The 56,865-nt window shown below is 44.3% G+C and carries 66 protein-coding genes, 1 rRNA gene and 3 other annotated features (1 of these 70 only partly in view); all 67 genes read right to left on the bottom strand.

Features of this window, described 5'->3' with window-relative positions; genetic code table 11:
- Positions 1-294: the 5' portion of a 30S ribosomal protein S13 gene (gene rpsM, locus DP120_RS16740; RefSeq protein ID WP_033542779.1), read on the bottom strand. It extends 72 nt beyond the left edge of the window; only the first 294 of its 366 coding nucleotides appear in the window; it begins with the start codon at positions 292-294; its stop codon lies off the left edge, out of view.
- Between the two features lie 24 nt (positions 295-318).
- Positions 319-432, bottom strand: a complete 114-nt coding sequence (gene rpmJ, locus DP120_RS16735) for a 50S ribosomal protein L36 (RefSeq protein ID WP_006828951.1) — start codon at positions 430-432, stop codon at positions 319-321.
- Between the two features lie 37 nt (positions 433-469).
- The gene (infA, locus tag DP120_RS16730; RefSeq protein ID WP_006828950.1) at positions 470-688 is read right to left on the bottom strand and encodes a translation initiation factor IF-1; all 219 of its coding nucleotides are present in this window, start codon (positions 686-688) and stop codon (positions 470-472) included.
- A 416-nt stretch (positions 689-1,104) separates the two neighbouring features.
- Positions 1,105-1,758, bottom strand: coding sequence for an adenylate kinase (locus DP120_RS16725; RefSeq protein WP_112224779.1), 654 nt, complete (start codon positions 1,756-1,758; stop codon positions 1,105-1,107).
- Positions 1,759-1,818: 60 nt separating this feature from the next.
- Entirely contained in the window at positions 1,819-3,114 is a 1,296-nt protein-coding gene (gene secY / locus DP120_RS16720; RefSeq protein WP_112224778.1) for a preprotein translocase subunit SecY, read from the bottom strand.
- Positions 3,114-3,554: a 50S ribosomal protein L15 gene (gene rplO, locus DP120_RS16715; protein WP_112224777.1), complete on the bottom strand. Its 441-nt coding sequence runs from the start codon at positions 3,552-3,554 to the stop codon at positions 3,114-3,116. Before rplO ends, secY begins: the two co-directional genes overlap by 1 nt.
- Positions 3,555-3,587: 33 nt before the next feature.
- A complete protein-coding gene (gene rpmD / locus DP120_RS16710; RefSeq protein ID WP_112224776.1) occupies positions 3,588-3,770 on the bottom strand; it encodes a 50S ribosomal protein L30 in 183 nt (60 codons plus the stop codon).
- Between the two features lie 13 nt (positions 3,771-3,783).
- The gene (gene rpsE, locus DP120_RS16705; RefSeq protein ID WP_112224775.1) at positions 3,784-4,284 is read right to left on the bottom strand and encodes a 30S ribosomal protein S5; all 501 of its coding nucleotides are present in this window, start codon (positions 4,282-4,284) and stop codon (positions 3,784-3,786) included.
- Positions 4,285-4,304: 20 nt separating this feature from the next.
- On the bottom strand, positions 4,305-4,667 hold the full coding sequence (rplR, locus tag DP120_RS16700) for a 50S ribosomal protein L18 (protein ID WP_112224774.1): 363 nt from the start codon (positions 4,665-4,667) through the stop codon (positions 4,305-4,307).
- Between the two features lie 33 nt (positions 4,668-4,700).
- A complete protein-coding gene (gene rplF / locus DP120_RS16695; RefSeq protein ID WP_112224773.1) occupies positions 4,701-5,240 on the bottom strand; it encodes a 50S ribosomal protein L6 in 540 nt (179 codons plus the stop codon).
- 30 nt (positions 5,241-5,270) lie between these two features.
- Positions 5,271-5,669 carry a 30S ribosomal protein S8 gene (gene rpsH, locus DP120_RS16690; RefSeq protein WP_112224772.1) on the bottom strand — a complete coding sequence of 133 codons (399 nt, stop codon included), beginning with the start codon at positions 5,667-5,669 and terminating at the stop codon, positions 5,271-5,273.
- Between the two features lie 29 nt (positions 5,670-5,698).
- A complete protein-coding gene (rpsN, locus tag DP120_RS16685) occupies positions 5,699-5,884 on the bottom strand; it encodes a 30S ribosomal protein S14 (protein WP_084242180.1) in 186 nt (61 codons plus the stop codon).
- 19 nt (positions 5,885-5,903) lie between these two features.
- Positions 5,904-6,443, bottom strand: coding sequence for a 50S ribosomal protein L5 (gene rplE / locus DP120_RS16680; RefSeq protein WP_112224771.1), 540 nt, complete (start codon positions 6,441-6,443; stop codon positions 5,904-5,906).
- 27 nt (positions 6,444-6,470) lie between these two features.
- Positions 6,471-6,782, bottom strand: a complete 312-nt coding sequence (rplX, locus tag DP120_RS16675; RefSeq protein ID WP_112224770.1) for a 50S ribosomal protein L24 — start codon at positions 6,780-6,782, stop codon at positions 6,471-6,473.
- Positions 6,783-6,817: 35 nt separating this feature from the next.
- Entirely contained in the window at positions 6,818-7,186 is a 369-nt protein-coding gene (gene rplN, locus DP120_RS16670; protein ID WP_112224769.1) for a 50S ribosomal protein L14, read from the bottom strand.
- Positions 7,187-7,233: 47 nt separating this feature from the next.
- Positions 7,234-7,497, bottom strand: coding sequence for a 30S ribosomal protein S17 (rpsQ, locus tag DP120_RS16665; protein ID WP_112224768.1), 264 nt, complete (start codon positions 7,495-7,497; stop codon positions 7,234-7,236).
- A 24-nt stretch (positions 7,498-7,521) separates the two neighbouring features.
- On the bottom strand, positions 7,522-7,722 hold the full coding sequence (gene rpmC, locus DP120_RS16660) for a 50S ribosomal protein L29 (protein ID WP_006828936.1): 201 nt from the start codon (positions 7,720-7,722) through the stop codon (positions 7,522-7,524).
- Complete coding sequence (gene rplP, locus DP120_RS16655; protein ID WP_112224767.1) at positions 7,712-8,146, bottom strand: 50S ribosomal protein L16; 435 nt, start codon at positions 8,144-8,146, stop codon at positions 7,712-7,714. The genes rpmC and rplP overlap by 11 nt, the downstream gene beginning before the upstream one ends.
- A 1-nt stretch (position 8,147) precedes the next feature.
- Positions 8,148-8,804, bottom strand: coding sequence for a 30S ribosomal protein S3 (gene rpsC / locus DP120_RS16650; RefSeq protein ID WP_071152057.1), 657 nt, complete (start codon positions 8,802-8,804; stop codon positions 8,148-8,150).
- Between the two features lie 3 nt (positions 8,805-8,807).
- Positions 8,808-9,149 carry a 50S ribosomal protein L22 gene (gene rplV, locus DP120_RS16645; RefSeq protein WP_084242185.1) on the bottom strand — a complete coding sequence of 114 codons (342 nt, stop codon included), beginning with the start codon at positions 9,147-9,149 and terminating at the stop codon, positions 8,808-8,810.
- 19 nt (positions 9,150-9,168) lie between these two features.
- Complete coding sequence (rpsS, locus tag DP120_RS16640; RefSeq protein WP_112224766.1) at positions 9,169-9,447, bottom strand: 30S ribosomal protein S19; 279 nt, start codon at positions 9,445-9,447, stop codon at positions 9,169-9,171.
- A gap of 60 nt (positions 9,448-9,507) precedes the next feature.
- Positions 9,508-10,338, bottom strand: coding sequence for a 50S ribosomal protein L2 (gene rplB, locus DP120_RS16635; RefSeq protein WP_112224765.1), 831 nt, complete (start codon positions 10,336-10,338; stop codon positions 9,508-9,510).
- 46 nt (positions 10,339-10,384) lie between these two features.
- Complete coding sequence (gene rplW, locus DP120_RS16630) at positions 10,385-10,669, bottom strand: 50S ribosomal protein L23 (protein WP_071152061.1); 285 nt, start codon at positions 10,667-10,669, stop codon at positions 10,385-10,387.
- Positions 10,669-11,292, bottom strand: a complete 624-nt coding sequence (rplD, locus tag DP120_RS16625; protein ID WP_112224764.1) for a 50S ribosomal protein L4 — start codon at positions 11,290-11,292, stop codon at positions 10,669-10,671. Before rplD ends, rplW begins: the two co-directional genes overlap by 1 nt.
- 29 nt (positions 11,293-11,321) lie before the next feature.
- Positions 11,322-11,951, bottom strand: a complete 630-nt coding sequence (gene rplC, locus DP120_RS16620; protein WP_112224763.1) for a 50S ribosomal protein L3 — start codon at positions 11,949-11,951, stop codon at positions 11,322-11,324.
- Positions 11,952-11,998: 47 nt separating this feature from the next.
- Positions 11,999-12,307, bottom strand: coding sequence for a 30S ribosomal protein S10 (rpsJ, locus tag DP120_RS16615; protein ID WP_112224762.1), 309 nt, complete (start codon positions 12,305-12,307; stop codon positions 11,999-12,001).
- A gap of 254 nt (positions 12,308-12,561) precedes the next feature.
- Positions 12,562-13,881: a Na+/H+ antiporter family protein gene (locus DP120_RS16610; RefSeq protein WP_112224761.1), complete on the bottom strand. Its 1,320-nt coding sequence runs from the start codon at positions 13,879-13,881 to the stop codon at positions 12,562-12,564.
- Positions 13,882-14,047: 166 nt separating this feature from the next.
- Positions 14,048-15,115 (bottom strand): threonine ammonia-lyase, encoded by a 1,068-nt coding sequence (locus tag DP120_RS16605; RefSeq protein WP_112224760.1) that lies wholly within the window; start codon positions 15,113-15,115, stop codon positions 14,048-14,050.
- On the bottom strand, positions 15,072-15,659 hold the full coding sequence (gene leuD, locus DP120_RS16600; RefSeq protein WP_112224759.1) for a 3-isopropylmalate dehydratase small subunit: 588 nt from the start codon (positions 15,657-15,659) through the stop codon (positions 15,072-15,074). The genes DP120_RS16605 and leuD overlap by 44 nt, the downstream gene beginning before the upstream one ends.
- A gap of 25 nt (positions 15,660-15,684) precedes the next feature.
- Complete coding sequence (leuC, locus tag DP120_RS16595) at positions 15,685-17,103, bottom strand: 3-isopropylmalate dehydratase large subunit (RefSeq protein ID WP_112224758.1); 1,419 nt, start codon at positions 17,101-17,103, stop codon at positions 15,685-15,687.
- Between the two features lie 18 nt (positions 17,104-17,121).
- Positions 17,122-18,222, bottom strand: coding sequence for a 3-isopropylmalate dehydrogenase (gene leuB / locus DP120_RS16590; RefSeq protein ID WP_112224757.1), 1,101 nt, complete (start codon positions 18,220-18,222; stop codon positions 17,122-17,124).
- Between the two features lie 31 nt (positions 18,223-18,253).
- Positions 18,254-19,795 (bottom strand): 2-isopropylmalate synthase, encoded by a 1,542-nt coding sequence (locus DP120_RS16585; protein ID WP_112224756.1) that lies wholly within the window; start codon positions 19,793-19,795, stop codon positions 18,254-18,256.
- A complete protein-coding gene (gene ilvC / locus DP120_RS16580) occupies positions 19,782-20,816 on the bottom strand; it encodes a ketol-acid reductoisomerase (protein ID WP_112224755.1) in 1,035 nt (344 codons plus the stop codon). Before ilvC ends, DP120_RS16585 begins: the two co-directional genes overlap by 14 nt.
- 26 nt (positions 20,817-20,842) lie before the next feature.
- Complete coding sequence (ilvN, locus tag DP120_RS16575; RefSeq protein WP_112224754.1) at positions 20,843-21,355, bottom strand: acetolactate synthase small subunit; 513 nt, start codon at positions 21,353-21,355, stop codon at positions 20,843-20,845.
- Entirely contained in the window at positions 21,352-23,082 is a 1,731-nt protein-coding gene (ilvB, locus tag DP120_RS16570) for an acetolactate synthase large subunit (protein WP_112224753.1), read from the bottom strand. The genes ilvN and ilvB overlap by 4 nt, the downstream gene beginning before the upstream one ends.
- Before the next feature lie 78 nt (positions 23,083-23,160).
- Positions 23,161-23,406, bottom strand: a binding site (T-box leader).
- 13 nt (positions 23,407-23,419) lie between these two features.
- A complete protein-coding gene (gene ilvE, locus DP120_RS16565; protein WP_112224752.1) occupies positions 23,420-24,319 on the bottom strand; it encodes a branched-chain-amino-acid transaminase in 900 nt (299 codons plus the stop codon).
- A 397-nt stretch (positions 24,320-24,716) separates the two neighbouring features.
- A complete protein-coding gene (gene tuf, locus DP120_RS16560; RefSeq protein ID WP_112224751.1) occupies positions 24,717-25,904 on the bottom strand; it encodes an elongation factor Tu in 1,188 nt (395 codons plus the stop codon).
- Positions 25,905-26,020: 116 nt separating this feature from the next.
- Positions 26,021-28,099 (bottom strand): elongation factor G, encoded by a 2,079-nt coding sequence (gene fusA, locus DP120_RS16555; RefSeq protein WP_112224750.1) that lies wholly within the window; start codon positions 28,097-28,099, stop codon positions 26,021-26,023.
- A gap of 51 nt (positions 28,100-28,150) precedes the next feature.
- Entirely contained in the window at positions 28,151-28,621 is a 471-nt protein-coding gene (gene rpsG, locus DP120_RS16550; protein WP_112224749.1) for a 30S ribosomal protein S7, read from the bottom strand.
- 44 nt (positions 28,622-28,665) lie between these two features.
- The gene (gene rpsL / locus DP120_RS16545; RefSeq protein ID WP_112224748.1) at positions 28,666-29,085 is read right to left on the bottom strand and encodes a 30S ribosomal protein S12; all 420 of its coding nucleotides are present in this window, start codon (positions 29,083-29,085) and stop codon (positions 28,666-28,668) included.
- Positions 29,086-29,542: 457 nt separating this feature from the next.
- Entirely contained in the window at positions 29,543-33,148 is a 3,606-nt protein-coding gene (rpoC, locus tag DP120_RS16540; protein ID WP_112224747.1) for a DNA-directed RNA polymerase subunit beta', read from the bottom strand.
- Between the two features lie 105 nt (positions 33,149-33,253).
- Positions 33,254-36,808, bottom strand: a complete 3,555-nt coding sequence (rpoB, locus tag DP120_RS16535; protein ID WP_112224746.1) for a DNA-directed RNA polymerase subunit beta — start codon at positions 36,806-36,808, stop codon at positions 33,254-33,256.
- A gap of 217 nt (positions 36,809-37,025) precedes the next feature.
- A complete protein-coding gene (locus tag DP120_RS16530) occupies positions 37,026-37,628 on the bottom strand; it encodes a class I SAM-dependent methyltransferase (RefSeq protein ID WP_112224745.1) in 603 nt (200 codons plus the stop codon).
- Positions 37,629-37,749: 121 nt separating this feature from the next.
- Positions 37,750-38,112 (bottom strand): 50S ribosomal protein L7/L12, encoded by a 363-nt coding sequence (rplL, locus tag DP120_RS16525; RefSeq protein ID WP_112224744.1) that lies wholly within the window; start codon positions 38,110-38,112, stop codon positions 37,750-37,752.
- Positions 38,113-38,166: 54 nt separating this feature from the next.
- A complete protein-coding gene (rplJ, locus tag DP120_RS16520; RefSeq protein WP_112224743.1) occupies positions 38,167-38,673 on the bottom strand; it encodes a 50S ribosomal protein L10 in 507 nt (168 codons plus the stop codon).
- A 33-nt stretch (positions 38,674-38,706) separates the two neighbouring features.
- Positions 38,707-38,852, bottom strand: a sequence feature (ribosomal protein L10 leader region).
- A gap of 42 nt (positions 38,853-38,894) precedes the next feature.
- On the bottom strand, positions 38,895-39,593 hold the full coding sequence (gene rplA, locus DP120_RS16515; RefSeq protein WP_112224742.1) for a 50S ribosomal protein L1: 699 nt from the start codon (positions 39,591-39,593) through the stop codon (positions 38,895-38,897).
- A gap of 106 nt (positions 39,594-39,699) precedes the next feature.
- Positions 39,700-40,125 (bottom strand): 50S ribosomal protein L11, encoded by a 426-nt coding sequence (gene rplK, locus DP120_RS16510; protein ID WP_052654209.1) that lies wholly within the window; start codon positions 40,123-40,125, stop codon positions 39,700-39,702.
- 164 nt (positions 40,126-40,289) lie between these two features.
- Positions 40,290-40,823 carry a transcription termination/antitermination protein NusG gene (gene nusG / locus DP120_RS16505; protein WP_084242201.1) on the bottom strand — a complete coding sequence of 178 codons (534 nt, stop codon included), beginning with the start codon at positions 40,821-40,823 and terminating at the stop codon, positions 40,290-40,292.
- A gap of 108 nt (positions 40,824-40,931) precedes the next feature.
- Positions 40,932-41,117 (bottom strand): preprotein translocase subunit SecE, encoded by a 186-nt coding sequence (secE, locus tag DP120_RS16500; RefSeq protein WP_033542814.1) that lies wholly within the window; start codon positions 41,115-41,117, stop codon positions 40,932-40,934.
- 58 nt (positions 41,118-41,175) lie between these two features.
- On the bottom strand, positions 41,176-41,322 hold the full coding sequence (gene rpmG, locus DP120_RS16495) for a 50S ribosomal protein L33 (protein WP_081986982.1): 147 nt from the start codon (positions 41,320-41,322) through the stop codon (positions 41,176-41,178).
- Positions 41,323-41,392: 70 nt separating this feature from the next.
- Positions 41,393-42,043 carry an RNA polymerase sporulation sigma factor SigH gene (gene sigH, locus DP120_RS16490; RefSeq protein ID WP_112224741.1) on the bottom strand — a complete coding sequence of 217 codons (651 nt, stop codon included), beginning with the start codon at positions 42,041-42,043 and terminating at the stop codon, positions 41,393-41,395.
- 70 nt (positions 42,044-42,113) lie between these two features.
- Positions 42,114-42,623: an NYN domain-containing protein gene (locus tag DP120_RS16485; RefSeq protein WP_112224740.1), complete on the bottom strand. Its 510-nt coding sequence runs from the start codon at positions 42,621-42,623 to the stop codon at positions 42,114-42,116.
- Positions 42,624-42,628: 5 nt separating this feature from the next.
- Positions 42,629-43,381 carry a 23S rRNA (guanosine(2251)-2'-O)-methyltransferase RlmB gene (rlmB, locus tag DP120_RS16480; protein ID WP_112224739.1) on the bottom strand — a complete coding sequence of 251 codons (753 nt, stop codon included), beginning with the start codon at positions 43,379-43,381 and terminating at the stop codon, positions 42,629-42,631.
- On the bottom strand, positions 43,378-43,797 hold the full coding sequence (locus DP120_RS16475; protein WP_276310409.1) for a Mini-ribonuclease 3: 420 nt from the start codon (positions 43,795-43,797) through the stop codon (positions 43,378-43,380). The genes rlmB and DP120_RS16475 overlap by 4 nt, the downstream gene beginning before the upstream one ends.
- Positions 43,798-43,801: 4 nt before the next feature.
- Positions 43,802-45,202 (bottom strand): cysteine--tRNA ligase, encoded by a 1,401-nt coding sequence (cysS, locus tag DP120_RS16470; protein ID WP_112224737.1) that lies wholly within the window; start codon positions 45,200-45,202, stop codon positions 43,802-43,804.
- Positions 45,199-45,861 (bottom strand): serine O-acetyltransferase, encoded by a 663-nt coding sequence (cysE, locus tag DP120_RS16465; protein WP_112224736.1) that lies wholly within the window; start codon positions 45,859-45,861, stop codon positions 45,199-45,201. Before cysE ends, cysS begins: the two co-directional genes overlap by 4 nt.
- A 51-nt stretch (positions 45,862-45,912) precedes the next feature.
- Positions 45,913-46,128, bottom strand: a binding site (T-box leader).
- Between the two features lie 42 nt (positions 46,129-46,170).
- Positions 46,171-47,634: a glutamate--tRNA ligase gene (gltX, locus tag DP120_RS16460; protein WP_112224735.1), complete on the bottom strand. Its 1,464-nt coding sequence runs from the start codon at positions 47,632-47,634 to the stop codon at positions 46,171-46,173.
- Positions 47,635-47,692: 58 nt separating this feature from the next.
- Positions 47,693-48,175: a 2-C-methyl-D-erythritol 2,4-cyclodiphosphate synthase gene (gene ispF, locus DP120_RS16455; protein ID WP_084242209.1), complete on the bottom strand. Its 483-nt coding sequence runs from the start codon at positions 48,173-48,175 to the stop codon at positions 47,693-47,695.
- The gene (ispD, locus tag DP120_RS16450) at positions 48,172-48,867 is read right to left on the bottom strand and encodes a 2-C-methyl-D-erythritol 4-phosphate cytidylyltransferase (protein ID WP_112224734.1); all 696 of its coding nucleotides are present in this window, start codon (positions 48,865-48,867) and stop codon (positions 48,172-48,174) included. The genes ispF and ispD overlap by 4 nt, the downstream gene beginning before the upstream one ends.
- A 21-nt stretch (positions 48,868-48,888) precedes the next feature.
- The gene (locus DP120_RS16445; RefSeq protein ID WP_112224733.1) at positions 48,889-49,986 is read right to left on the bottom strand and encodes a PIN/TRAM domain-containing protein; all 1,098 of its coding nucleotides are present in this window, start codon (positions 49,984-49,986) and stop codon (positions 48,889-48,891) included.
- Between the two features lie 93 nt (positions 49,987-50,079).
- Positions 50,080-51,456 carry a DNA repair protein RadA gene (radA, locus tag DP120_RS16440; protein WP_112224732.1) on the bottom strand — a complete coding sequence of 459 codons (1,377 nt, stop codon included), beginning with the start codon at positions 51,454-51,456 and terminating at the stop codon, positions 50,080-50,082.
- A 67-nt stretch (positions 51,457-51,523) separates the two neighbouring features.
- Positions 51,524-53,962 (bottom strand): ATP-dependent Clp protease ATP-binding subunit, encoded by a 2,439-nt coding sequence (locus tag DP120_RS16435; RefSeq protein WP_112224731.1) that lies wholly within the window; start codon positions 53,960-53,962, stop codon positions 51,524-51,526.
- Positions 53,959-55,059, bottom strand: coding sequence for a protein-arginine kinase McsB (locus tag DP120_RS16430; RefSeq protein WP_112224730.1), 1,101 nt, complete (start codon positions 55,057-55,059; stop codon positions 53,959-53,961). The genes DP120_RS16435 and DP120_RS16430 overlap by 4 nt, the downstream gene beginning before the upstream one ends.
- Positions 55,049-55,582, bottom strand: a complete 534-nt coding sequence (locus DP120_RS16425) for a UvrB/UvrC motif-containing protein (protein ID WP_112224729.1) — start codon at positions 55,580-55,582, stop codon at positions 55,049-55,051. The genes DP120_RS16430 and DP120_RS16425 overlap by 11 nt, the downstream gene beginning before the upstream one ends.
- A gap of 14 nt (positions 55,583-55,596) precedes the next feature.
- Entirely contained in the window at positions 55,597-56,064 is a 468-nt protein-coding gene (locus DP120_RS16420; RefSeq protein WP_112224728.1) for a CtsR family transcriptional regulator, read from the bottom strand.
- Between the two features lie 144 nt (positions 56,065-56,208).
- Positions 56,209-56,454 (bottom strand): hypothetical protein, encoded by a 246-nt coding sequence (locus tag DP120_RS16415; protein ID WP_112224727.1) that lies wholly within the window; start codon positions 56,452-56,454, stop codon positions 56,209-56,211.
- Between the two features lie 138 nt (positions 56,455-56,592).
- Positions 56,593-56,708: ribosomal RNA gene (rrf, locus tag DP120_RS16410) — 5S ribosomal RNA — on the bottom strand.
- Between the last annotated feature and the right edge of the window lie 157 nt (positions 56,709-56,865).

Genomic DNA, 56,865 nt, shown 5'->3' with positions numbered 1-56,865 from the left:
GCGTACAGGTAGTCCACGGCGGTGGCGGATACCTCGGAAGCTTGCAATTTCCATCAAGCGTTTGATGTTCATTGATACTTCACGACGAAGGTCACCTTCAATTTTGTATTGATCCAATTGTTCACGGATATTGTTCAACTCATCTTCTGTAAGATCACGAACTCGTGTATCTTCAGAGATACCAGCAGCAGAAAGTACTTTCTGAGCAGTTGTTTTACCAACACCGAAAATGTAAGTTAATGAAATAACTACGCGTTTGTCGCGCGGAATGTCAACACCAGCAATACGTGCCATGTGTTCGATGCACCTCCTTCAATATTAGCCTTGTCTTTGTTTGTGTTTCGGATTTTCACAGATTACCATGACTTTTCCGTTTCTGCGAATAACTTTACATTTTTCGCAGATCGGTTTCACAGATGGTCTCACTTTCATCTAACCCAACCTCCTTAGTAGTCCGGAGTGCAAAAGATTATTTAAAACGGTATGTGATACGACCGCGTGTTAAATCGTAAGGAGATAGTTCAACTGTAACTTTGTCTCCCGGTAGAATGCGGATAAAGTGCATGCGGATTTTGCCGGATACATGCGCAAGAATCGTATGTCCATTTTCCAATTCCACTTTAAACATCGCGTTAGGCAAAGTCTCAACGACTGTTCCTTCGATTTCAATTACATCGTCTTTCGCCATCGACCCAGTCTCCCTTCTGTATACAAGTCAGCCCTCATCTTCGAACAGTAATTGCTGATTGAATAATTGTTTTCTATTCATTCACCAGGATTGCATGAGTGCCATATAAAAGACATCTTCCGGGTTCCGTTTCCCGCAATGAGCAGGTCGGGATAATCCGGTCAAGCTTTTCAGCCTCACGTATCCTCGAGCGCCCGGACTGCTTAGGATGAGTTCCAAACCCGTTACACAGATGCTTCCACGAAACCCATTATACTATTTCCAGTGCTGAATTGCACGGTTCAGACCAGGTCTGCATGCATCTCGCACCGGCTTTCATATAATAAGGCACCAAGCTTTTGCAGCTCTCGAAAATTCATATCTCCGGTGCTCCTTAAAGCCGCATGGAGGCAACTAACTGCGCCCGGCGCCGGGGATTATCCTCGGTCGCCCTTTAGAAGAGCATCAATGTCAGCAAATACTTTTTGAATGTCCTGCTGGCCATTTATATTTTTCAGCACGCCTTTGTCTCCGTAGAAATCAAGCAGCGGCTGAGTTTGTTGCATGTTTACTTCTAAACGCTTTGTGACGGTTTCAGGCTTGTCGTCTTCACGCTGATAGAGCTCTCCGCCATCTTTGTCGCATACACCTGGAACTTCAGGTGGATTAAACACAGTATGGTAAGCAGTTCCACAGATTTTGCAAATCCAACGGCCTGTCAAACGTGCAATCAATTCGTCTTTTTCAACTTGGATATTTACGACATGCTCGATTCTTTTGCCAAGATCAGCAAGAAGAGATTCTAGAGCTTCAGCTTGAGGAACTGTACGAGGAAAGCCATCCAAAAGGAAGCCTTCTGCACAATCCGGTTTGCTAAGACGCTCACGGACGATACCGATAGTCACTTCATCAGGTACCAAAGCACCTTGATCCATGAACGATTTTGCTTTCAAGCCTAGTTCCGTTTCGCCTTTGATAGCGGCACGAAACATATCACCTGTAGAAATATGAGGGATGTCGTACTTCTCAACAATTTTGTCTGCTTGTGTACCTTTACCGGCACCAGGCAGACCCATTAATACGATATTCATACGGAGTGCCCCCTCAGACAAGCGGATAAGGAACGTTCTCACGTTCCCACCACAAATATCTTATTTCATAAAGCCTTTATAATGACGTTTCACAAGCTGCGATTCCAATTGTTTCATTGTCTCAAGCGCTACCCCTACGACGATCAATAGGCTGGTACCACCGATTTGTGCTGATTGCGGCAAGCCCGCAACATTAATGAAGAAAATCGGCAGAACAGAAATGACTGCAAGGAAGATAGCTCCGACAAATGTCAGTCGGTAAAGCACACTTGTTAAATAATCCTGTGTATTTTTACCCGGCCGGATTCCCGGGATGTATGCACCCTGCTTTTTCAGGTTGTCCGCAACGTTTTCAGGGTTAACCTGAATGAATGCGTAGAAATACGTAAATGCAATAATCAGAGCGACATAAATGATCATGCCGACAGGCTGAGTATAATCAAACGTATTTTGTACAGCATCCGTAAATGCATTGGCACCAAAGAAAGAAGCAATGGTTTGAGGCGTGATGATAAACGCTACTGCAAAGATTACCGGGATAACTCCGGCCGCGTTCACTTTCAAAGGTAAATGCGTTTGCTGCCCACTTGTCGTCTGGCCACGGCCAGCAACGCGTTTAGCATACTGAATCGGAATTTTGCGCAGCGCTTGCTGAACATAAATTACCAAAACCGTAATGGCAACAACTGCTAATGCAAGCAACGCCATGATAGCGATATTGATCGGAAGCTGATCGCCAGCTCCTTGGATCTGCTGTGCATATAATTGGTTAATTGCACCTGGTACTGCAGCGACAATCCCTGCGAAGATGATAATCGAAATACCGTTCCCCACACCTTTTGCCGTAATCTGCTCACCAAGCCACAGTAGAAATGCCGTACCACCGGTTAAAACAATCGCAATAACAACGTAAGTTGAAATTGTATCGTTTTGAATCAATGTTCCTCCATACATTTGGTTAAAGCCATAAGACATACCAATTGCCTGGATGAAGGCAAGTACGATTGTGAAGTAGCGAGTGAATTGAGCAAGTTTCCGTCTTCCGACTTCTCCTTGTTTCGCCCACTCAGCAAATTTCGGTACAACATCCATCTGCAATAATTGCACGATGATAGATGCTGTAATGTAAGGCATGATTCCCATCGCTAAAATCGAGAAGTTAGCAAGGGCGCCTCCACCGAAAGTATTTAAGAATCCGATCAGACCCATCTGATCAGTAGCTTGCAAAACTGATGCATCAACATTCGGCACCGGAACAAAAGTTCCGATACGGAAGATGACGAGCATCAATAATGTAAAGATGATTTTATTTCGAATATCAGTCACGCGCATAAAATTAGAGATTGTCTGAAACATTAAAGCACCTCTGCTTGTCCACCGGCAGCTTCTATCGCTTCTTTAGCTGATCCAGAGAATTTGTGAGCTTTAACATTCAATTTCTTTTCTAAACTACCATTACCAAGGATCTTGATTCCAGATCTTTCGTTGCTGACAACACCAGATTCAACAAGCAATGCAGGTGTAATTTCTGTGCCTTCATCGAAACGGTTCAATACATCCAAGTTCACGATCGCGTAGTCTTTACGGTTGATGTTGGTAAATCCACGTTTTGGCAAACGACGGAAGATCGGGTTTTGGCCACCTTCGAATCCAGGACGGACACCGCCGCCTGAACGAGCGTTTTGACCTTTATGACCTTTACCTGCTGTTTTACCAGTACCTGAACCGATACCGCGTCCGATGCGCTTTCTTGAGCTGCGTGAACCTTCTGCTGGTTTTAATTCATGAAGTTTCATTTAGTTGGCACCTCCTTCTATAGAAATCAGGGATTAAACTTCTTTAATAGTTACTAAGTGAGCGACTTTATCAAGCATACCGCGGATAGCAGCATTGTCTTGGTGCTCGACTGTTTGATGCATTTTACGTAAACCCAGTGACTGTACAGTTTTGCGTTGTGTCGGTTTAGCGCCGATCACAGATTTTGTGAGGGTAACTTCTAGTTTAGTAGCCATGTATTTTCCCTCCTTAGCTAAATAGCTCTTCTGTAGTTTTACCGCGAAGTTTTGCAACTTCATCAGCACTTTTCAGTTGAGTCAAACCGTTGATAGTTGCACGCACCATGTTGATTGGTGTGTTTGAGCCAAGAGATTTAGACAAAATATCTTGTACTCCTGCAAGTTCAAGTACCGCACGGACAGGTCCGCCGGCAATTACACCAGTACCAGGTGAAGCAGGTTTGATAAGGATTTGGCCTGCACCAAAACGTCCTGTTACTAGATGTGGAGTTGTACCTTTAACCATAGGTACTTCGATCAGGTTTTTCTTCGCATCTTCAATAGCTTTACGGATTGCATCTGGAACTTCTTGTGCTTTACCAGTACCAAAACCGACTTTACCATTTTTGTCGCCTACAACAACTAATGCGGAGAAACGGAAACGACGTCCACCTTTTACAACTTTCGCTACGCGGTTAATCGTAACTACGCGTTCTTCAAGTTCAAGTTTGTTTGGATCAATACGACGCATGAAATGTGTCCCTCCTTCTTTTAAAATTCTAAACCGTTTTCACGTGCTGCTTCTGCTAGAGCTTTGACACGTCCATGATATAAATAACCACCGCGGTCGAAAACAACTGATTTCAAACCTTTTTCAGTAGCATTTTTTGCAATTGTTTCGCCGACTTTTGCTGCTGCATCAACGTTGCCAGTTACATCTCCTGAAAAATCTTTATCCATTGAAGATGCACTTGCAAGTGTTACACCATTTGTATCGTCGATCAATTGAGCGTAAATGTATTTATTCGAACGGAATACATTCAAACGCGGACGTTCTGCTGTACCCGTAATTTTTGAACGTACACGTGCATGACGTTTTTTACGAGATGCGTTTTTATCGAGTTTTGTAATCACTGAGGTCACTCCTTTCAGCCTGCCTAAGCAGCATTATTTACCTGTTTTACCTTCTTTGCGGCGAACGTTTTCTCCTTCGTAACGGATCCCTTTACCTTTATAAGGCTCTGGTGGACGCGTAGCGCGGATGTTAGAAGCAAGAGCTCCAACACGTTCTTTGTTGATACCTTTTACAACGACTTTAGTATTTCCTTGGACTTCAACCTCGACGCCCTCTTCCGGAGTGAATTCAACCGGGTGAGAGTAACCTACGTTAAGAACCAACTTGTTGCCTTGCAGCTGAGCACGGTACCCGACACCCACTAGTTCAAGCGCACGCTCGAATCCTTGTGAAACGCCAGTAACCATGTTCGCTAGCAACGCACGGCTTGTTCCGTGGTTTGTGCGGTGGTCTTTAGAGTCAGAAGGACGTGTCAAAGTCAACACGTTATCTTCTAGAGAAATAGTAATATCTTGGTTAAATGTGCGAGTCAACTCGCCTTTAGGACCTTTAACTGTTACTTCGTTCTTGTCGCCAAGAGTGATCGTAACGTCAGCAGGTACCTCGATTGGTTTTTTACCTACACGTGACATTTCTTTGCACCTCCATTCGTTTGTTGCTTATTACCAAACGTATGCTATGATTTCTCCGCCGATTTGTTTCGCGCGGGCTTCTTTATCAGTTACCAAACCTTGTGATGTAGATACTAAAGCGATTCCTAGACCGTTTAGTACACGTGGCACCTCGTCAGTTTTAGCGTAAACACGTAGTCCTGGTTTTGAAATACGTTTCAATCCAGTAATAACGCGTTCGTTGTTCGATCCGTATTTCAAGAAAATCCGGATCATGCCTTGCTTGTCATCTTCAACATATTCTACGTCACGAACGAAACCTTCACGCTTAAGAATCTCAGCGATGTCTTTTTTCACGTTAGAAGCCGGAAGCTCCAATTTCTCGTGACGAACCATATTAGCATTACGAATGCGTGTCAGCATATCTGCAATCGGATCAGTCATTGTCATTACATTTACCTCCTTCCCAAATTAGGGGATTACCAGCTGGCTTTTTTAACGCCAGGAATTTGTCCCACATATGCAAGTTCACGGAAACAAATACGGCAAAGTTTAAATTTGCGTATTACAGAATGCGGACGTCCGCATCGTTCACAGCGTGTGTACTCTTGTACCTTAAACTTTGGCGTGCGTTTTTGTTTTGCGATCATAGATTTTTTAGCCACGTTTACGCCTCCCTCACGTTTACTTTTGGAACGGCATTCCGAATTGTGTCAATAACTCACGAGCTTCTTCATCAGAGTTCGCAGTTGTTACAATTACGATGTCCATCCCGCGTACTTTCGAAACTTTATCATAATCGATTTCAGGGAAGATCAATTGTTCTTTCACGCCAAGTGTGTAGTTGCCGCGGCCGTCGAATGATTTATTCGAGACACCACGGAAGTCACGTACACGTGGAAGTGAGATAGCAATCAATTTATCCAGGAAGTCATACATACGCTCTCCGCGCAGTGTAACTTTACATCCGATTGGCATACCTTCACGAAGACGGAAGCCAGCGATAGATTTCTTAGCTTTAGTGATCACTGGTTTTTGACCAGCGATTGTCTGCAATTCTTCAACAGCTGAATCAAGTGATTTAGTGTTTTGGACTGCTTCGCCGACACCCATGTTGATAACGATTTTATCAACTTTTGGAGCCTGCATGACTGATTCATATTCAAACTTGCTAACTAGAGCAGGAGTGATTTCATTCACATATTTTTCTTTTAGGCGGTTCATGTGTGTACCTCCCTTCATTCAAGAGTTTTAGTTGTCTAATTTTTCACCGGTTTTTTTTGCAACACGAACTTTTTTACCATCTTCAACCTTATATCCAACACGAGTCGGCTCGCCTGATTTAGGGTCAAGCAACATGACGTTTGAAACGTGGATAGCTGCTTCCTGGCTGACAATTCCGCCTTGCGGGCTTGCCTGGTTCGGTTTAGTGTGTTTTTTGATGATATTGATACCTTCAACAATCACACGGTCTTTTTTAGGTAAAGCAGTCAAAACAACGCCTGTTTTGCCTTTGTCTTTGCCTGAGATTACCTTAACTTTATCACCTTTTTTAACATGCATTCTGTCGCACCTCCTTGGTATGGCACATTGATTTATTAAAGAACTTCAGGAGCAAGTGAAACGATTTTCATGAAGTTGTTGTCACGCAGTTCACGTGCAACAGGTCCGAAAATACGAGTTCCGCGTGGACCTTTATCGTCACGGATAATGACGCATGCATTTTCATCAAATTTGATGTAAGTACCGTCTTTACGACGAGCCCCGCTTTTCGTGCGAACGATAACAGCCTTAACGACTTCACCCTTCTTAACAACGCCACCTGGTGTTGCTTTTTTCACGGTACAAACGATTACGTCACCGATGCTTGCAGTCTTGCGACCAGAACCACCAAGTACTTTAATTGTTAGTACTTCACGAGCACCCGAGTTGTCTGCAACTTTTAAACGACTTTCCTGTTGGATCACTTAGGTAACCTCCCTCCGGAATTTCTTAAGTTCCGAAATTATTTAAATTAAATGATAACCGCTTTTTCTACCACTTCTAATAAGCGGAAGCGTTTTGTAGCTGATAGTGGGCGAGTTTCCATGATGCGAACAACATCGCCGATTTTAGCTTCATTTTGCTCATCATGAGCTTTATATTTCTTCGAGTATTTTACACGTTTGCCGTAAAATGCATGCTTCTTTTGAGTTTCAACCATTACTGTAACGGTTTTGTCCATTTTGTCAGACACAACACGGCCTGTGTATACTTTGCGTTGATTACGCTCAGTCATACTAGCAAACCTCCTCTCGATTTATCAGTTGTTTCCACTGAGTACTCTTTCGTGAATCACAGTTTTCATACGGGCAATCGCTTTACGTACTTCGCGGATGCGAGCAGTATTTTCTAATTGACCAGTAGCCAATTGGAAGCGAAGGTTGAAAAGCTCTTCTTTCAGTGATTTCACTTTTTGTTCGATTTCAGCAGTGGTTAGGTCACGGATTTCATTAGCTTTCATTCGATTCACCACCAATTTCTTCACGTTTTACGAACTTGGTTTTAATCGGAAGTTTGTGAGATGCAAGGCGCAATGCTTCGCGTGCCACTTCTTCAGATACTCCAGCAAGTTCAAACATTATTTTACCAGTTTTTACTACGGCTACCCAGCCTTCAGGTGAACCTTTACCAGAACCCATACGAACCTCAAGAGGCTTTTTCGTATATGGTTTATGCGGGAAAATTTTGATCCATACTTTACCGCCACGTTTCATGTAGCGAGTCATGGAAATACGTGCAGCTTCGATTTGGCGGTTAGTGATCCAAGATGATTCTAATGCTTGAAGACCGTATTCGCCGAATGCGATTTCTTTGCCGCCTTTAGCTTCACCGCGCATCTTGCCTCGGTGCTCACGACGATATTTAACGCGTTTAGGCAATAACATATTATTTGCCTCCTTCCTCAGATTTCTTCTTAGTTGGAAGGACTTCACCGCGGTAGATCCATACTTTTACGCCAAGTTTGCCGTAAGTTGTGTCAGCTTCAGCATGTGCATAATCGATATCGGCACGAAGCGTATGGAGCGGAACAGTACCTTCACTGTAGTGTTCAGCACGCGCAATGTCAGCGCCGCCTAGACGTCCAGATACTTGAGTTTTGATCCCTTTAGCGCCAGAACGCATAGTGCGCTGGATTGCTTGTTTTTGTGCACGACGGAAAGACACACGGTTTTCCAATTGACGTGCAACACTTTCAGCAACTAGTCTCGCATCAAGGTCAGCTCGTTTAATTTCAATGATGTTGATGTGTACACGCTTGCCAGTCATTGTATTAAGCTGTTTGCGAAGTACTTCTACTTCAGAACCACCTTTACCAATTACCATTCCTGGTTTCGCAGTGTGAATTGTAACATTAACACGGTTTGCAGCGCGTTCAATTTCGATTTTGGAAACTGAAGCTTCTTTCAAACGTGCTTCGATATATTCACGGATTTTAATATCTTCGTGAAGAAGTGTCGCATAGTCTTTCTCAGCGTACCATTTTGACTCCCAGTCACGAATGATTCCGATACGCATACCTATTGGATGTATTTTTTGTCCCACGAATTATCCCTCCTTCTTCTCAGATACCACTAATGTGATGTGGCTTGTACGTTTATTAATTGCGCTTGCGCGTCCCATTGCTCTTGGACGGAAACGTTTCAATGTTGGACCTTCGTCAACGAATACTTCACTGACAACCAGGTTGTTCAGATCCATTTCGTAGTTGTGTTCAGCGTTTGCAGCTGCAGATTTCAACAATTTCTCAATAACGATCGATGATGATTTTTGAGTGTGTTGTAAAATCGCAACAGCTTCGCCAATTTGCTTGCCTCGGATTAAATCTACTACTAAACGGACTTTACGAGGAGCAATACGGACTGTTCTAGCGACAGCTTTTGCTTGCATGGGGAAATCCTCCTCTCAATTAACGTCTTGTTTTCTTGTCGTCTGCACCATGACTAGCGTATTTGCGTGTTGGAGCAAATTCTCCTAGTTTATGGCCGACCATGTCTTCAGTCACGTATACGGGAATGTGTTTGTGACCATCGTATACTGCGATTGTTTGTCCGATGAATGTCGGGAAAATTGTAGAACGGCGAGACCAAGTTTTGATCACTTGTTTTTTCTCAGAGTCCTTTTGTGCATCAACTTTTTTCATAAGATGATCATCAGCAAAAGGTCCTTTTTTCAAGCTGCGGCCCATTTGGGATCCTCCCTTCGTGATTGCACCACGGTTCTTTCAGCGAACCGTAGCGTAATCAAATTATTTTTTGCGACGACGAACGATGAACTTATCGGATTGGTTCGTTTTCTTACGAGTTTTGTATCCAAGAGTCGGTTTGCCCCATGGAGACATTGGTGATTTACGTCCGATTGGCGAACGTCCTTCACCACCACCGTGTGGGTGATCGTTAGGGTTCATTACAGATCCGCGGACAGTTGGGCGATTGCCTTTCCAACGGTTACGTCCTGCTTTACCAATGTTAATCAATTCGTGCTGCTCATTTCCAACTGCACCAATTGTAGCGCGGCAAGTAGCAAGGATCATACGAACTTCGCCTGATTGCAAGCGAACTGTTACATATTTACCTTCTTTACCAAGGATTTGAGCTGAAGTACCAGCAGAACGAACTAGTTGTCCACCTGCACCTGGCTTCATTTCAATGTTGTGGATTGTAGAACCCATTGGGATGCCTGACAATGCCATAGCATTACCTGGTTTGAAATCCGCTTCAGGGCCTGACATGATTTGCGTTCCAACGCCGACTCCTTTAGGAGCAAGGATGTAACGTTTTTCTCCGTCAGCATAGTGAATCAATGCGATGTTCGCAGAACGGTTAGGATCGTACTCGATTGTAGCAACGCGTCCTGGAATGCCATCTTTGTTACGTTTGAAATCGATGACACGGTATTGACGTTTATGTCCACCACCGTGATGGCGTACAGTAATTTTACCTTGGTTGTTACGGCCGCCTTTACGCTTAACTGGTGCTAAAAGCGATTTCTCAGGTTTGTTCGTTGTGATTTCTTCGAAATCCGAACTCGTCATGTTACGACGACCGTTTGTGGTAGGTTTATATTTTCTAATCCCCACGTTGTTTCCCTCCTTCTTTAGTTAGTTCCTATCAGAACTTAGAGAATTAAATCTCGAACAATTCGATTTCTTTTGAGTCAGCAGTCAATTTTACAATCGCTTTGCGGCGCTTGTTAGTATAGCCTGCGTGTTTGCCCATGCGCTTGAATTTACCTTTGTAGTTCATGATGTTGACTTTCTCAACTTTCACGCCAAAGATTTCTTGAACCGCTTGTTTAACTTGTGTTTTGTTTGCGCGAGTGTCCACTTCAAAAGTGTACTTCTTATCTGCCATTACTTCAGAAGAACGCTCAGTAATGACCGGACGCTTTAGAATATCACGTGCTTCCATTAACTAAGCACCTCCTCAATTTTTTCGATTGCAGCTTTCGTCATTACAACTTTGTCATGTCCAAGAAGATCAAGAACATTGATGCCAGTTGCAGAGATTACTGTCATACCTTGAACGTTGCGAGCAGACAATGCTAAGTTTTCGTTAACATCCTCTGTTACGAACAATACTTTTTTGCCCAATGAAAGGTCATTCTGCAATTGCAAGAAAGACTTTGTTTTTGGAGCGTCAAAAGTTAACCCTTCAAGTACCATCAGGTTTTCGTTCACTACTGTCGTAGACAAAGCTGAACGCATTGCAAGACGGCGTACTTTCTTAGGCAATTTATAGCTGTAGCTGCGTGGTGTTGGTCCGAAGACAACTCCACCTCCACGCCATTGTGGTGAACGGATCGAACCTTGACGGGCACGTCCAGTCCCTTTTTGGCGCCATGGCTTTTTACCGCCACCGGCTACTTCAGAACGGTTTTTTACTTTATGGTTACCTTGACGAAGTGAAGCGCGTTGAGCGATTACAGCGTCAAATAGTACTGATTCATTTGGTTCGATACCGAATACGTAATCGTTCAACTCGATATCTCCAACTTGTGAACCTGTTTGATTTAATAAAGCTACTTTAGGCATTCCTGTTTCCTCCTTTCTTCAAAAAATAATTATTTAGCTTTGATTGCTGTTTTCACACGAATCAATGCTTTGCGAGATCCAGGAACATTACCTTTAATAAGAAGCAAGTTACGCTCAGTATCAACTTTCACGATGTGAAGGTTCTGAATCGTAATTGTGTTGCCACCCATTTGACCAGGTAATTTCTTCTGTTTGAATACACGGTTAGGAGCAACCGGACCCATTGAACCAGGACGACGGTGGTAGCGTGAACCGTGACTCATTGGTCCGCGTGATTGTCCGTGGCGTTTAATAACACCCTGGAAACCTTTACCTTTCGTTGTTCCTGTTACATCTACTACATCGCCTTCTGCGAATACATCAACTTTGACTTCCTGACCAATCTCGTAATCAGCTAAGTTTACATTGCGAAGTTCGCGAATGAAGCGCTTAGGAGCAGTGTTAGCTTTTGCGACGTGTCCTTTAGAAGGTTTGTTTGAAAGCTTTTCGCGCTTGTCTTCAAAACCTAGTTGGACTGCTTCATAGCCGTCAACCTCAACTGTTTTTTTCTGAAGCACTACGTTTGGAGCAGCTTCAATTACAGTTACAGGGATTAAATCACCGTTCTCAGCAAAAACTTGCGTCATACCGATTTTTCTACCTAAGATTCCTTTGGTCATTTGTCACACCTCCTGCAAATTTTTGTGTTTTATATTTCGTTTACCGATTAAAGTTTAATTTCAATGTCAACGCCAGATGGTAAATCCAATTTCATCAATGCATCTACAGTTTGTGGTGTAGGATTGACGATATCGATCAGACGTTTATGTGTGCGCATTTCAAACTGCTCACGAGCATCTTTGTAGATATGGACTGAACGCAGGATTGTGTATATAGACTTTTCAGTCGGCAACGGGATCGGCCCCGAAACACTAGCACCTGAACGTTTTGCAGTTTCCACAATTTTCTCAGCAGACTGATCAAGGATTCTGTGATCATATGCTTTTAAACGGATACGAATTTTCTGTTTTGCCATTATTTTCCCTCCTTTTCGCCTATTTTTGATAGACATTCTCCACGAAAATTTTCCAATCACTCGCCATGGCAAAGCGGCCGGGTGTATCGGTAACCTCTCGCTTCATCGCAGTCAAAGACCAACATTCACCATTATACAAAATAAAAAAGAACTTCGCAAGTGTTTCCACGAAATTCTTTTCAATTCGCTTTTATTAGTATAGCAGGATTTTCTTGAGATTCAACCTATACGCTAATAGTCCGAACATTTCATACTTAACCCAGCAACATTACAGCTATCCAGCCAAAAATTACGAGCGGGATATTGTAATGGATGAACGTCGGAACAACCGTATCCCATATGTGATTGTGCTGGCCGTCCACGTTCAGTCCGGCAGTCGGGCCAAGCGTTGAGTCGGAGGCTGGCGAGCCTGCATCACCGAGTGCACCGGCTGTACCGATCAATGCGATGATTGCAATTGTAGAAAATCCGAATTCCATACTCAGCGGAACGAAGATTGCTGCGATGATCGGTATTGTCGCGAACGACGAACCGATGCCCATCGTCACAAACAATCCGACGACCAGCATCATCAATGCAGCTAGGCCTCTGTTGCCGGCAAATAAGTCAGACACACTGCTCACCAGCGGCTCTACAGCCCCTGTCGCCGTGATGACTGAAGCAAAACCATTCGCCGTGATCATGACGAATCCGATGAATGCCATCATGCGCATCCCTTCGCTCAGTACATCGTCGGCTTCCTTCCATTTCATCGCGCCGAAAACATACAGCACAACAATCCCAGCGAGCGCTCCAACGATCATCGAATCTGTTTCAATCTGCGCATACAGTGCTGCACCTAAAGCGACGACCGTTACGATAATGTCTTTGACGGATGCCTTTTTAAATCGAGTTTCTTCTATAGAAGAAGTTTCATGATAGTCCCGCGGTTTCCGGTAAGAGATGAAGACAGCAATGACCAGACCAACAGCCAGGCCAGCCACCGGCAGCGCCATCGCTTTCGGAATATCCGCCATATCAATCGGCAATCCCGCAAGCGCCATTTGATTTGCCAGGATCTCATGGAAAATCAGTCCAAAGCCATACGGCAATAAAATATAGGGAGCAGTCAATCCAAATGTCAGCACCGCAGCTATCAACCGGCGGTCAATCCGCAATTCATTTAATATATGAAGAATCGGCGGAACCAATAACGGAATGAATGCGATATGAATCGGTATCAGGTTTTGCGAGAAAATGGCCATTGATAAAAGGGCCAATACGATCAGCGCTTTTGCCAAACCTTCTCTGGTAGCCTGTCCATCCTTATTTACAATCTTCAATACACCCTGTACAAGCAGTTCCGGTATGCCCGTACGGGAAATGGCCACCGCAAACCCTCCGAGCATTGCATAACTTAAAGCTATTTCCGCTCCTTCTCCGAGCCCTGAGGTAAAGGCGCCTATAGTTTCCATAAACGGAAGCCCACCGCTCAATCCTCCTGCAAGCGCACCAATAAGCAATGCAAAAACAACATTCACCCTTAATAGACTTAATATCAACATGACCAATACGGCCACAATAACTGCATTCATAATAAATTATCTCCTTTAGTTTGCTAAAGCGTTAAAGCACTTTTATAAAAATAACAAATCCTAAAATGGATGTCAACCACTTGAGCAGGTAACAACTAAAGAAAAAAGTCTGATAATCATAAACAAAATAAAACCCCTCCGCTTTCAGCGAAGGAGTTCTATATATTTAGTAGGAACTGACCACAGTCATACCAGCGGCAATCTTTCTGCATGCTTCGAGTTTTCCAATATCAAAATTGCCACCACTGACAATGATGCCCGTGTGAACAGATTTAACAGGCAAATGACGGTAAAGCACTGCGGCTATTGCCGCAGCCCCCGCTCCTTCAACAAGCATTTTTTCCCGCTCGAGCATAAACAGTATCGCCGAGGCGATTTCCTGCTCACTAACGGTGATTATATCATCAACATACTTTTGAATGATTTTTGTTGTCAGCTTGCCAGGCTCTTTTACATTAATGCCTTCCGCTATAGTTGTCAGAAATGGAACAACCTTACTATTGGTATCGTGAAATATGGAGGCTATAGCAGAAGCTGCTTTTGCCTGCACACCAATTACCCGCACGGAAGGACGAATCGCTTTGACAGCAAGGGCTGTGCCAGCCAGCAGTCCTCCTCCCCCGGCCGGCACAACGACGGTATCAAGGTTCGGACATTGTTGCAGCATTTCCATTACAACTGTTGCCTGACCTTCAATAATGGCCATATCGTCAAAAGGATGCACAAAAGCCGCCCCTGTCATCAGCTGCTCTTTTTTTGCTGCAGCATAAGCTTCATCGAAACTTTTCCCGACGAGCCGGACTTCCGCTCCATATTCCCTTGTAGCCATCACTTTTGATTCCGGCGTATTTTCTGGCATGAATACCGTCACCGGCACGTCTTTTTCCCTGCCAGCCATTGCTACGCCCTGTGCATGATTCCCGGCAGAGGCGCAGATGATGCCTCTTTCACACTCAGCATCTGTTAATTGGCTAACTTTATTGAAAGCGCCCCGTACTTTAAACGACCCGGTTTTCTGCAAGTTTTCTAATTTTAATGAAACTTCACTGCCTGTAAGACAATTCAGCGTATGCGATTGCTTGCAAGGTGTACGGTGAACAATCGGTGCCAATTTCTCGAATGCATTAAATAAGCCTACTGTATCATACGAATTCCCAACAAAACCATCTCCTATTATTAATAATGAGGTGTTACACAGACCGCTTTGCTTCGAAGGCTGCAATCTGAGATTCATACTGAGACGTCAGCGCAATCTCGTCCCACCCTTTTAAAAGCATCTCTTTCCAATAGGGATCGATCGTAAAAGTGTAGCGGCTTCCATCTTCACCAAGTACCGTCTGTTCTTCCAAGTTGACATCAAGTCGGTATGGGCTTTGCTGACCTTTATGAATTAGTTCGTCCACTTCCTGGTGTGCCAACCGGATCGGCAATATACCATTTTTAACACAGTTATTATAGAAGATATCTGCATAGCTTGGAGCAATTACAACTTTGAAGCCGTAATCCTGTATTGCCCAGGGAGCATGTTCACGCGAGGAGCCGCAGCCAAAGTTTTCCTGAGCCACTAAAATTTTCGATTCTGTGTAACGCGGATCATTTAGAACGAAATCCTCTTTTGGCGTGCCGTCGGCATTAAATCTCCAATGATGAAATAAGTATTTTCCGAAGCCGGTACGTTCAATACGTTTCAGAAATTCTTTTGAAATTATTTGATCGGTGTCTACGTTTTTCCGGTCCAAAGGAGTCAGGACACTGGTGACTTCATTGATCGGCTGCATTAATATACCTCCTCATTGATTAAAGTTATGCTGTAGGAACGGCTTCTTTCATAAATTTCCGGACATCCGTCAAATGCCCTTCAATCGCTGCTGCTGCCGCCATTACTGGACTGACAAGATGCGTCATCGAACCTGCTCCTTGGCGGCCTTCGAAATTCCGGTTTGAAGTCGAAGCACAGCGTTCCCCTGCTGGGACGGCATCTTCGTTCATCGCTAGACACATACTGCACCCTGTCTCCCGCCATTCGAACCCGGCTTCCAGGAATATTTTATCCAAGCCTTCCGCTTCCGCCGCACGTTTGACCGTCTCCGAGCCAGGAACGACAATCGCCGTTACCGAAGGATGAACTTTTTTACCTTCGACGATGGTACTTGCCGCCCGTAAATCACCAAGCCGCGCATTTGTGCAGGAGCCGATAAAGACATGTTGGATTTCAATAGCAGAAAGCGACAGCCCCTCCTCCAGCTCCATATAGTCAAGTGCCTGCTGGAGGGCATCACGGTCGGCCTGTTTTTCATAACTTGTTGCATAGGGCACATGATCTGCAATTCCGGAGCCCATTGACGGATTCGTTCCCCAAGTTACGAAAGGTGATATCTCATCTGCGTGAATTGATAAGGAAATATCATATTCTGCGCCTTCGTCTGATGCAAGTGCCAACCAACGTTTCGCTTCCTGTTCAAAAGCTTCTCCTTCCGGCACATGGCGGCGGCCTCTCAAATATTCAACAGTTGTTTTGTCCGGACTGATCAGACCTGCTCGCGCTCCCGCTTCGATCGACATATTGCAGATGGTCATTCGCTCTTCCATTGTCATCTTCCGGATTGCCTCTCCTGTATATTCGATAATATGGCCTGTTCCCATATCGACACCAAATTTCGAAATGATAGCCAGAATCACATCTTTCGAAGATACTCCGAAGCCCAGGTCACCGTCAATTCGTATTTCCATTGTTTTTGGTTTTGATTGCCATAGAGTCTGGGTCGATAATACGTGTTCCACTTCACTCGTACCAATGCCGAATGCCAAAGCACCGAATGCACCGTGAGTGGAGGTATGACTATCACCACAGACAATTGTTTTACCCGGTTGAGTTAATCCCAGTTCAGGACCGATGACGTGGACAATACCTTGGTCAGGATGATTGATTCCCGCCAAAGGCACTTCGAATTCATCACAATTTTCCTGAAGTGTCTTGATCTGTTTCCGCGAAATCGGATCCGTGATCACCGACCGGTTTTTTGTCGGAACATTGTGGTCCATGGTCGCAAAACATAAATCCGGCCGGCGCACTTTCCGGCCATTCAACCGCAGCCCTTCAAATGCCTGTGGGGAGGTCACCTCGTGCAATAAGTGAAGGTCGATATAAAGGAGATCCGGCTTTCCTTGCTCTTCGAAGACAATGTGCTGTTCCCAAACCTTTTCAATAATCGTTTTTGCCATGTCAGCTGCTCCTTTCACTCAGACGTAAGAGTACATAATATGTTCGGATACCAATTCACGTTCTAATTCTTCAATAACTTTCGTCACAAATCGGTCTGTCGATACAACTTTGTTGCCGGAAGCCGACAAATCACCTGTGCAATAGCCGTCATCCATAACGCTCATCACTGCAGCTTCAATGGCTCCAGCTTCCGCATGCATTCCAAACGACTGCTTCAGCATCATCGCCGCCGATAAAATTGCAGCTGATGGATTGGCTTTGTTCTGTCCTGCAATATCTGGTGCTGAGCCATGTACCGGTTCGTATAAGCCAAAGCCATCTGAACGGACACTTGCTGAAGGCAACATACCCAAAGATCCTGTAATTACCGAAGCTTCATCACTCAATATATCACCAAACATATTTTCAGTGACGATAACATCAAACGCACGGGGATCAGTAATTAATTTCATCGCTGCTGAATCGACCAGCATGTGTTCAACTTCCACATCTGGATATTCTTGTTTGCGCTCTTCTACCACTTGTCTCCAAAGCTTACTCGTCTCCAGTACATTTGCTTTATCAACAGAAGTGACTTTGCCTCTCCGGTTACGTGCCATTTCAAACGCTGTGTCGACAATACGCTCGATCTCTTTTCTTGTATAGACCAAAGTATCTACCGCCGCATCTTCCGAACGCTGTTTCGGTTCTCCAAAATACAAACCACTTGTTAATTCCCGGACAATTACCATATCCACTTGTTTCGCAATCTCTTCTTTCAATGGAGATGAACCAAGAAGCGCAGGTACTGCTTTTACAGGTCGGATATTGGCAAATAAGTCAAAATGTTTCCGGATATTCAACAGGCCTTTTTCCGGACGCATATGGGCAGCATTCTGATCCCACTTCGGGCCGCCGACCGCTCCAAGGAGGATAGCATCACTTGCTTCACAAGCATCAATCGTTTCTTGCGGCAAAGGAACCTCATATTTATCCACTGCTGCTCCTCCGATTTCTGCATGCTTCCAATGAAACGTATGGCCATATCGCATGGCAATTGAATTCAATACCTTTATCGCCGCTTTTGTAACTTCTGGTCCAATTCCGTCTCCTGGCAATACAGCTATTGTTTTTTCCATACTATGTTCCTCCTCGGTTAATTTAATTTCTTTATCCTATGACGACTTCCACCTTATGTCCCTTTTTAACGATTTGGCGATTTACTGCATTCAAATATGCTTTAGCTGTAGCTTCCAAAACGTCCTGCGCCACATCACGTCCTGTAACAGGCTCTCCCTCATAACTCATATTGATGACCGCTTCACCAAGTGCATCACGGCCTTTACCGATGGATGTTACCCGATAATCCAGAATATGCACTTTACCTTCGACGATACGTTCCAATGTATTGAAAATCGCTTCTACTGATCCAGCGCCAGTTGCGGCTTCACTGATCAGCTCACCATTCGGATGATACACCGATGCTGTAGCTGTCGGAATGTTGGCTGTACCGTATTGAACCTGTACGCTCGCCAATTCATAAACCGGTGTATCTTTTTCATTGATCTGCTGATCTGTCAGCAAGACGAACAAGTCATCTTCTACAATCTCTTTCTTGCTGTCTGCCAATTTTTTAAATTCTATAAAAGCTCTATTTAGTTTCTCTTCATCCAAGTCAAAGCCCATTTTAATTGCACGGTCTTTGAAAGCGTGTCTGCCTGAATGTTTGCCAAGCACTAACTCCGTCTTCGCGTCTCCAATCAATTCTGGTGTGATGATTTCATACGTCAACGGATTTTTTAACATGCCATCCTGATGGATTCCAGATTCGTGGGCAAAGGCATTTTTGCCGACTACCGCTTTATTCGGCTGAATAATACTGCCTGTCAATTGGCTGACCAATTGGCTTGTACGTTTAATCTCTTTCAAGTTAATGCCGGTTTCAATGCCGTATACTTGTTTGCGTATATGCAAGGCTACCGCGACCTCTTCCAGCGCCACGTTTCCTGCACGTTCACCGATTCCGTTAATTGTTCCTTCAATTTGAGTTGCTCCGTTTTCAATAGCAGCCAATGTATTCGCTGTAGCCATTCCAAGATCATTATGGCAATGGGCCGACAGCTTCACTTTTTCAATACCTGCAACGTTTTCTGAAATGTATTTAAACATTGTTCCATATTCATGCGGTGTAGCATAACCAACCGTATCCGGAAGATTGATTGTTGTAGCACCTGCTTCAATCACTTTACGGATAATATGAGCTAGAAATTCAGGATCCGACCGGGAAGCATCTTCTGCTGACCACTGGACCAGCGGGAAGAATTTTTTGGCGTACCGGACAGATTCAACAGCTATATCTACCACTTGATCGGGTGTTTTCATCAATTTATGTTCCATATGAATCGGTGAGGTCGCCAGGAAGATATGAATATGTGGCTGTTCTGCTCCTTTCAGAGCTTCCCATGTCCGGTCAATATCTCCTTTCACCGAGCGTGCCAGCCCGGTGACTATCGAGTTTTTCACCGTATTCCCAATGCGTTTTACTGCATCGAAGTCTCCTGGGGAAGCAGCAGGAAAACCGGCTTCAATGATTGTTGCTCCAAGTCGTTCAAGCTGTCTGGCGATTTCGATTTTCTCGGATGTATTCAAATTTATTCCCGCCGACTGTTCTCCATCCCGTAGCGTTGTATCAAAGATGTCAATTTGAACCACTGGCGACCACCTCTTTTTCTTTTGCTTTTTTCCCTTCGTTGACAAAGGGCATCATGGCACGAAGTTCACGGCCAACTTGTTCGATTTGATGAGATTCTTCCGCTTTTTCAATTGCTGTAAATTCCGGACGGTTTAACTGGTTCTCAAGCAACCATCCTTTTGCAAATTTACCTGTTTGAATATCTGTAAGAACATCTTTCATACGGGCTTTTGTGTCTGCATCGACAATACGTGGTCCTGAAACAAAATCTCCCCATTGAGCTGTATCGGAAATTGAATAGCGCATTCCTGACAAGCCACCTTCGTACATTAGGTCGACGATCAACTTTAATTCGTGCATGCATTCGAAATACGCAAGTTCCGGTTGGTATCCAGCTTCAACAAGTGTTTCGAATCCAGCTTTCACCAGTGAAGTTACACCCCCGCAAAGTACTGCTTGCTCTCCAAATAGATCCGTTTCCGTTTCTTCTTTGAATGTGGTTTCCAACACGCCTGCACGTGTAGCTCCAATTCCTTTTGCATAAGCAAGTGCCACTTCCTGTGCTTCTCCCGATACATTTTGATGAACTGCGAACAATCCAGGAACTCCGGCACCTGCTTCGTAAGTACGGCGTACTAGATGTCCGGGACCTTTCGGAGCTACCAAGAATACATCCACGTCTGCAGGTGGAACGATTTGGTTAAAGTGAACATTAAAGCCGTGTGCGAATACAAGTGACTTGCCGGCTGTTAATGATGGTTTAATTTCTTCGTTATAGATTTGCGTCTGCTTTTCATCGGGCACTAGAATCATGATCACGTCTGCCGCTTCTGCCGCTTCTTTTACTGTACCTACTTGCAAACCGTCATTTTTCGCCTGATCAAAAGATTTTCCTGGACGCACTCCAACTACCACGTTAAATCCTGATTCTTTAAGATTTTGAGCGTGTGCATGACCTTGAGAACCATAGCCGATTACCGCGATTGTCTTTCCTTTGAGTACCTGTTCGTTTACGTCTTGGTTATAATACATTTTAGCCATTTTCATTTCCTCCTCTAATTTGGGTTTTATAATATTGATACATGATTGGTCGGAACTTTCTGGTTTTCCCTAACAAACGCCGATACCCCGGTTCGCGTCAACTCTTTAATGCCGTAGGGTTTCATCAAGTCAATAAATGCTTCAATCTTTTCCGGGTCTCCTGTTACTTGGAATGTTGTCGCACTCTTGCTCATGTCTATGACTGTGGCACGGAAGGGTTCAACGATACTGTAAATTTCACTTCTAACGGCTGGTATTGTAGCAACTTTTACCAAAGCAAGTTCCCTCATGACCATCGCTTTGTCGGTAATGTCATTGACTTTGATGACATCTATTTGCTTTTGCAGTTGTTTTAGCAGCTGCTCAATTTTCCGCTCATCTTCTACATTGACCACAAAAGTCATTTTCGACATTCCAGGCTGTTCCGTATGGCCCACCGAGATACTTTCAATATTGAATTGGCGTTTCATCAACAGCCCCGTTACACGATTTAACACGCCGCTTTGATTAATCACGGTGGTAGTTATAATCCTTTTCATTCGCCTCTCACCCCGATCATTTCATTCAGGCCTTTTCCTGGCGCCACCATCGGGTAGACATTTTCCAACTGCACGACCCGGCAGTCAATCAGCGCTGGTTCATTAGTGCTGAACGCTTCCGCAAATACTTTTTCCGCCTCTTCCATGGTTTCCACTTTATAACCTTGGATTTCATAGGCTTGTGCCAACTTCACAAAATCCGGCTGAACATGTACTAACGATTGGGAATACCGTTCTTCATAAAACGTTTGCTGCCACTGCCTTACCATTCCGAGGCTTTGATTGTTAAGAATAACCACCTTCACCGGCAATCTGAATTCCTGCAATAAAGATAACTCTTGCAAAGTCATTTGGAACCCGGCGTCACCGACAACTGCCACCACTCTTTCATGCGGTTTTGCCAACTGGGCTCCAATTGCTGCAGGAAAGCCAAAGCCCATAGTGCCAAGACCTCCTGAAGTCACCCAATTGTGTGGGTTATTAAATCGGTAATACTGGGCTGTCCACATTTGATGCTGTCCGACATCAGTTGTCACCACTGCATCTCCGTTGGTCAAGCGATGAATCAACTCGACCGCTTGCTGAGGCAGTATCCCTTTTTCTTTATCTGCTTTATACCGCAGTGCATATTCTTTTTTATTTACATTAAGGCTTGTAAGCCAATCAACTGTATCCGGGCTGTCAAACGACTGATCCAGCAATTCCCTTAGCGCTTCTTTTGCATCTGCAACAATCGGTACCGCAGTCGGTACATTTTTGCCAATTTCAGCTGGATCGATATCGATATGCACCACCTTTGCATTCGGTGCAAAATGAGCAAGATTACCAGTTAGACGATCATCAAACCGGGCTCCGATATTAATCAGAACATCGCAATCACAAATAGCTGTATTGGCAGTGTATGTCCCATGCATTCCGGCCATTCCCAAAAATAAGGGATGGTCGCCATCTATGCCGCCTAAGCCGAGCAATGTGTTTGTTATCGGAATCTGATGCCGTTCAACAAATTCTTTTAATTCTCTTGTTGCTTTTGCAGTCAAGATACCGGCCCCACCAAGAATAAGGGGTTTTTTAGAATTGGAAATAACTTTTATCGCCTTTTGAATTTGAAGGTAATTCGGATTCTTTGTTGGCTGATAGCCCGGTAAATGAATACCTTCGTTTTCATCAGTAACGGATAGAAACATTTGTGTAGAAATGTCTTTTGGAATATCCACTAATACAGGTCCAGGCCGGCCAGTCGAAGCAATGTAGAATGCTTCTTTAACGATCCTTGGCAAGTCTTCCACATTCTTCACTTGATAATTATGTTTTGTTATAGGTTGAGTAATCCCTATGATATCCGCTTCCTGAAACGCATCAGTGCCGATTACGGAACTTGCAACTTGCCCCGTAAAGACAACTAGTGGAAGCGAATCGAGCATAGCGTCTGCTATACCTGTAACCAGGTTAGTTGCTCCTGGCCCTGAAGTAGCAATAACTACACCGGTTTTTCCAGATACTCTTGCATATCCTTCGGCAGCATGGATAGCGCCTTGTTCGTGCCGTGCCAACACGTGTCGAATGGGGTTTTTATACAGCGCATCGTAAATTGGTAATACAGCTCCCCCTGGATAGCCGAAAATTATATCAACACCTTGCTTTTTTAACGATTGAATCAGGACATCAGCACCGCTTCTAGTTTGCTCTTTATTCGTACTTTCTTTTGCTTTCACATTTACTTCCAAATATTTTCGCCTCCTTTTCTTAAGCTGTATTTCAAAATAAAAAAGCTTTTCATCCTACACACAGAAACATGTTCTTTGTGTAGGGATGAAAAGCTTCATGGTACCACCCTATTTTACTGCGCAACCGCAGCCTCACGAATAAGCTCAGCTTATTCTTTAATAACGATAACCGGATGTGCCGACTACCGGGAATGCCTAAACGGTAAAACCTTTCAGCATTCCACTCAGAGGGGATGTCGTAAATGGGTGTATTACCGGCTTCCAGCAGTACCGGCTCTCTGTAAATACAAATTCCATTTACTTTAACCTCGTCATTGATTTTTACTATTCAATTAGACTACACAACATTTAACTGTTCGCTGTAGACTTTCACACCATCTTCTTGTACAAGCTCCCGGAACGATGCGAGCAAGTCGTTCGTTACAGGGCCTGGTTTTCCTTCTCCAATTACTCTGCCGTCGACTTTAACCACTGCAATCACTTCTGCAGCCGTTCCTGTTAAGAACACTTCATCTGCTACATAAACATCGTGCCTTGTAAAAACTGCCTCTTGGATGTCATAGCCCTTCTGAGCTGCCACTTCCATAATTGCATTCCGTGTAATCCCTTCAAGTGCCCCGACATAGCCTGGTGGAGTCAGCAACTTATTTTTTCGAACGATGAAAATATTATCCGCCGAGCCTTCTGCAACGTAACCTTGGTCATTCAGCATAAGGGCTTCAGGAACACCAGCAAGATTCGCCTCGATTTTCACCAAAATATTGTTTAGATAATTCAGTGACTTCACTTTTGGGCTTAACACATCTGAGCGGCTTCGCCGGGTAGCTACCGAGACAATTTCAATCCCCGTTTCATATAACGCTTTCGGGAATAAAGATAATGATTCTGCAATGATGATGACGTTCGGTTGGGCACAGCTTAGAGGATCTAATCCTAAGTTTCCAACTCCCCGCGAAACTACCAGTCTAATATAAGCATCCTTTAAGTTATTTTTTTTAAGGGTTTCAACTACAAGATTAGTTAACTCTTCCGGAGTGTAAGGAATCTGCAACATTACCGACTTTGCAGAATCGTAAAGCCGTTCCAAATGTTCTTCCAAACGAAATACATTGCCGTTATATGAGCGTATCCCTTCAAAAACTCCATCGCCGTATAAAAATCCATGATCGTAAACAGAGATTTTCGCGTCTTCTTTTTTTACAAATTCATTGTTCATAAAAATTACTTGTTGGCTCATGAGGTTCACTTCTTTCTTGTAGTATTTAAAATATGCAATATATTGAATACCAATTGCGACTTGTAAATTGTTGCTATCATAACGCCTTTCTTCAAGGGAGTCAAACACTTTTTTAATGTTTAGAATATTCTATTATAATGTATCCGCTTACAATGTAAGCAGGAACAGGGTTGGTCCATTTTAAATTTTTTTTGCATTTTGTGATTCAAAAGAATTTATGGCTCATAAAAATCTAAGGGGATGTTTATATTCAGAGAGGTTATAGGAAGAGGCAGGAAGGGAATAAAAATCAAATGGGAATACCGGTAATACATTTGTAAAATTTTTAAACATAAAAAAAGCCTGTCTCATTCATACGAATGAGACAGGCTTTAATATTTAAGCTTAACAGCAATTATTACTTCTGGATAGTCGCTACAACGCCAGCGCCTACAGTACGTCCACCCTCACGGATAGAGAACTTAGTTCCTTCTTCAAGTGCGATTGGAGAGATTAGCTCAACATTCATTTCGATGTTGTCGCCAGGCATAACCATTTCTACACCTTCAGGAAGGTTACAAACACCAGTTACATCAGTTGTACGGAAGTAGAACTGTGGACGGTAGTTTGTGAAGAATGGAGTGTGACGTCCACCCTCTTCTTTTGAAAGAACATAAACTTCAGCTTTGAAAGTTGTATGTGGAGTGATTGTGCCTGGTTTAGCCAATACTTGTCCACGTTGTACGTCGTCACGAGAGATCCCGCGAAGAAGTGCACCAATGTTATCGCCAGCTTCAGCGTAGTCTAGCAATTTACGGAACATTTCTACACCAGTGATTGTTGTAGGTTTCGGCTCTTCAGTAAGACCGATGATGTCTACAGAGTCACCGACTTTGATTTGTCCACGCTCAACACGTCCTGTTGCAACAGTACCACGGCCAGTGATTGAGAAAACGTCCTCAACTGGCATCATGAATGGTTTGTCAGTGTCACGTGTTGGAGTTGGGATGTACTCATCAACTGCGTTCATCAATTCCATGATTTTTTCTTCATATTCTGCATCTCCTTCAAGAGCTTTAAGAGCAGAACCTTTGATGACAGGAATGTCATCGCCAGGGAAGTCATATTCAGATAGAAGATCGCGAACTTCCATTTCAACTAGTTCAAGAAGTTCTTCGTCATCCACCATGTCACATTTGTTCATGAATACTACAAGGTAAGGTACACCTACTTGACGTGAAAGAAGGATGTGCTCACGAGTTTGTGGCATTGGGCCGTCAGCAGCAGATACTACCAAGATCCCGCCGTCCATTTGTGCAGCACCAGTGATCATGTTTTTAACATAGTCAGCGTGTCCTGGGCAGTCAACGTGCGCGTAGTGGCGAGTAGCAGTTTCGTACTCAACGTGAGAAGTGTTGATTGTGATTCCGCGTTCTTTTTCTTCTGGTGCGTTATCGATTTGGTCGTAAGAACGAGCTTCCCCGCCTGACGCTTTTGCAAGTACTGTAGCGATCGCTGCAGTCAAAGTTGTTTTACCATGGTCAACGTGACCAATTGTACCAATATTAGCGTGTGTTTTAGAACGGTCAAATTTAGCTTTACCCATTAGAAAAGTCCTCCTCATAATTTAAGTTAATTTGTTAACTTGATGTGCCGAAATGATAGGGCCCTATCATTCCTGGCATACAAGATATTTATACTTCATTAAAGATCAAAATTCAATTATTGACCTTTATTTTTTTTGATGATGTCTTCAGAAAGTGATTTCGGAAGCTCTTCATAGTGATCGAAGTGCATTGAGAACACACCACGGCCTTGCGTGTTAGAACGCAATGAAGTTGCATATCCAAACATTTCAGCAAGTGGAACCATTGAACGGACAACTTGTGCATTACCACGAGCATCCATACCTTCTACGCGTCCGCGGCGTGACGTGATGTCACCCATGATATCTCCAAGGTACTCCTCAGGGATAACAACTTCAACGCGCATGATAGGCTCAAGGATTACCGGGTTAACTTTAGAGATAGCATTTTTAAGTGCCATTGAAGCTGCAACTTTAAATGCCATTTCATTCGAGTCAACATCATGGTAAGAACCATCATACAATTTAGCTTTAATATCAATCAAAGGATATCCAGCGATAACACCGTTGTCTAGAGAGTCGCGAAGACCCGCTTCGACTGCTGGGATGTATTCACGTGGAACAACACCACCAACGACAGCATTTTCAAACTCGAAACCTGCTCCTTCTTCGTTTGGTGAGAATTCGATCCAAACGTGTCCGAATTGTCCACGGCCACCAGATTGGCGTACGAACTTACCTTCAACTTTAGCAGACTGACGGAATGTCTCACGGTAAGATACCTGAGGCGCCCCTACATTAGCTTCGACGTTGAATTCGCGTCTCATACGGTCAACCAGGATGTCAAGGTGAAGTTCACCCATACCCGCGATGATTGTTTGGCCAGTTTCCTGGTCAGTGTGTGCACGGAAAGTTGGATCTTCTTCTTGCAATTTAGCAAGGGCTTGACCCATTTTGTCTTGGTCCGCTTTTGATTTTGGTTCCACAGAAAGTGAAATAACCGGTTCTGGGAATACCATACGCTCAAGAATTACTTGCTGCTTCTCGTCACTTAAAGTATCACCAGTAGATGTATCTTTAAGGCCGATAGCCGCTGCGATATCACCGCAGTATACTTCAGCTATTTCTTCACGGGAGTTAGCGTGCATTTGCAGGATACGTCCTACGCGTTCACGTTTGCCTTTAGAAGAGTTTTGTACGTAAGAACCAGATTTAAGAGTTCCAGAATACACACGGAAGAAAGTAAGCTTCCCTACATATGGATCTGTCATTACTTTAAACGCCAATGCCGAGAACGGCTCGTTTTCGTCTGGCTTACGCAATACTTCTTCATCAGAATCCGGAAGAACACCAGTCATTGGAGGTACATCAAGTGGTGATGGCAGGTAATCAATTACTGCATCAAGCATCAATTGAACACCTTTGTTTTTGAATGCAGTACCACAAACTACAGGATAGAACTCAACATCCAACGTTCCTTTACGGATCGCCTTTTTAAGTTCGTCTACTGTAAGTTCTTCACCGCCAAGGTATTTTTCCATCAAGTTTTCGTCAAGCTCAGCAACAGCTTCCACTAATTTAGTGTGCCATTCTTCAGCAAGTTCTTTATACTCTTCCGGAATGTCCCCTTCAGTGATTTCAGTTCCAAGGTCGTTAGCGTAGAAACGAGCGTTCATTTCAACAAGATCAATGATCCCTGAAAATTCGTCTTCTGCACCAATCGGCAATTGGATCGGATGTGCATTAGCCTGCAGACGCTCATGAAGAGTGTTTACAGAATAAAGGAAATCCGCACCGATTTTATCCATTTTGTTGACGAATACAACACGTGGTACACCATATGTTGTAGCTTGACGCCAAACAGTTTCAGTTTGAGGCTCAACACCAGATTGAGCATCAAGTACTGTAACAGCACCATCAAGTACGCGAAGTGAACGTTCAACTTCAACAGTGAAGTCTACGTGTCCAGGAGTATCAATGATGTTGACGCGGTGCTCTTTCCATGAAGCTGTTGTTGCAGCAGAAGTGATCGTGATTCCACGCTCTTGCTCTTGCTCCATCCAGTCCATTTGAGAAGCACCTTCATGCGTTTCGCCGATTTTATGGATTCGGCCAGTGTAATATAAAATACGCTCCGTAGTAGTCGTTTTACCGGCATCGATGTGTGCCATGATTCCGATATTACGTGTTTTGTCTAAGGAGAACTCTCTAGGCATGTTATTCTTCTCCTTCCATCTCGGATTAAGATTTTTAAATCTCTTAAGAAATTACCAGCGATAATGAGCGAATGCTTTGTTCGCTTCCGCCATTTTGTGGATATCTTCACGTTTCTTAACTGCTGATCCAGTGTTGTTGGCAGCATCCATGATTTCATTAGCCAAACGCTCTTCCATTGTTTTCTCTCCACGAAGACGTGAATAGTTAACAAGGTAGCGAAGGCCTAAAGTTGTACGGCGCTCAGGACGAACTTCAACCGGCACTTGATAGTTAGCTCCACCTACACGGCGTGCGCGAACTTCAAGAACTGGCATAACGTTAGTCAATGCTTGTTCGTATACTTCAATCGGATCTTTACCGCTGCGTTCTTTAACTAGTTCGAACGCTCCGTATAGGATCTTTTGTGAAGTACCTCTTTTTCCGTCAACCATCATTTTATTAATTAAGCGTGTCACCAATTTGGAATTATAAATTGGATCTGGCAACACGTCACGTTTAGCTACAGGACCTTTACGAGGCATGTATGTTCCTCCTTTCAACGAAGGTTATTCGTTAATTTAATTGATTATTTTTTTTCTTTAGGGCGTTTAGTTCCGTATTTAGAACGTCCTTGCATACGGCCGCTTACTCCAGCAGTATCAAGTGCTCCACGTACGATATGGTAACGCACACCAGGTAAATCTTTTACGCGTCCGCCGCGAAGAAGAACTACACTGTGCTCTTGAAGGTTGTGGCCTTCTCCAGGGATGTATGCATTGACCTCGATTTGGTTTGTTAACCGTACACGCGCATATTTACGTAATGCGGAGTTAGGTTTTTTCGGTGTCATTGTACCAACACGAGTACAAACTCCACGTTTCTGAGGTGAGCTTACGTCAGTCTGAGACTTTTTAAAGCTGTTATACCCTTTGTTCAACGCTGGTGAGTCTGATTTAGAGCTTTTTGGTTTACGAGGCTTGTTAACTAATTGGTTAATTGTAGGCATCGATTTTTTCCTCCTCTCAAAAGGTGTTCTAATACCACATATCCAGGTGGTTCATTTTTGGGTAAAAAACAAAGTCTTTGTGTTTTCTACACAAAAACTGGTATCCAGTAATTGCTTCAGCAGCTGCAGAGGATAACTTCCTGCTTAGCCAAGCTTTGATCTTGGGTGAATCCGTTTGACCTGACCTTATCATTGATGTCCGGACGATCTGATGGGTCATCCAATCGTTTCACTTATATATTCTTGGACAATGCCACTTTAAACGCTATTACTGTTGCTTAGTACCGAAGATAATTCGCGTTTTTTTTCACTTTTCAAGGTATTTTCATACCAATAAAATGAAAGATCGCTAACCATCAACCTTCAACATAATATCACCCTATGAATTTCATGTCAACTAAATTCATAAAAAATCCCGGGGAGTCATTTAAAACTCCCCGAAATCTGTTTGCTTCAATTACGATTCAGAACTGACGATTTCTTCCGCAGGCGCTTTTTCGCTTTGAGCAATTTTAATCTGGCGGTAACGCTGCATTCCAGTACCAGCCGGAACGAGTTTACCAATGATGACATTTTCTTTCAAGCCGAGTAATTCATCACGTTTCCCTTTAATTGCAGCATCTGTTAAGACGCGCGTTGTTTCCTGGAACGATGCAGCTGAAAGGAATGATTCTGTTTCAAGTGAAGCTTTAGTGATCCCGAGGATAACCGGGCGGCTTGTTGCCGGAAGGTTTCCTTCAAGAACAGCTTTCACATTCGCTTCTGTGAATTGGTGGATATCCAAAAGTGAACCTGGCAGCAATTCTGTATCACCGGCTTCAATGACACGGACTTTACGGAACATCTGGCGAACCATGACTTCCACGTGTTTGTCACCGATTTCTACACCCTGCATACGGTAAACTTTTTGAACTTCCTTCAATAGATACACTTGAACAGCTTGAACATCTTTAACTTGCAATAATTGTTTCGGATCAATCGAACCGTCAGTTAGTACCTGTCCGCGAACGATTACATCATCCGCCTGCACTTTAAGTCGCGCATTATAAGGAGCAAGGTATTTACGGGTTTCCACGTCACCTTGAATCGTGATTTCTTTTTGGCCTTCGCGGATTTCATCAACTTCAGTAACCGTACCTGTAATTTCAGAAATCACTGCCTGGCCTTTCGGATTTCTTGATTCGAAAATTTCCTGGATACGCGGAAGACCTTGTGTGATATCGTCTCCTGCTACACCGCCTGTGTGGAATGTACGCATCGTAAGCTGCGTTCCTGGTTCCCCGATTGACTGAGCGGCAATAATACCAACTGCTTCGCCCACTTCAACTTCGTCTCCAGTCGCAAGGTTCGTACCGTAACATTTTTTGCAGACGCCGTGTTTCGTGTTACAAGTAAATGCTGAACGGATTGTCACTTCTTTGATGCCAGCTTCAACAATCAGGCGAGTCAAGTCCTGTGTAATCAATTCATCTTTTGCAACAATTACTTCTTTTGTTTCAGGATGGCGAATTGTTTTCTTAGCGTGTCGTCCAACGATACGCTCATCCAACTCTTCGATTACTTCCGTACCTTCCATCAACGCTCCAACCAACAAGCCGCGGTCAGTTCCACAGTCATTTTCGCGGACAATTGCATCTTGTGCAACGTCTACGAGACGACGGGTCAAGTAACCTGAATCGGCAGTTTTAAGTGCTGTATCGGCAAGACCTTTACGCGCACCGTGAGTTGAGATGAAGTATTCCAATACCGTTAAACCTTCACGGAATGAAGATTTGATCGGTAGTTCAATGATGCGTCCTGCCGGGTTGGCCATGAGTCCGCGCATACCAGCTAATTGGGTAAAGTTGGATGCGTTACCACGGGCACCGGAGTCACTCATCATAAAGATCGGGTTCATATTATCGAGGGAAGCCATCAATTTTTCCTGGATAACATCTTTTGCGCTGCTCCAGAAAGAAATGACGCGTGCATAGCGTTCCTCTTCAGTAATCAAACCACGGCGGAATTGTTTCATGACTTTATCCACATTATCCTGGGCTTCTACAAGAATTTCACCTTTGTCCGGAAGAACGACGATATCGGAAATACCAACCGTAATACCAGCTTGAGTGGAATACTTGAATCCAAGGCTCTTCATGCGGTCAAGCATTCTTGAAGTTTCCGTGATATGGAAACGTTTGAACACTTCAGCAATGATTTCACCAAGAATTTTTTTCTTGAATGGTGTTACAAGTTCAGCCTCTTCGATGTGCTTACGAACATCTGTCGTTGTAGGGACAAAATATTTCGATGGCGTTTCAACTTGCAGATTATAATCTGTCGGTTCGTTAATATACGGGAACGATTTCGGCAGAATTTCATTGAAAATGATCTTACCGACAGTCGTCAGCAACAACATCTTGTTTTGTTCAGCCGTAAAAGTCGGGTTGTTTACAGAACCGGCCTGGATTGCGATACGAGTATGCAAATGAACATGCCCAGTCTGATAAGCAACTAACACTTCTTCAGGTCCAGAGAACGTAGCCCCTTCGCCAGTTGCGCCTTTGCGCTCCAACGTAAGGTAATAGTTACCCAAAACCATATCCTGTGAAGGAGTAACAACTGGTTTTCCGTCTTTCGGGTTCAAAATGTTCTGAGCGGCAAGCATCAATAATCTTGCTTCTGCCTGTGCTTCAGATGAAAGCGGAACGTGAACAGCCATTTGGTCACCATCAAAATCGGCGTTGTATGCTGTACATACCAATGGGTGAAGGCGAATTGCCTTACCTTCGACCAATGTCGGTTCGAAAGCCTGGATACCGAGTCTGTGAAGTGTCGGTGCTCGGTTCAAAAGAACCGGATGCTCCTTGATGACATCTTCCAGTACATCCCAAACTTCAGAATGAAGACGTTCGATTTTGCGTTTCGCGCTCTTAATATTATGGGCAAGTCCGCGTTCAACAAGCTCTTTCATAACGAAAGGCTTGAACAACTCGATCGCCATCCCTTTCGGTAAACCACATTGATACATTTTCAAGTTCGGTCCGACAACAATAACGGAACGGCCTGAATAATCGACACGTTTACCAAGAAGGTTTTGACGGAAGCGTCCTTGTTTCCCTTTAAGCATATGAGAAAGAGATTTCAATGGACGGTTACCCGGCCCTGTAACAGGACGGCCGCGTCGGCCATTATCAATCAGCGCATCTACAGCTTCCTGCAGCATGCGTTTCTCGTTTTGAACAATGATGCTTGGCGCGCCCAAATCCAACAGGCGTTTCAAACGGTTGTTCCGGTTGATTACACGACGGTAAAGATCGTTCAAATCAGAAGTAGCGAAACGGCCGCCGTCCAATTGAACCATCGGACGAAGCTCCGGTGGAATTACAGGCAGAACATCAAGAATCATCCAATCCGGGTTATTGCCCGAATTACGGAAGGATTCCACAACTTCGAGGCGCTTTATCGCACGTGTGCGGCGCTGTCCTTGAGCTGTTTTCAATTCTTCTTTCAATGAATCCGTTTCGCGCTCAAGATCGATTTCCTGAAGAAGTCGTTTGATCGCTTCGGCTCCCATTGCAGCCTGGAATTTCTTACCGAATTTGTCACGGTAAGCGCGGTATTCTTTTTCAGACAGTAATTGTTTCTTTTCAAGCGGTGTATCCGCAGGGTCGATAACAACATATGAAGCGAAGTAAATAACTTCTTCCAATGAACGCGGTGACATATCAAGGATAAGTCCCATGCGGCTTGGAATGCCTTTGAAATACCAAATATGTGAAACTGGCGCAGCTAATTCGATGTGCCCCATGCGTTCACGGCGAACTTTTGAACGTGTGACTTCTACGCCACAACGATCACAGACAACACCTTTATAACGAACGCGTTTGTATTTTCCGCAATGGCATTCCCAGTCTTTTGTAGGACCGAAAATACGTTCACAGAACAAACCGTCTTTTTCCGGTTTTAATGTACGGTAGTTAATTGTTTCTGGCTTTTTGACTTCTCCATAAGACCATGAGCGAATTTTATCGGGTGACGCCAATCCGATTTTCATATACTCAAAATTATTAACATCTATCAAGGAGCCTACCTCCCTTTTGTCTCGAGTTTCTACGCGGCTCTTCCTCGTTTATGACCAAGTGAATGGAAACTGGGCAGTTTGTGACTGCCCCTTTCCAATTAATTATCAATCAACTGTTCCAATCGGTGTTTCCTGATCTGCAATCGGCAGGATATTAAGTGAATCCGCTGGCTGAAGATCTTCTTCTTCATCCAAATCGCGCAATTCGATTTCCTCATCGTCGATTGTCAGCATTTTAACATCCATACCAAGACTTTGAAGTTCTTTTATCAAAACTTTGAATGATTCCGGCACGCTAGGCTCCGGAACACTTTCACCTTTAACAATTGCTTCATACGTTTTCACACGTCCGACTACATCATCCGACTTGACCGTCAGGATTTCCTGCAGTGTATGAGCGGCACCGTATGCTTCAAGTGCCCAAACTTCCATCTCACCGAAACGCTGCCCGCCGAATTGTGCTTTACCACCAAGCGGCTGCTGGGTAACGAGTGAATACGGTCCAGTAGAACGGGCGTGAAGTTTATCGTCAACCATGTGCGCCAGTTTGATCATGTACATGATTCCGACAGATACACGGTTATCGAAAGCTTCACCGGAACGGCCATCATAAAGGATGGTTTTTCCGTCACGCGGCATACCCGATTCTTCCATCGTTTCCAGAACATCTTCTTCATTCGCTCCATCAAATACAGATGAAGCCATATGAATTCCAAGTGAACGGGAAGCCATTCCCAAATGCAGTTCCAGAACTTGCCCGATATTCATACGGGAAGGAACGCCAAGCGGGTTTAACATGATATCGACAGGAGTCCCGTCCGGCATGAACGGCATATCTTCTTCCGGAAGAATCCGGGAGATAACACCTTTGTTACCGTGACGGCCGGCCATTTTATCACCGACAGAAATTTTACGTTTCTGTACGATGTAAGCACGAACCAATTGGTTAACGCCTGGCGGCAATTCATCGCCGTCTTCGCGGTTAAAGATCTTAACATCCAGTACAATACCGCCGGCGCCATGCGGCACCCGTAGTGATGTATCACGGACTTCACGTGCTTTTTCACCGAAAATGGCATGAAGCAAGCGCTCTTCCGCAGTCAATTCAGTTACACCTTTAGGTGTTACTTTACCGACAAGGATATCGCCATCTTTTACTTCTGCCCCTACCCGGATAATTCCGCGGTCATCAAGATTGCGAAGTGCATCTTCACCGACGTTTGGAATATCACGTGTAATTTCTTCCGGTCCTAATTTCGTATCTCGGGAATCTGATTCATATTCTTCAATATGAACAGAAGTATAAACATCATCTTTAACAAGGCGCTCACTCATGATGATCGCATCCTCGTAGTTAAAGCCGTCCCATGTCATAAATGCGACAAGGACGTTACGGCCCAATGCCATTTCCCCGCGTTCCATAGAAGGTCCATCAGCCAGGATATCACGTTTTGAAACGCGGTCTCCGACTTTGACGATCGGACGCTGGTTATAGCTTGTACCTTGGTTTGAACGGATAAATTTCTGCAAACGATAAGTGTCTACATCACCTTTGACTTCATTGCCGTCAACTTCTTCGATACGGCGCACGCGGATTTCTTTCGCTTCCACGTACTCGACGATTCCATCATTTTTGGAAATGACTGCTGCACCTGAATCTCTGGCTGCAAGGTGCTCCATCCCGGTACCTACGAAAGGCGCTTCCGGGTTTAACAACGGAACAGCCTGACGCTGCATGTTCGCACCCATAAGGGCACGGTTGGAGTCATCGTTTTCAAGGAACGGGATACAAGCTGTCGCTACTGAAACGACCTGTTTCGGCGAAACATCCATGTAATCGACGCTGTTGCGTTTATAAAGCGTGTTTTCACCGCGGAAACGGGCCACTACTTCTTCTTCAACAAATGAACCATCCGGATTCAAGACTGAATTCGCCTGAGCCACTACGTAATTATCTTCTTCATCAGCTGTCAGATAATCGATTTGACCTGTCACAAGACCTGTTTCAGGATCAACGCGGCGATAAGGTGTTTCAATAAATCCGAATTTATTCACTTTCGCGAATGTAGAAAGTGTATTGATCAAACCGATGTTCGGTCCCTCAGGAGTTTCAATCGGACACATGCGGCCATAATGCGAGTAATGAACGTCACGCACTTCAAAACCGGCACGTTCACGTGTTAAACCACCAGGCCCAAGCGCTGACAGACGGCGTTTGTGCGTCAATTCAGCAAGTGGATTCGTTTGGTCCATAAACTGTGATAATTGAGAACTGCCGAAGAACTCTTTGATTGATGCAATAACCGGACGGATATTGATCAATTGCTGAGGCACAATCGCCTGTGTGTCGTTGATGGACATACGCTCACGCACAACGCGTTCCATACGGGACAAACCGATGCGGAACTGGTTTTGCAAAAGCTCTCCAACTGAACGGAGACGGCGGTTACCAAGGTGATCGATATCATCTGTGTTTCCAACTCCGTATAAAAGGTTAAAGAAGTAACTGATGGAAGAAATGATATCTGCAGGAGTTACATGCTTAATCTTATCTTCTATATAAGCATTGCTTATCACAGTGATTTCTTTTTGCTCTTCATCATTCGGAGCGAAAATTTTAACAGCCTGCAATGTCACGTCGCCTTCTAAAACTCCACCTACTTGAGTGACAGTGTGGAAGCCCACACCACTTTCAAGATTCGGCATGATTTTATCAAGGACGCGGCGATCGATAACTGTACCGGCTTCCACCAGAATCTCACCTGTTTCAGGATCAACTAATGTTTCAGCAATAGTTTGATTGAAAAGGCGGTTTTTGATATGAAGCTTCTTATTCATTTTATAACGGCCTACATTGGCCAGATCATAGCGTTTTGGGTCAAAGAAGCGTGAATACAATAAGCTCTTTGCACTTTCGACTGTCGGCGGCTCACCCGGGCGCAGACGCTCGTAAATTTCCAGAAGCGCTTTTTCAGTGCTTTCTGTATTATCTTTTTCAAGCGTGTTGCGCAAGTATTCGTTATCACCTAACAAATCGATGATTTCCTGATCGGAACCGAATCCAAGGGCTCTCAAAAGGACGGTGACAGGAAGTTTGCGTGTGCGGTCGATTCTGACATACACAACATCTTTTGCATCTGTTTCATATTCAAGCCAAGCTCCGCGGTTAGGAATGACAGTTGCGCCAAATCCTTTTTTACCGTTTTTGTCTGTCTTGTCATGGAAATAAACACTTGGTGAACGTACAAGCTGGGAAACGATGACGCGTTCAGCGCCGTTGATTACGAAAGTGCCGGTTTCTGTCATCAATGGGAAATCTCCCATGAAAACGTCCTGCTCTTTCACTTCATCCGTTTCTTTGTTGTGCAGACGCACTTTAACGCGCAGTGGAGCTGCGTAAGTAACATCCCGTTCTTTTGACTCGTCTACTGGATACTTCGGTTCTGCAAGACTGTAATCAACAAACTCGAGCGACAGATTTCCTGTGAAATCCTCAATCGGCGAAATATCGCGGAACATTTCGCGCAGCCCTTCTTCAAGGAACCACTCATAAGATGATGATTGGATTTCAATCAGGTTCGGAAGATCCAGCACTTCACTGATTCTCGAAAAACTTCTGCGTTGACGATGTTGACCGTACTGAACTAGTTGACCTACCAACTTATTCACCCCTCAATAAAACGATTATAGGTCTTTGCGATTTCTACGAAATGGTGTATGATATCGAAAAGACAAAAAGAAAACGAGACCAATAAATCAGCTCATTTTCGGTTAACACGTGACTGGTACTGTCGCCATGCTCTGCCCGAAAAAGGGCAAACGACCTCAAAATAATAAATTTTGCATTTCATTATAATATCATAGGGATTTTGTCAAGTCAAACTTTTCTGGCCTCAAAAATGAAGTATCCCTTCTTCTTTTCCGCCACACGGCAATTGCCAAAAAGCTCTTCCAGTTTTTCCTGCGTCGAAGGAGCTCCCTGCTTTTTCTGGATTACAACCCACAGCGATCCGCCAGGCGCAATCTTCTTGCATGCTTCCTCGTAAAATCTGAAAACTGTTTCCTTTCCTGCACGTATCGGCGGATTGGTCAAAATTGCAGAAAACCCTTCCTCTTCAACAGCAGAAAGTCCATCACTCTCATAGACTTCAACATTTTCCACATTATTTTTCATCGAATTTTTTTTGGCAAGTTCAATGGCGCGTGTATTCACATCCACCATATGAACTTTTTTCCGGGGAAATGATTTTGCGATGGCAATTCCGATTGGCCCATAACCGCAGCCGACATCCAATACCGGACCTTCTACAGCAGAATCTTCAAAAGCTTCAATCAACACTCGGGAACCGAAGTCCACTTCATTCTTGCTGAAAACACCTGCATCCGTCTGGAAATGGAATTTTTCGCCTCGCAATGTAAAATCCCATTCTTGGGGTTTGCTTGTTGTTTGAGGATTTTTGGAATAATAATGTTGTGACATAAGAAGCCCTCCTTACATTAATCAACCAGCGGCGACGATATTAATTTTAAAATGAAGAAAAAGCTCGTCGGTATACACTGACGAGCTTTTTCTATATTGCTATTTAGGTTCAGAAATTAAATTATTTAACTTCTACTCCAGCGCCAACTTCTTCAAGTTTGCCTTTGATTTCTTCTGCATCTTCTTTAGAAACGCCTTCTTTAAGAGCTTTAGGAGCTTCGTCAACTAGTGCTTTAGCTTCTTTCAAGCCAAGGCCAGTTACTTCGCGTACTGCTTTGATAACTTTGATTTTTTGGTCTCCAGCAGAAGTAAGGATTACATCAAATTCAGTTTGCTCTTCAGCAGCAGCAGCGCCGCCGCCAGCTGCAGCAGCTACAGGAGCAGCAGCAGTTACGCCGAATTCGTCTTCGATTGCTTTTACTAGGTCGTTAAGTTGTAGAACTGTCATTTCTTTGATTGCGTCTAAGATTTGTTCTTGTGTCATTATTAGTTCCTCCTATGATAGGTAATTTTTTTGTATTGCTAGGCAACTAAGAGATTAAGCGCCTTGTTCTTGTTCTTCTTTTTGGTCTGCAACTGCTTTTGTTGTAGCAGCAAAGTTGCGGACTGGAGCTTGAAGTACGCTAAGTAGCATAGACAATAGACCATCGCGTGATGGAAGTTCTGCCAATGCTTTGATATCTTCCGCAGAAGATACAGCACCTTCGATAACGCCTGCTTTAATTTCAAGCGCTTCGTTCTTTTTCGCGAAATCGTTGATGATTCTCGCTGGCGCTACAACATCTTCGTTAGAGAATGCGATAGCGTTAGGACCTGTAAAGTGTTCGTTGATCGCTTCAAGACCATGCATTTCAGTAGCACGGCGAGTCATTGAGTTTTTGTAAACTTTAAACTCAACGCCTGCTTCACGAAGCTGTTTACGAAGTTCTGTTAATTGTGCAACGTTCAATCCGCGGTAATCAACAACTACTACAGAAGCTGCAGAGCCGAATTTATCAGCGATTGTTTGCACGACAACTTTTTTCGTTTCAACTGCTTTTGTCATTTTGGCACCTCCCATAGATTTTCCATTCATACCGTTTCCATAAGAAAAGCCTCTGGTCCATTACAGACACAGAGGCATAAAGTCAGCATCAAAAGATGTTTACTGAATTCATTGTCCTCGGCAGGGATAATTTAAGCGACTTGCGCCCCTGCTGTCTGCGGTACAAACGTATATTTCACAACTCCGCTATTATAGCCGAGATATTGTGTGATGTCAATAAATTATTTAACGACAACTTTCGTTGGGTCAACTTTTACAGCAGGTCCCATTGTAGTAGTAACGTTAAGTGATTTAATGTAAGTCCCTTTAGCAGTTGCCGGTTTAGCTTTGACAACTACATCGTAGATCGCTTCCAAGTTTTCAGCAAGTTTGCTGTCATCGAAAGAAACTTTTCCGATTGGCGCGTGGATGATACCTGTTTTGTCTGCACGGTATTCCACTTTACCAGCTTTGATTTCCTGAACAGCTTTAGCTACATCAAATGTAACAGTTCCTGTTTTCGGGTTCGGCATCAAGCCTTTTGGTCCTAATACGCGACCGATTTTACCAACTTCACCCATCATGTCAGGTGTTGCTACGATCACGTCGAAGTCAAACCATCCTTGTTGGATTTTTTGGATATAGTCAGCATCGCCTACGTAATCCGCTCCAGCTGCTTCTGCTTCTTTAATCTTATCGCCTTTAGCGAATACCAATACGCTTTGAGTTTTACCAGTACCGTTTGGAAGCACTACTGCTCCACGGATTTGCTGGTCGTTCTTACGCGTATCGATTCCAAGACGGAAAGCTACTTCTACTGTTGCATCGAAGTTGACTGTGCTTGCTTTTTTCGCAAGTTCAATCGCTTCTTTTGCATCATAAAGGTTAGTACGGTCGATTAATTTTGCTGCTTCGCGCAGCTTTTTGCCTGTTTTAGCCATTTTAAATGTCCTCCTTGTTGTGGTCGAGCGGTCTTGAACCTCCCACGATTAAAGGCTGCGCAGCCCTTTACGAACTTGCGCAACCCGTCCAAAAACAACTTCTAGATTAGTCTTCGATAGTAATGCCCATGCTGCGAGCAGTACCTTCAACCATCAACATTGCAGCTTCAACTGAAGCGGCATTTAGATCTGGCATTTTAGTTTCTGCGATTTCGCGAACTTGATCGCGTTTAACAGTCGCTACTTTGTTGCGGTTCGGTTCGCCTGAACCTGATTCAATACCAGCCGCTTTTTTCAAAAGAACAGCAGCGGGTGGAGTTTTCGTAATGAATGTAAATGAACGGTCTTCAAATACCGAAATCTCAACTGGAATGATCAGTCCTGCTTGTTCAGCAGTACGTGCGTTGAACTCTTTACAGAAGCCCATGATGTTAACACCTGCTTGACCTAGTGCAGGTCCAACCGGTGGAGCTGGGTTTGCTTTTGCTGCAGGAATCTGCAATTTTACAACTTTAATCACTTTTTTAGCCACGAAACACACCTCCTTAAGTCCGTGATGTGGTAATAGGGTTTCCCCTCCCACTCAATATCTGTCTGTCAACTATGTTGATAGAATTAGCTAAATTGTACAGATTGTCCTATGACAGTCTGACCTATGAAATAATACCACTTCCGCTCCGGAATAGCAAGCGGCTTTTATATTTTTTGAACTTGCTCGAAATCAAGCTCCATTTTCGTCTCACGGCCGAAGATATCAATGGAAACTTTTACTTTGCCTTTTGTCTCATCGATTTCTTCTACTTTGCCCTGGAAGTTCGCGAATGGCCCTTCCATGACTTCGACAATATCAGCAACCGCAAAGTTGATGTCCACACGGCGTTCTGTCATGCCCATCTGCTTCAGGATGAAATCAACTTCTTCATCAAGCAGCGGCGTAGGCTTGGCTCCGCCTCCTGAAGAACCGATAAATCCGGTTACTCCAGGCGTATTGCGGACAACATACCAGGATTCGTCTGTCATGATCAATTCGACCAGAACATAACCCGGGAAAGTCTTGCGCATTACTGTGCGTTTTTTGCCGTCTTTAAAATCAGTTTCCTGTTCTTCGGGAATAATGACGCGAAAAATCTTATCCTGCATGCCCATTGTTTCGACACGCTTTTCCAAATTGGCTTTGACTTTATTTTCATAACCGGAATATGTGTGAACTACGTACCAATTCTTTTCCATAATCGCACGGACTGAACGTCCATCCCTCCTTTTTTCCAAATGAAAAAACCCGTTCTCGTAGAATGACGGGCTATTTTTTATGCATTATTCTAGTTGCGCGCTTATCTGTTACAGCGCTAAGAACCAACGGAATAATTCCGAGATGCCTGTATCGATCAATGCGAAGAAAAGTGCCATGAAGATACACGTGGAAAGAACGACGATTGTATAGCGTGTCAGTTCCTTGCGTTTAGGCCAACTTACTTTTCTCATTTCCGAAACGACGTTTTTAAAGAAATCGCCAATGTTACCCATTGTTCAAAAACCTCCGAAGTTTAAAAATCACTCTATATCGTTCGGCATTCACTTAAATTCATAACGTTTGTTTATGCACGGTATGCCCATTGCAATGAGCACAGAATTTATTAAGTTCCAAACGTGTGCTAGATTCCGCTTTCGCAGGAACCGTATAATTGCGGGATGCACATTTCGAGCAGCTTAAAACGATTTTTTTAGCCATTTTCCTCACCCTATTCGAGTTTGCAGCTTTTTCAAGGTTATCACCTTAAAACTTCCATGTCAACAGCACATCAGGAGGTGCGGGTTTCATCTATTTGCAGATGCCGCTCCAACTTCCGCTTGACCCGCTGAAGCGCGTTGTCGATTGATTTGACGTGGCGCTCCAATTTTTCTGATATTTCCTGATAGGTCTGGCCGTCCAGATACAACGCCAGCACTTCGCGCTCCAGTTCACTGAGCACTTCACCCATTTTTTCTTCCATATACATGAATTCTTCATTATTGATCATCAGCTGCTGCGGATCGTCCACACCATTGTCGGTCAGGACATCCATCAGCGTACGGTCAGATTCTTCATCATAAATGGGCTTGTCCAGAGACACATAGGAATTCAACGGAATATGTTTCTGGCGCGTGGCAGTCTTGATGGCGGTGATGATTTGCCGGATGATGCACAATTCAGCGAACGCCCTGAAAGAAGACAGTTTATCGCTGCGGAAATCACGGATGGCTTTATACAGGCCAATCATGCCTTCCTGGATAATGTCTTCTTTGTCAGCACCGATCAGAAAATAAGAACGGGCTTTCATCCGTACGAAATGCCGAAATTTATTGATCAGAAAATCCAATGCTTCGGTATTTCCGTCGTGGACCAAACTGACAAGTTCCTCATCTGTCATTTCCATAAATCGCCGGGCTTGAACTTGTTCCTGATTTCCCACGGTTATCCCTCCGGTCGCGCGAACCTCGATATCATCAGTATACAGGAACTAAAAATTGAGCGTCAACCTATCATTTCATCCCACGGCGCCATTTTTCAAATATTTCTGCAATTTCAGTCGGCAAGGCAATCTTGGAAATTGCCTGCTGTCGTTGTATTTCCTTCACCTTCTCCGAAATCCTTTTTTGGATTTCTGCCACTTCAATTTCCAACTCCCTGGCGGAGATCCGAAGGGCGCCTTTGGCGAAGATCACCCATTGCTCGGTGGAATCCGAAGTTGCCACGTAAACCTGGTCGCGCCGATTATTCAGGCTGACCGCCAGTTTCTCTATTCGTTCATCTGCGGTCTCGCTCTCTTTTGTGAAAATGACTTCAACGTCCGAAGTCAGATTTCGCGCTTCTATCCCCGGCACCAGATGCGCATCGAATACAATTATGACTCGCCATCCTTTATAACCGCGGTACTCCGCCATCCTGTCAATCAGCCGATCTCTGGCGGAAGCCAGCTTATCTTTCTTTAATTCCCTTAGTTCCACCCAGTCTCCAATGATGTTATAGCCATCAACCAGCAGAATATTCATATCGCTTAACCTATCGGGTTGCGCTTCCGGTAGACTTCGTACATGAGCAGGCTCGCTGCCACGGAAGCATTCAGGGAAGTAACATGGCCGACCATCGGCAGCTGGTATAGGAAATCGCATTTCTCGCGCAGGATCCGGCTCATCCCTTTTCCTTCACTGCCGATAATGACCGCCAGCGGCAATGAAGCATCCATCTTCCGGTAATCCACCGATTCTTTTGCGTCAGTTCCGGCAATCCAGACGTTGCGCTTTTTCAACTCATCCACAATCTGCGAAAGATTATTAACTCTCACTACCGGAATATGTTCGATGGCACCGGTGGAAGCCTTGGCCACGACAGCCGTCAAACCGACTGCCCGGCGTTTAGGAATAATCAAACCATGTGCGCCTACTGCATCCGCCGTCCGCATGATTGATCCCAGATTATGCGGATCTTCCAACTCATCAAGTATCAGAAAGAACGGATCTTCCGAACGGGATTCCGCCACCTTAAATAAATCATCCAGTTCCGCGTAATTATAGGCAGCAACCGCCGCCGCTATTCCCTGATGGTTCGAATCCGTCAAACCGTCGATTTTTTTCTTAGGCACAAACTGGACGATAACTTTCTTTTCCTTCGCCAATTGCAGAAGTTCAGCAATCCCTTTTTTCTGGACGCCTTCAGCAATCCAGATTTTATTGATATCCCGGTCCGCCCGCAATGCTTCAAGCACCGGGTTTTTACCGCCAATGATTTCCGGTTCCAATTCCTCCGTCATTTGATCACTCCTCTCAGCTCTTCTATTATATTGATGGCATACGTAATGATTTCGGTTACCCGCTCTATATTGCCTTTTAGATAATTCCACCCCAGCACAGCTTCAAAAGCCGTACTGAAATTATAGGTCTGGACGTCGGTGTTTCTCGGTACTGAACCGGACTTGGCATTGCGGCCGCGGCGCATGACTGCCAGTTCCTGTTCTGACAAGAACTCTTCTTCCGTCAAGCGCTTCAGCACAATCGCCTGCGCTTTTGCAGAAACGAAAGTTGTCGACATCCGGTGCAACGTATTCGGTTTCACCCGACCTGAGCGCAGCAAATGCTCGCGTACAGCTTGCTCGTAGACCGCGTCTCCCATATAGGCAAGCGCAAGGGCATTCAATTGATCGACATCCTGATTGCGTAATCCTTCCAAGCCCTTACCCCCTCTTCCAACGTGTGCCTTGGGCCGTATCTTCCAGGATGATATTCTTTTCCTTGAATAAATCACGGATTTCATCGGCACGAGCAAAGTCACGGTTTTTACGTGCTTCGATTCGTTCCAAGAGTAAAGCCTCGACTTCTGCATCCAGTAATTCTTCCTCCTGTTTGAATGGCAACCCGAGTACATCCGCTAATTCATCAAATACTGACAGGAACGTTTCCATCACTTCGGAAGAAGTCTGTTTTTCCAATAGATACGTGTTTGCCAGACGGGACAGATCAAACAGCTTCGAAATGCCGTGCGCCGTGTTGAAATCATCATCCATCGTTTCAATGAATTCTTTTTTGATTTCTTCGATTTTTGCCAGCCAGATATCAGAATGGTCTCCGAGTTCAGCGGATACACTTAAGCGATGCTTCAGATTGGAATAAGAAGTCCGCAGACGTTCCAGTCCAGCCACTGCATCTTCTACCAATTGCTGCGAGTAATTGATCGGATGGCGGTAATGCACCGACAACATGAAGAAACGAAGTACCTGTGGATCCATTTCTTTCAGGATGTCATTCACCAACACGAAGTTATTCAATGACTTCGACATTTTTTCATTGTCAATATTGATATAACCATTATGCATCCAATAACGGGCAAACGGTTTGCCTGTGTAAGCTTCCGACTGCGCAATCTCATTTTCGTGGTGCGGGAATGTCAGATCCTGGCCGCCTGCGTGGATATCGATTGTATCCCCCAGATGTTCGCGCGCCATCACCGAGCACTCGATGTGCCAGCCCGGACGCCCTTCGCCCCATGGGCTGTCCCAGGAAATTTCATTCGGCTTCGCCGCTTTCCATAGCACAAAGTCCAACTCATCTTCTTTTTTGTCGCCGGTTTCGATGCGCGCCCCGACTTTCAATTCATCAACCGATTGATGCGACAATTTGCCATAGCCTTCGAATTTGCGGGTCCGATAATAAACATCCCCCTGTGACTCATAAGCAAAGCCCTTCTCAATCAGCGCTTCGATAAATTCAATGATCTGCTCCATATGCTCGGTAACACGCGGATGCGCGTCAGCCTTTGCACAGCCAAGTGCTTCCGTATTATCGAAATAGGCTTTGATAAACCGTTCAGCGATTTCCGGTACGGTCTCTCCGAGTTCATTGGCTGCCTTGATCAATTTATCATCGACATCCGTGAAGTTCGAGATATAGTGAACATTATATCCCCGGTACTCGAGGTAACGGCGAACCGTATCGTAAACGATGACGGGACGGGCATTGCCGATATGGATGTAATTATAGACAGTCGGACCACATACATACATTTTGACTTTGCCCTCTTCGAGCGGAACAAAAGGTTCTTTTGTTCGTGACAGTGAATTAAAAATCTGGATTGTCATTCGGCATTCCCTTCTTTCTTTCTGGCTTGTTTTAATAATTCCACTTCGCGACGGAGTTCGGCGATTTTCATTTCCATTGAGTTGCAGACATCTGCAACCGGGTCGGGCAAATCCTGGTGGTTGAAATCTTTCTTGATCCGCACCCCATCCTGGATGACCACTTTCCCCGGTATACCAACCACCGTCGAATTCGGCGGTACATTTCTCAAAACGACAGAACCGGCTCCGACTTTCGAACCCTCACCTATCGTTATAGATCCTAGAACTTTGGCGCCCGTAGCCACCAGAACGTTATCTTCGAGTGTCGGGTGACGTTTTCCACTCTCTTTTCCTGTCCCGCCGAGGGTCACTCCTTGGAAAAGCGTGACATTATCGCCGATGATACACGTTTCCCCGATGACGACGCCCATCCCGTGGTCAATAAAGAACCGGCGGCCGATCACCGCTCCCGGATGGATCTCGATACCCGTAAAAAAGCGACTGATCTGCGAAATGACACGTGCCAGGAAGAATAATTTATTCTTAAAGAAGAAATGCGCCAGCCGGTGTGCCCATATGGCATGCAAACCGGAATACGTGAGGATCACTTCTAGAAAGCTTCTGGCAGCCGGATCCTGCTCGAAAACCACATCCACATCTTCTTTCAACGCTTTGAACATCTCTTTCAACTCCTTTTACTGCAAAATAAAAAGCGCCCCTGTCAATAAATTGACAGAGACGCATGCTTGCGCGGTTCCACTCTGATTAAAAAGGGATCACCCTTTTTCTCTCGGCACCTTTAACGCAGGTGAAACGTCTGGTCTACTCGATTCGACTCAGCACTCGGAGAGGCATTTCCATGTGGCAGCGGCCCGGATCACTTTCAGCCGGCGGTGATCTTCTCTAGAGAGCATGCTACATGTACTTCTTCTCGTCAACGATTTTCTGATAGTAAATTCATTTTACACTTTTGTTGCCATAAGTCAATCTTATGCGCTTGCGTACTGGGCTACCCGAGCGATTGTCTTATCTTTACCAAGCAATGCAATCGCATCCGGCAATTCCGGACCATGCGTCTGCCCGGTCGTTACAACACGGATTGGCATGAAGAGGTTTTTCCCTTTATGTCCTGTCGCTTTCTGCACCGCTTTGATCGCTGCTTTAATTTCAGCAGGTTCAAATGCTTCCAGTGATTCCAGCTGTTCTTTGAAAGAAGCCATAACTTCCGGCACCTGTTCTCCAGCCAGCACTTCTTTCTCTTCTTCTCCGTAATGAAGTTCATCCGAGAAGAATTGTTCAGACAGCTCCGTGATTTCCGCTCCGAAACTCAATTGATCGTGGTACAGAGCAACAAGGCGCTGTGCCCAGTCCTGCTGTTCCGCATCCATGGTTTCCGGCAATTTGCCCGCTTTCTGCAAATGCGGCACTGCAAGCTTAACCACTTCTTCAAGCGGCATCTGTTTGATGTATTGGTTGTTCATCCACGTCAATTTTTGCTTATCGAACATTGAAGGTGATTTCGACAACCGGTTGGCATCAAAGATTTTGATCAACTCTTCTTTCGAGAAGATCTCTTCTTCTCCTTCAGGCGACCAGCCAAGCAACGCGAAGAAATTAAAGAGCGCTTCAGGAATATAACCCAACTCTCTGTATTGAGAGATGAATTGAATAATCGACTCATCACGCTTCGACAGTTTCTTGCGGTCTTCATTGATGATCAATGTCATGTGGCCGTAAGTCGGATGCTCCCAGCCAAATGCATCATAAATCATCTGCTGCCGCGGCGTGTTCGATAAATGCTCTTCTCCGCGGAATACATGCGTAATCTTCATCAAATGGTCATCGATGACAACAGCGAAATTATACGTAGGGATGCCATTTGTCTTCACCATCACCCAATCGCCGACATCTTTTGATTCGAATGAAATCGGTCCACGCACCAAGTCGTCAAACTTATACGTAACGTCAGCCGGCACTTTCGCGCGGATCGTATAGGATTTCCCTGCACCTTCTCGCTCTTTTACATCTTCAGCAGTCAAGTTGCGACATGTTCCGCTGTATTGTGGTGCAGCAATGCCTGCCGCTTTTTGCGACTCGCGCTCTGCTTCCAGCTCTTCCGCAGTACAGAAACATTTGAAAGCCAAGCCTTTTTCAAGCATCTCATCCGCATAGCCTTTGTAGATATCCAAGCGTTCCATTTGGCGGTAGGGACCGTAATCGCCTCCTACATCAACTGACTCATCATGCTCGATACCCAGCCATTTCAAATTATCCAGCTGCGATTCGATTCCCGTTTCGATATTGCGGGCCGTATCCGTATCTTCGATGCGGACGATGAATTTCCCATCATGATGGCGTGCATATAAATAATTGAAAAGCGCTGTCCGGGCTCCGCCGATATGTAAGTGTCCAGTCGGACTCGGAGCATAGCGTACGCGTACTGCTTGTGTCATTAGATTTCCTCCTAAGAAACTTTTATCTTTTGCTATTCTATCACTCTAAGGAAAGCGTTTAAAGCTTCCGTTCCACCAATAGGATCACAGCAAGCGCCGCAATTCCTTCTTCGCGCCCCAAATATCCGAGCTTTTCATTCGTCGTCGCCTTGACATTGACCTGCGAAACATCTGCTTCCAATAAACCGGCGATCGATTCTCTCAACTGCTCAATATAAGGCGCCAGTTTCGGCTTTTGCGCAATCACAGTGCAATCCACGTTGCCAAGTTCATACCCCTGCTCTTTCACATATTGCCAGATATGCGTCATAAGTTTACGGGAATCGGCATCCTTGAATTCGGGGTCCGTATCAGGAAAATGCTTGCCGATATCGCCACCGCCAATCGCTCCAAGTGCCGCATCCGTAATCGTATGCAGTAAAACATCCGCGTCCGAATGGCCGAGAAGGCCCTTGTGATGAGGAATTTCAATCCCCCCTAAAATCAACGGTCTGCCTTCAACCAATTGATGCACGTCATATCCTTGCCCAATCCGAATCATTGCTGTTCCTCCTGTCTGCGGCTTTCCAAGATAGCCTTGCCGTAAATCAAATCATCCGGCGTCGTCATTTTCACATTTTCATAATTGCTTTCAACAATCTTTACCGGATGGCCAAGCCTTTCCACAAGCATGGCTTCATCCGTCCCAAGAAATCCTGCTTCATAAGCTGCTGCCGCCGCTTCTTTTATCAATGAATACCGAAACGCTTGCGGCGTCTGGATTATCCATAGTTTTCCCCGCTCAACCGTTTCCGTAATAAAACCGGATTCCGCTTTTTTGATTGTATCCTTTACCCGAACGCCTGCAATTGCAGCACCAGAAGCCGCCGCTTCCTTTGCAAGATGCAAGATTACTTCGGCATCGATAAATGGACGCGCCGCATCATGCACGAGCAGCACGTCACATGCGGGAATCATCTTAAGGCAGGCCCGGACGCTATCCTGCCTCTCAGCACCGCCCACAGCAAAGCCTGCCACTTTCGTAATCCCGTATTCTTTCACAAAATCTTCCATCAGTGACCGTTCTTCCTCTTTTACCGCAAGCCAAATCCCCTCGCAGTTCGGATCCCGCTGAAAAACTTCAAGTGTATAGATGAATATCGGTTTATCGAATAACTCCAACAGCAATTTATTCTTATCCGCTTTCATCCGCTTGCCGCTCCCTGCGGCAGGCAAGACAACTGTATATTTCATGAGCTTACATCCTTTTATCCATCATTTAGCACCGCGCGGTTTAGCAAAAATCATACGTCCCGCAGAAGTTTGCAGCACACTTGTAACTGTTACATCGATTGCATTGCCGATGTATTTCTTGCCGTCTTCGATAACAATCATTGTACCGTCATCCAAATAAGCGACACCCTGATTCTGTTCTTTACCGTCTTTAATCACGACTACATGCATATCTTCACCCGGTATAACCACGGGTTTTACAGCATTGGCCAAGTCATTGATATTCAAGACAGGCACATTATGCAGTTCACAGACTTTATTCAGATTAAAATCATTTGTGACGACCTGCCCGCCCATTTTCTTGGCTGCACGCATCAATTTCAAATCCACTTCTGCCACTTCATCAAAACTTTCTTCTGTAATCATGATGGCACCTTCGCGTTCACTTTGCAGCCGCTTTAAGATGTCGAGCCCTCGGCGTCCTCTTGTACGCTTTAATGTATCTGATGAATCCGCAATATGCTGCAGTTCGGATAACACGAATTGCGGAACGACAAATGTTCCTTCCATGAAACCTGTAGCTGAAATATCCGCAATCCGCCCATCAATAATGACGCTTGTGTCCAATAACTTGTAATTTGTTTTATTCACTGGCAACGCTGTTAATTCCTGATCCTCATCGTTTTTCTTAGCAGTCAACGCCATTTTCGATGGCGTCAGCATGCTCAACATCTCGTCCCGCTTCTGGAATCCAACCTGGAATCCGAGATAACCAAGAACCACCGACAGGATAATCGGAGCGGCAGTCGCGACAAGCGGAATATCAATCGTACTTAAAGCAAAACCGATGAGAAATGCAACGATCAATCCGATAATCAGTCCCACTGTTCCAAACAGCAAATCCGGTGTAGGGGCACGAAGAAGCTTTTCTTCCATCCACTTCATGAATCGCACCAATGAATCGGCAAACAATAATGATAATAAGAAAAATAGAATAGCTCCTACAAGAGCAGAAACAATTGCGTTATTGATCCAAGGGTTGTCGACGATAGGTATGAGTTCAAAAACATAAGGTAAGAATATAACTCCGACAGTTGCACCGATCAATAAAAATAAAACCTGGATAATTCTTTTTAACATATTTCCACCTCCTTCATTCCAATTATACACATATCATTTATAAAACGCTGTTTAGACCTTGTACTGACAAAAAAATATAGGAGGCATGGCCTCCTATTGTGGAAAAATCTCTTTTAATGCATCATTTACTGTTTCTACTCCAACTACGCGGATACCTTCCGGGAAATCCCAGCCGCCAATATTGGATTTCGGAACAATTGCCCGTTTAAAACCAAGTTTAGCCGCTTCCTGGACTCTTTGTTCAATCCGGGAAACGCGCCGCACTTCGCCCGTCAATCCGACTTCACCAATAATACAATCAAAACCGTTCGGTGCAACGTCACGGTAACTGGATACTATACTTGCCAGCACAGCCAAATCGATGGCCGGCTCATCCAATTTAACGCCGCCCGCCACTTTGATATAAGCGTCCTGTGCCTGAAGCAGCATACCCATACGCTTTTCCAATACCGCCATCAATAGCGAAACCCTATTCTGATCCAGACCTGTCGCCATCCGTTTCGGATAATTAAAACTCGATGGTGTAACAAGTGCCTGAATTTCAACCAGAATCGGCCGTGTCCCTTCCATTGAAGCCACTACTGTCGAACCGGCCGCTCCGCTTGATCGTTCTTGGAGAAATAATTCGGACGGATTCAAAACTTCTTTTAACCCGCTTTGCAGCATTTCAAAAATCGCTATTTCATTCGTTGAACCAAAGCGGTTTTTGACACTGCGCAAAATCCGGTACGTATGATGGCGCTCCCCTTCAAAGTAAAGAACCGTGTCCACCATGTGTTCAAGAATTCTCGGTCCGGCTATCTGCCCTTCCTTCGTTACATGTCCCACAAGGAAAATGGCAATATTCTTCGTTTTGGCAATGCGCATCAATTCCGCTGTACTTTCACGGACTTGCGTAACACTGCCGGGAGCCGACGTAACTTCAGGATGATGAACCGTCTGAATCGAATCGACGATAACAAAATCCGGATTTACTTCTTCGATTGTATGGTTGATCAACTCGAGGTTAGTTTCAGCGTAAATATACAGATTGGAAGAAGATGCGTCGAGACGCTCTGCCCGCAGTTTAGTCTGACGGATGGATTCCTCACCGGAAATGTAGAGAACTTTACTGCCGCTATTAGCCAGCATCGCCGACACTTGCAGCAATAACGTCGATTTCCCGATACCTGGGTCTCCACCGATCAGTACGAGTGAGCCGGGTACAATTCCCCCACCGAGTACACGGTTCAGCTCACTGAGCTCAGTCGTAACGCGAGGTTCTTCTTTTGTTTCAATCGAATTGATGGGCGTCGCTTTCTGAGGTGCTGAAGCTGTATGCTGAAAAGTACTTCTCGTCCCTTTAGGAACAGCCATTTCAACTTCCTCGGTCATTTGGTTCCATACACCGCAATTCGGGCATTTCCCCATCCACTTTGCCGATTCATATCCACACGATTGGCATACGAATTTTGTTTTCTTCTTAGCCATGTGCTCCTCCTTCTAATGAAAAACCGCTCGCCGGAAAACTTCTCCGGCGAGCGGAATATCTTATTGCTTATTTCTTAACAGGTTCTTTTGTCCGAACCACAAATTCATCATTCTCCACATCAAAGATGATGCGTTGACCTGCTAATGCTGTGCCTTTCAGAAGTTCTTCAGACAAGCGGTCTTCAACATGTTTTTGCAGTGACCGACGAAGAGGACGAGCCCCGTACTCCGGATCGTATCCTTCTTTGGCAATTTTATCGAGAGCAACCTCTGTCAACTCCAGATTAATATCCTGCTCCTGCAAGCGATCAGCCAATTGTTTTGTCATTAATGTCACGATCTCACGCAAGTTCTCTTTTTCGAGAGAGTGGAATACGATCATGTCATCAATCCGGTTAAGGAACTCCGGACGGAATGCTTTTTTCAATTCTGCAAGCATTTTTGATTTCATATCTTTGTAATCCGTTTTGGCATCTTCTAAATTGAAACCAACATATTTATTGTATTTCAATTCTTCAGCCCCGACGTTCGAAGTCATAATGATGACTGTATTGCGGAAATCGACCCGACGGCCTTTCGAATCTGTTAAACGCCCATCTTCAAGTACTTGCAACAGTATATTGAATACATCTGGGTGGGCTTTTTCAATTTCATCTAAAAGCACGACGGAATACGGTTTTCTGCGCACTTTTTCAGTCAGCTGTCCGCCTTCGTCATAACCGACATAACCTGGAGGTGAACCGACCAGACGAGAAGTTGAATGTCTTTCCATATATTCGGACATATCAATGCGGATCATTGCATCTTCATCGCCGAACATCGATTCAGCCAAAGCACGTGCCAATTCCGTTTTACCTACCCCAGTTGGTCCAAGGAAGATAAATGAGCCAATTGGGCGTTTCGGATCTTTCAACCCTGCACGCGCACGTCTGATCGCTTTTGAAATGGAAGTGACTGCTTCATTTTGACCAATAACACGTCCATGAAGAATTTCTTCCAGATTCAATAATTTATCAGATTCAGTCTGAGCCAGTTTCGACACCGGAATGCCTGTCCACATAGAAACAACTTTCGCAATGTCTTCAACAGTCACTTCAGACTCTTCCTTGCCCTGCTTTTCTTTCCATTCTTTCTTGGTCTTCTCCAATTGATCTTTCAATTTCTGTTCTGCATCGCGTAGAGAAGCCGCTTTTTCAAATTCCTGGCTTTGTACCGCTTCATTTTTCTCGGAACGAGCAGCTTCAAGCTTCGCTTCCATCTCTTTAAGATCTGGTGGAGTCGTATATGAACGAAGTCTTACTTTCGAACCCGCCTCATCAATTAAATCAATAGCTTTGTCCGGCAGGAAACGGTCTGAAATGTAACGATCAGACATCTTAGCTGCTGCATCAATTGCCTCATCCGTAATTTTCACACGGTGATGAGCTTCATAACGATCACGCAGGCCTTTGATGATTTGAATGGACTCTTCCACAGTAGGCTCATCTACTTGAATTGGTTGGAAGCGTCGTTCAAGAGCTGCATCTTTTTCAATGTATTTACGGTACTCATCCAAAGTTGTAGCACCAATACATTGCAGTTCCCCTCTTGCTAATGCTGGCTTAAGGATATTCGAAGCATCAATCGCACCTTCTGCTCCGCCTGCACCGATCAACGTATGAAGTTCATCAATAAACAAGATAACATTGCCTGCTTGGCGAATCTCATCCATTACTTTTTTCAGACGATCTTCAAACTCACCACGATATTTTGTTCCAGCGACAACTGTACCCATATCAAGAACCATTACGCGTTTGTCACGTAAAGTTTCCGGGATTTCATTGTTCACAATTTGTTGGGCCAACCCTTCTGCGATGGCCGTTTTACCGACACCTGGCTCCCCGATCAGCACTGGGTTGTTCTTCGTACGGCGGCTCAATACTTCGATCACTCGCGTAATCTCGTCGCTTCTTCCGATTACTGGATCCAAGCTACCTTCGCGTGCAACTTGCGTCAAGTCACGGGCTAAACCGTCCAATGTCGGTGTATTGGCTGACGCGTTCGGGCTGCTTCCTGTAGAAGCCTGCTCATTGCTGCCAAGTAATTGCAACACCTGTTGGCGAGCTTTATTCAAGCTTACTCCTGCATTTCCAAGAACACGGGCAGCTACACCTTCGCCTTCACGAATAAGCGCCAACAGCAAATGCTCTGTACCTATATAAGAGTGGCCCAGTTTTCTGGATTCATCAACTGATAATTCGATAACTTTTTTCGCTCTTGGAGTATAATGCACAATCGGTCCGACGTCTTTTTCGCCAATGCCGACAAGTTCCGTAACCCCTTCTTCGATCAACTGCGTATTAACTTCTATCGCTTCCAAAGCTTTGGCAGCAATACCGCCGCCTTCACGAATTAAACCAAGTAAAATATGCTCTGTTCCAATAGATTCATGCTTCATCCGAATTGCTTCTTCTTGAGCTAGTTGAAGAACTTTCTGTGCTCTTTGTGTAAATCTGTTGAACATCATACAGAATCCTCTCCTTCTTTATCTCCGTTAATTTTGTATTCTTCTTTCAAACGTTCCCGGAAAAGTTTAGCCCGGGCGATATCACGTTCATTGGGTGACAATGGTTTCTCTGAATAATGCTGTAAAAAAGCGGGCTGCATAAAAACCATCAATTCATTCAGGATAGACATATCAATATTTTCTATTAACTCTAAATCTATTCCCAGACGAACATCTGAAAGGCATTTAGCCGCCTCTTCAGTGGTTAGTAGTCTTGAATAAGTCAGGATACCGAGTGATCGATAAATACGATCTTCAAGTTTAAGCGGTGAATTGCTTAGAATTGCTTGTCTCGCCCGTCGTTCCTGCTCAATAATTTGCTCAGTCATATTCTGCAAATCCTGAAGAATTTCATATTCGGATTTACCAAGCGTCAATTGATTGGAAATCTGATAAACATTTCCTAAAGCTTCGCTTCCTTCTCCATAGATACCCCTCACAACCATTCCTAAGCGTGAAATAGCAGGAATAATGCGAGTGATTTGCTGAGACATTGTTAAAGCTGGAAGATGTAGCATTACTGAAGCTCTCATGCCTGTTCCCGTATTTGTTGGGCAACTGGTCAAATATCCGAACTTCTCATGAAAAGCATATTGCAGATTTTCCTCTAACAAGGAATCTAACTGATTAGCGATTTGATAAGCTTCTTGCAAGTGAAATCCTGATTGTAAACTCTGTATTCGCAAATGATCCTCTTCATTTATCATGATGCTTAGTTCTTCGTTTTTAGAAAGCAGTACAGAACCGGAATGTACTCCTGCCGCTAAATGGGGACTGATTAAATGCTTTTCCACCAACAACTCCCTGTGCAACGAAGAAACCTCATGGATATCGATATGGGTAAATTCCTGATTCAAGTCTTTCCCCTTATCTAACAAAACAGAAGAAATTGCCTTATCGACTTTTAAAGCTTCATCTTCTGTAAAAGCATACGGAAATTTAAATTCATTAAGATTTCTTGCTAACCTTATTCTAGTGCTCATGGCTATATCGGTATTTTCTCCTTCATTAGCCATCCAACTGCTCGCTTTAGGTTCCAGAAAACGATCAATCGCCATGGTTAGCACTCCCTTCGAGCTCTTTGGTCAACTCTCTAACTTGATCACGCAAGCGTGCTGCTTCTTCAAATTCTTCTTCTTCTATAGAAACTTTTAATTGCTTTCTTAACTCTTCTATTTCTTTTTTTATTTTTAATGTGCTGCCATAAGAGGCTGGGATTTTCCCACTATGTTCTTTGTTCCCATTATGCAGGCGTTTGAAAATTTCCTCCAAGTTCGATTCAAACGTTTCATAACAAGTCGCACAACCGAATTTACCTAATTTCAAAAAATTATTAAATGTAAATCCACAGGAAGGACATACCGAAACTTCTTTTTGCACAGGATTAACCGATGGAGATTGTACTGGAAACCAATTTGAAAGTAATTGGTGAATAGCCAGTGGATCTTGTTCAAAAGCTAAGTTTAAGTTGTGGTTCTCCGCTGCGCAAACATGACATAAATGCCTTTCCGTAAGTTGTCCATTTCTCTTTTGTTTTACCAAGACAGATGCTGGACGTTCCCCGCATTGATTGCATATCATCGTACCACTCCTTACTAATTTGACTGGAACTGAACTGTAAATAACATAGCTATTAAAATGCGTGCTCTGATTTCATCCCTTAAAGGCAGACCCAACAGGAGTGTTGATCGATCGATAGCACTCAAAATCATCTTTGCTTCCCGCTTTGTTATAATCTCTTCATCTAATAGGCGAAAAACAATATCTTCAGCCATACTTTGAGTAGCACCATTCTCTAAATGTTTAATGACACCAGCTATTAAGTCGGATTTTTGGTGAAGGCGTATACGTTTTATTCGAATATAGCCACCGCCACCTCTTTTACTCTCAACCATGTAACCTCTCTCTGGAGTAAATCTTGTATTAATAACATAATTTATCTGGGAAGGGACACATTGAAACTTTTCAGCCACTTCGCTTCTTTTAATTTCAATATATTCTCTCTCGCTTAATTCGATAACTTGCTTCAAATACCCTTCAATTACATCAGAAATGTTCCGCATCGCATTCACCCCTTTATTCCATCTACTAAAGTTGACTTTGACTATATTTGACTTAATTATAACGCATGGTTTTTATAGATTTCAAATATGAAGTACTGAATATAAAATAAAAAATCCCGGAATATATTATTCCGGGTCTATCAGTTAATCCTCTTCAAGAATTCTTTTTTTAAAGTCTTTTAAATGACTTTTTGCTGACTTAGTCTCTTCTTCAAGATATTTAGTTCTCCACTTAATTCCTTCGAGCCAAATCTCTACAACATCTCCTGCAGTTACTTCATGAGTAAATTCACTCATCGGAAAAGTATATTGTTCACTTTCTTCATCCAATGATTTTAATAATACTGTTTTTTTATCTGTTACTTCTACTTTGTATATGCCTGATTTCATTCTTACCACCTCATTTTTAATTTTCCCACTCTAGTGGTTTTTAATCTTCTATAAATATAAATTTTCAAACAAAGTTCTTTCTATATCCAAATAAAAAAAGGCCGCTACCGCTTGCGCGGTAACGACCTTTTTCTGAATGCCCAGCGGCGTCCTACTCTCACAGGGGGAGACCCCCAACTACCATCGGCGCAAAAGAGCTTAACTGCCGTGTTCGGGATGGGAACGGGTGTGGCCTCTTTGCCATCGTCACTGGACTATGTTTGAGTGCTTGCGCCCTCAAAACTGGATACAACGGACATTGAAACGGTTGAATGCAAAGTGAATCATGAAAGTAATTGGTTAAGTCCTCGATCGATTAGTATTCGTCAGCTGCACGTGTCGCCACGCTTCCACCTCGAACCTATCTACCTC

Source organism: Planococcus halotolerans (assembly GCF_003289955.1).
Classification (GTDB): Bacteria; Bacillota; Bacilli; order Bacillales_A; family Planococcaceae; genus Planococcus; species Planococcus halotolerans.
The sequence above is the reverse complement of the archived record's forward strand: the minus strand, read 5'-3'. Positions and strand labels throughout refer to the sequence as shown.

What these genes read in the sequence shown, in the direction of transcription:
- ilvC (WP_112224755.1), bottom strand. Translation starts at nt 20,816, where the DNA reads ATGGCTAAAATGTATTATAACCAAGACGTAAACGAACAGGTACTCAAA.
- ispF (WP_084242209.1), bottom strand. Translation starts at nt 48,175, where the DNA reads ATGATTCGGATTGGGCAAGGATATGACGTGCATCAATTGGTTGAAGGC.
- cysS (WP_112224737.1), bottom strand. Translation starts at nt 45,202, where the DNA reads ATGACAATCCAGATTTTTAATTCACTGTCACGAACAAAAGAACCTTTT.
- radA (WP_112224732.1), bottom strand. Translation starts at nt 51,456, where the DNA reads ATGGCTAAGAAGAAAACAAAATTCGTATGCCAATCGTGTGGATATGAA.
- rplF (WP_112224773.1), bottom strand. Translation starts at nt 5,240, where the DNA reads ATGTCACGTGTAGGTAAAAAACCAATCGAGGTACCTGCTGACGTTACG.
- rpsQ (WP_112224768.1), bottom strand. Translation starts at nt 7,497, where the DNA reads ATGACTGAGCGTAATCAACGCAAAGTATACACAGGCCGTGTTGTGTCT.
- secY (WP_112224778.1), bottom strand. Translation starts at nt 3,114, where the DNA reads ATGTTTCAGACAATCTCTAATTTTATGCGCGTGACTGATATTCGAAAT.
- rpmD (WP_112224776.1), bottom strand. Translation starts at nt 3,770, where the DNA reads ATGGCTACTAAACTAGAAGTTACCCTCACAAAATCTGTGATCGGCGCT.
- DP120_RS16425 (WP_112224729.1), bottom strand. Translation starts at nt 55,582, where the DNA reads ATGATATGCAATCAATGCGGGGAACGTCCAGCATCTGTCTTGGTAAAA.
- secE (WP_033542814.1), bottom strand. Translation starts at nt 41,117, where the DNA reads ATGGGTAACATTGGCGATTTCTTTAAAAACGTCGTTTCGGAAATGAGA.
- rplL (WP_112224744.1), bottom strand. Translation starts at nt 38,112, where the DNA reads ATGACACAAGAACAAATCTTAGACGCAATCAAAGAAATGACAGTTCTA.
- leuD (WP_112224759.1), bottom strand. Translation starts at nt 15,659, where the DNA reads ATGCAGCCGATCAATGAAGTCACCAGTGTCCTGACTCCTTTGGACCGG.
- DP120_RS16485 (WP_112224740.1), bottom strand. Translation starts at nt 42,623, where the DNA reads ATGAATATTCTGCTGGTTGATGGCTATAACATCATTGGAGACTGGGTG.
- DP120_RS16415 (WP_112224727.1), bottom strand. Translation starts at nt 56,454, where the DNA reads ATGAAATCAGGCATATACAAAGTAGAAGTAACAGATAAAAAAACAGTA.
- leuB (WP_112224757.1), bottom strand. Translation starts at nt 18,222, where the DNA reads ATGGAAAAAACAATAGCTGTATTGCCAGGAGACGGAATTGGACCAGAA.
- rplD (WP_112224764.1), bottom strand. Translation starts at nt 11,292, where the DNA reads ATGCCTAAAGTAGCTTTATTAAATCAAACAGGTTCACAAGTTGGAGAT.
- rplW (WP_071152061.1), bottom strand. Translation starts at nt 10,669, where the DNA reads ATGGAAGCACGTGATATTCTAAAGCGTCCGGTCATTACTGAGCGTTCT.
- DP120_RS16435 (WP_112224731.1), bottom strand. Translation starts at nt 53,962, where the DNA reads ATGATGTTCAACAGATTTACACAAAGAGCACAGAAAGTTCTTCAACTA.
- rpmG (WP_081986982.1), bottom strand. Translation starts at nt 41,322, where the DNA reads ATGGCTAAAAAAATCGTTTTAAGCTGCTCGAAATGTGCATCCCGCAAT.
- DP120_RS16420 (WP_112224728.1), bottom strand. Translation starts at nt 56,064, where the DNA reads ATGCGGAACATTTCTGATGTAATTGAAGGGTATTTGAAGCAAGTTATC.
- rplC (WP_112224763.1), bottom strand. Translation starts at nt 11,951, where the DNA reads ATGACCAAAGGAATCTTAGGTAGAAAAATCGGTATGACGCAAGTTTTT.
- ispD (WP_112224734.1), bottom strand. Translation starts at nt 48,867, where the DNA reads ATGAAATATACAGTTGTCTTGCCTGCCGCAGGGAGCGGCAAGCGGATG.
- rpsH (WP_112224772.1), bottom strand. Translation starts at nt 5,669, where the DNA reads ATGACAATGACTGATCCGATTGCAGATATGCTGACACGCATTCGTAAT.
- cysE (WP_112224736.1), bottom strand. Translation starts at nt 45,861, where the DNA reads ATGTTCAAAGCGTTGAAAGAAGATGTGGATGTGGTTTTCGAGCAGGAT.
- rplO (WP_112224777.1), bottom strand. Translation starts at nt 3,554, where the DNA reads ATGAAACTTCATGAATTAAAACCAGCAGAAGGTTCACGCAGCTCAAGA.
- rplA (WP_112224742.1), bottom strand. Translation starts at nt 39,593, where the DNA reads ATGGCTAAAACAGGCAAAAAGCTGCGCGAAGCAGCAAAATTAATCGAC.
- DP120_RS16530 (WP_112224745.1), bottom strand. Translation starts at nt 37,628, where the DNA reads ATGTCACAACATTATTATTCCAAAAATCCTCAAACAACAAGCAAACCC.
- DP120_RS16605 (WP_112224760.1), bottom strand. Translation starts at nt 15,115, where the DNA reads ATGAATCTCAGATTGCAGCCTTCGAAGCAAAGCGGTCTGTGTAACACC.
- rplJ (WP_112224743.1), bottom strand. Translation starts at nt 38,673, where the DNA reads ATGACAAAAGCAGTTGAAACGAAAAAAGTTGTCGTGCAAACAATCGCT.
- rlmB (WP_112224739.1), bottom strand. Translation starts at nt 43,381, where the DNA reads ATGACGGAGGAATTGGAACCGGAAATCATTGGCGGTAAAAACCCGGTG.
- DP120_RS16430 (WP_112224730.1), bottom strand. Translation starts at nt 55,059, where the DNA reads ATGGCGATTGATCGTTTTCTGGAACCTAAAGCGAGCAGTTGGATGGCT.
- rpmJ (WP_006828951.1), bottom strand. Translation starts at nt 432, where the DNA reads ATGAAAGTGAGACCATCTGTGAAACCGATCTGCGAAAAATGTAAAGTT.
- infA (WP_006828950.1), bottom strand. Translation starts at nt 688, where the DNA reads ATGGCGAAAGACGATGTAATTGAAATCGAAGGAACAGTCGTTGAGACT.
- rplV (WP_084242185.1), bottom strand. Translation starts at nt 9,149, where the DNA reads ATGCAAGCAAAAGCTGTCGCTAGAACAGTCCGTATTGCTCCTCGTAAA.
- rplP (WP_112224767.1), bottom strand. Translation starts at nt 8,146, where the DNA reads ATGTTATTGCCTAAACGCGTTAAATATCGTCGTGAGCACCGAGGCAAG.
- DP120_RS16725 (WP_112224779.1), bottom strand. Translation starts at nt 1,758, where the DNA reads ATGAATATCGTATTAATGGGTCTGCCTGGTGCCGGTAAAGGTACACAA.
- rpsG (WP_112224749.1), bottom strand. Translation starts at nt 28,621, where the DNA reads ATGCCTCGTAAAGGTCCTGTAGCTAAACGTGACGTGTTGCCAGATCCA.
- rpsS (WP_112224766.1), bottom strand. Translation starts at nt 9,447, where the DNA reads ATGGGCCGCAGCTTGAAAAAAGGACCTTTTGCTGATGATCATCTTATG.
- leuC (WP_112224758.1), bottom strand. Translation starts at nt 17,103, where the DNA reads ATGGCAAAAACGATTATTGAAAAGGTTTGGGAACAGCACATTGTCTTC.
- tuf (WP_112224751.1), bottom strand. Translation starts at nt 25,904, where the DNA reads ATGGGTAAAGCTAAATTTGACCGTTCTAAAACACACGCTAATATTGGT.
- DP120_RS16445 (WP_112224733.1), bottom strand. Translation starts at nt 49,986, where the DNA reads ATGTTAAAAAGAATTATCCAGGTTTTATTTTTATTGATCGGTGCAACT.
- rpsL (WP_112224748.1), bottom strand. Translation starts at nt 29,085, where the DNA reads ATGCCTACAATTAACCAATTAGTTAACAAGCCTCGTAAACCAAAAAGC.
- rpsE (WP_112224775.1), bottom strand. Translation starts at nt 4,284, where the DNA reads ATGCGTCGTATTGATCCAAACAAACTTGAACTTGAAGAACGCGTAGTT.
- rplE (WP_112224771.1), bottom strand. Translation starts at nt 6,443, where the DNA reads ATGAACCGCCTAAAAGAAAAATATGTGAATGAAATCACTCCTGCTCTA.
- fusA (WP_112224750.1), bottom strand. Translation starts at nt 28,099, where the DNA reads ATGCCTAGAGAGTTCTCCTTAGACAAAACACGTAATATCGGAATCATG.
- rplX (WP_112224770.1), bottom strand. Translation starts at nt 6,782, where the DNA reads ATGCATGTTAAAAAAGGTGATAAAGTTAAGGTAATCTCAGGCAAAGAC.
- rpsJ (WP_112224762.1), bottom strand. Translation starts at nt 12,307, where the DNA reads ATGGCAAAACAGAAAATTCGTATCCGTTTAAAAGCATATGATCACAGA.
- DP120_RS16610 (WP_112224761.1), bottom strand. Translation starts at nt 13,881, where the DNA reads ATGAATGCAGTTATTGTGGCCGTATTGGTCATGTTGATATTAAGTCTA.
- ilvN (WP_112224754.1), bottom strand. Translation starts at nt 21,355, where the DNA reads ATGAAAAGGATTATAACTACCACCGTGATTAATCAAAGCGGCGTGTTA.
- ilvE (WP_112224752.1), bottom strand. Translation starts at nt 24,319, where the DNA reads ATGAGCCAACAAGTAATTTTTATGAACAATGAATTTGTAAAAAAAGAA.
- nusG (WP_084242201.1), bottom strand. Translation starts at nt 40,823, where the DNA reads ATGGAAAAGAATTGGTACGTAGTTCACACATATTCCGGTTATGAAAAT.
- gltX (WP_112224735.1), bottom strand. Translation starts at nt 47,634, where the DNA reads ATGACACAAGCAGTACGCGTACGCTATGCTCCGAGTCCGACTGGACAC.
- rpmC (WP_006828936.1), bottom strand. Translation starts at nt 7,722, where the DNA reads ATGAAAGCTAATGAAATCCGTGACCTAACCACTGCTGAAATCGAACAA.